This is a genomic window from Streptomyces sp. NPDC103540, assembly GCF_055584445.1.
The window spans coordinates 108903-165101 of sequence record NZ_JBVJMA010000009.1 but is presented as its reverse complement, the minus strand read 5'-3'; the positions used below and the strand labels follow the sequence as shown (position 1 = coordinate 165101).

At 73.1% G+C, this 56199-nt stretch carries 50 protein-coding genes and 1 pseudogene (2 of these 51 running past the window's edge); 20 read left to right on the top strand and 31 right to left on the bottom strand.

Going from position 1 to position 56199, the window contains the following annotated elements; translation table 11 throughout:
• Together ACZ6ZI_RS22775 and ACZ6ZI_RS22770 are read right to left on the bottom strand one after the other, a co-directional pair.
• A protein-coding gene (locus ACZ6ZI_RS22775) for an outer membrane protein assembly factor BamB family protein (protein ID WP_469523692.1) crosses the window boundary here: on the bottom strand, positions 1 to 50 show its beginning. Its footprint begins 2299 nt before the window's first position; only the first 50 of its 2349 coding nucleotides appear in the window; it begins with the start codon at positions 48 to 50; its stop codon lies beyond the left edge, outside the window.
• 37 nt (positions 51 to 87) lie between these two features.
• Complete coding sequence (locus ACZ6ZI_RS22770; protein WP_469523690.1) at positions 88 to 2145, bottom strand: serine/threonine-protein kinase; 2058 nt, start codon at positions 2143 to 2145, stop codon at positions 88 to 90.
• 173 nt (positions 2146 to 2318) lie between these two features.
• On the opposite strand from ACZ6ZI_RS22770, the gene ACZ6ZI_RS22765 reads away from it, so the two are divergent.
• The 5 genes from ACZ6ZI_RS22765 to ACZ6ZI_RS22745 all read left to right on the top strand — a co-directional run bounded on the left by ACZ6ZI_RS22765 (position 2319) and on the right by ACZ6ZI_RS22745 (position 8090).
• On the top strand, positions 2319 to 3842 hold the full coding sequence (locus ACZ6ZI_RS22765) for a hypothetical protein (RefSeq protein WP_469523688.1): 1524 nt from the start codon (positions 2319 to 2321) through the stop codon (positions 3840 to 3842).
• A 181-nt stretch (positions 3843 to 4023) separates the two neighbouring features.
• On the top strand, positions 4024 to 4872 hold the full coding sequence (locus ACZ6ZI_RS22760; RefSeq protein WP_469523686.1) for a DUF4344 domain-containing metallopeptidase: 849 nt from the start codon (positions 4024 to 4026) through the stop codon (positions 4870 to 4872).
• 261 nt (positions 4873 to 5133) lie between these two features.
• Positions 5134 to 5337 (top strand): EF-hand domain-containing protein, encoded by a 204-nt coding sequence (locus ACZ6ZI_RS22755; RefSeq protein ID WP_363055915.1) that lies wholly within the window; start codon positions 5134 to 5136, stop codon positions 5335 to 5337.
• A 115-nt stretch (positions 5338 to 5452) separates the two neighbouring features.
• A complete protein-coding gene (locus tag ACZ6ZI_RS22750; RefSeq protein WP_469523685.1) occupies positions 5453 to 5728 on the top strand; it encodes a hypothetical protein in 276 nt (91 codons plus the stop codon).
• 136 nt (positions 5729 to 5864) lie between these two features.
• Positions 5865 to 8090 (top strand): helix-turn-helix domain-containing protein, encoded by a 2226-nt coding sequence (locus ACZ6ZI_RS22745; protein ID WP_469523683.1) that lies wholly within the window; start codon positions 5865 to 5867, stop codon positions 8088 to 8090.
• Between the two features lie 147 nt (positions 8091 to 8237).
• Here the strand turns inward: ACZ6ZI_RS22745 and ACZ6ZI_RS22740 are convergent, their stop codons facing one another.
• Both ACZ6ZI_RS22740 and ACZ6ZI_RS22735 read right to left on the bottom strand, forming a co-directional pair.
• Complete coding sequence (locus ACZ6ZI_RS22740) at positions 8238 to 8654, bottom strand: hypothetical protein (protein WP_469523681.1); 417 nt, start codon at positions 8652 to 8654, stop codon at positions 8238 to 8240.
• 240 nt (positions 8655 to 8894) lie between these two features.
• The gene (locus ACZ6ZI_RS22735; protein WP_469523678.1) at positions 8895 to 9692 is read right to left on the bottom strand and encodes a hypothetical protein; all 798 of its coding nucleotides are present in this window, start codon (positions 9690 to 9692) and stop codon (positions 8895 to 8897) included.
• Positions 9693 to 10110: 418 nt separating this feature from the next.
• Between ACZ6ZI_RS22735 and ACZ6ZI_RS22730 the strand changes: the two genes are divergently transcribed.
• Complete coding sequence (locus ACZ6ZI_RS22730) at positions 10111 to 10791, top strand: hypothetical protein (protein WP_469523676.1); 681 nt, start codon at positions 10111 to 10113, stop codon at positions 10789 to 10791.
• 73 nt (positions 10792 to 10864) lie between these two features.
• On the opposite strand, the gene ACZ6ZI_RS22725 is transcribed toward ACZ6ZI_RS22730, so the two are convergent.
• A complete protein-coding gene (locus ACZ6ZI_RS22725; RefSeq protein ID WP_469523674.1) occupies positions 10865 to 12034 on the bottom strand; it encodes a nuclear transport factor 2 family protein in 1170 nt (389 codons plus the stop codon).
• A 95-nt stretch (positions 12035 to 12129) separates the two neighbouring features.
• Between ACZ6ZI_RS22725 and ACZ6ZI_RS22720 the strand changes: the two genes are divergently transcribed.
• A complete protein-coding gene (locus ACZ6ZI_RS22720; protein ID WP_469523673.1) occupies positions 12130 to 13047 on the top strand; it encodes a LysR family transcriptional regulator in 918 nt (305 codons plus the stop codon).
• Positions 13048 to 13067: 20 nt separating this feature from the next.
• Here the strand turns inward: ACZ6ZI_RS22720 and ACZ6ZI_RS22715 are convergent, their stop codons facing one another.
• From ACZ6ZI_RS22715 to ACZ6ZI_RS22705, 3 genes are all read right to left on the bottom strand, one after another.
• Positions 13068 to 14297 carry a cation:proton antiporter gene (locus tag ACZ6ZI_RS22715; RefSeq protein WP_469523671.1) on the bottom strand — a complete coding sequence of 410 codons (1230 nt, stop codon included), beginning with the start codon at positions 14295 to 14297 and terminating at the stop codon, positions 13068 to 13070.
• A 686-nt stretch (positions 14298 to 14983) separates the two neighbouring features.
• Positions 14984 to 16231: a cation:proton antiporter gene (locus tag ACZ6ZI_RS22710; RefSeq protein ID WP_469523669.1), complete on the bottom strand. Its 1248-nt coding sequence runs from the start codon at positions 16229 to 16231 to the stop codon at positions 14984 to 14986.
• Between the two features lie 6 nt (positions 16232 to 16237).
• Positions 16238 to 16708, bottom strand: a complete 471-nt coding sequence (locus ACZ6ZI_RS22705; RefSeq protein WP_469523668.1) for a cation:proton antiporter regulatory subunit — start codon at positions 16706 to 16708, stop codon at positions 16238 to 16240.
• Between the two features lie 352 nt (positions 16709 to 17060).
• Here ACZ6ZI_RS22705 and ACZ6ZI_RS22700 point away from each other — a divergent pair, with 352 nt between their 5' ends.
• Together ACZ6ZI_RS22700 and ACZ6ZI_RS22695 are read left to right on the top strand one after the other, a co-directional pair.
• Complete coding sequence (locus ACZ6ZI_RS22700; RefSeq protein WP_469523666.1) at positions 17061 to 17291, top strand: hypothetical protein; 231 nt, start codon at positions 17061 to 17063, stop codon at positions 17289 to 17291.
• On the top strand, positions 17288 to 17422 hold the full coding sequence (locus ACZ6ZI_RS22695) for a hypothetical protein (protein ID WP_469523665.1): 135 nt from the start codon (positions 17288 to 17290) through the stop codon (positions 17420 to 17422). The genes ACZ6ZI_RS22700 and ACZ6ZI_RS22695 overlap by 4 nt, the downstream gene beginning before the upstream one ends.
• A 66-nt stretch (positions 17423 to 17488) precedes the next feature.
• Here ACZ6ZI_RS22695 and ACZ6ZI_RS22690 read toward each other — a convergent pair whose 3' ends face one another.
• From ACZ6ZI_RS22690 to ACZ6ZI_RS22665, 6 genes are all read right to left on the bottom strand, one after another.
• Positions 17489 to 17851: an STAS domain-containing protein gene (locus ACZ6ZI_RS22690; RefSeq protein ID WP_469523663.1), complete on the bottom strand. Its 363-nt coding sequence runs from the start codon at positions 17849 to 17851 to the stop codon at positions 17489 to 17491.
• Between the two features lie 80 nt (positions 17852 to 17931).
• Positions 17932 to 18390 carry a response regulator gene (locus ACZ6ZI_RS22685; RefSeq protein WP_363055924.1) on the bottom strand — a complete coding sequence of 153 codons (459 nt, stop codon included), beginning with the start codon at positions 18388 to 18390 and terminating at the stop codon, positions 17932 to 17934.
• Positions 18387 to 19937: a sensor histidine kinase gene (locus tag ACZ6ZI_RS22680; protein ID WP_469524009.1), complete on the bottom strand. Its 1551-nt coding sequence runs from the start codon at positions 19935 to 19937 to the stop codon at positions 18387 to 18389. The genes ACZ6ZI_RS22685 and ACZ6ZI_RS22680 overlap by 4 nt, the downstream gene beginning before the upstream one ends.
• 116 nt (positions 19938 to 20053) lie before the next feature.
• Complete coding sequence (locus tag ACZ6ZI_RS22675; protein ID WP_469523661.1) at positions 20054 to 21346, bottom strand: PP2C family protein-serine/threonine phosphatase; 1293 nt, start codon at positions 21344 to 21346, stop codon at positions 20054 to 20056.
• Positions 21347 to 21506: 160 nt separating this feature from the next.
• Positions 21507 to 22082: a MarR family winged helix-turn-helix transcriptional regulator gene (locus ACZ6ZI_RS22670; protein ID WP_469523659.1), complete on the bottom strand. Its 576-nt coding sequence runs from the start codon at positions 22080 to 22082 to the stop codon at positions 21507 to 21509.
• Positions 22083 to 22186: 104 nt separating this feature from the next.
• On the bottom strand, positions 22187 to 23392 hold the full coding sequence (locus tag ACZ6ZI_RS22665; RefSeq protein ID WP_469523657.1) for a PP2C family protein-serine/threonine phosphatase: 1206 nt from the start codon (positions 23390 to 23392) through the stop codon (positions 22187 to 22189).
• 100 nt (positions 23393 to 23492) lie between these two features.
• Here ACZ6ZI_RS22665 and ACZ6ZI_RS22660 point away from each other — a divergent pair, with 100 nt between their 5' ends.
• The gene (locus tag ACZ6ZI_RS22660; protein ID WP_469523655.1) at positions 23493 to 24008 is read left to right on the top strand and encodes a MarR family winged helix-turn-helix transcriptional regulator; all 516 of its coding nucleotides are present in this window, start codon (positions 23493 to 23495) and stop codon (positions 24006 to 24008) included.
• 10 nt (positions 24009 to 24018) lie between these two features.
• Here ACZ6ZI_RS22660 and ACZ6ZI_RS22655 read toward each other — a convergent pair whose 3' ends face one another.
• Positions 24019 to 24858 carry a phosphatase PAP2 family protein gene (locus ACZ6ZI_RS22655; RefSeq protein ID WP_469523654.1) on the bottom strand — a complete coding sequence of 280 codons (840 nt, stop codon included), beginning with the start codon at positions 24856 to 24858 and terminating at the stop codon, positions 24019 to 24021.
• Between the two features lie 193 nt (positions 24859 to 25051).
• Positions 25052 to 25828: a hypothetical protein gene (locus tag ACZ6ZI_RS22650; RefSeq protein WP_469523653.1), complete on the bottom strand. Its 777-nt coding sequence runs from the start codon at positions 25826 to 25828 to the stop codon at positions 25052 to 25054.
• A gap of 237 nt (positions 25829 to 26065) precedes the next feature.
• On the opposite strand from ACZ6ZI_RS22650, the gene ACZ6ZI_RS22645 reads away from it, so the two are divergent.
• Positions 26066 to 28903, top strand: coding sequence for a hypothetical protein (locus tag ACZ6ZI_RS22645; RefSeq protein ID WP_469523652.1), 2838 nt, complete (start codon positions 26066 to 26068; stop codon positions 28901 to 28903).
• 76 nt (positions 28904 to 28979) lie between these two features.
• Here ACZ6ZI_RS22645 and ACZ6ZI_RS22640 read toward each other — a convergent pair whose 3' ends face one another.
• Positions 28980 to 29636, bottom strand: a complete 657-nt coding sequence (locus tag ACZ6ZI_RS22640) for a hypothetical protein (protein WP_469523650.1) — start codon at positions 29634 to 29636, stop codon at positions 28980 to 28982.
• Positions 29637 to 29828: 192 nt separating this feature from the next.
• On the opposite strand from ACZ6ZI_RS22640, the gene ACZ6ZI_RS22635 reads away from it, so the two are divergent.
• Together ACZ6ZI_RS22635 and ACZ6ZI_RS22630 are read left to right on the top strand one after the other, a co-directional pair.
• Positions 29829 to 30716 (top strand): SMI1/KNR4 family protein, encoded by an 888-nt coding sequence (locus ACZ6ZI_RS22635; protein ID WP_469523648.1) that lies wholly within the window; start codon positions 29829 to 29831, stop codon positions 30714 to 30716.
• A gap of 106 nt (positions 30717 to 30822) precedes the next feature.
• A complete protein-coding gene (locus ACZ6ZI_RS22630) occupies positions 30823 to 32427 on the top strand; it encodes a phospholipase D family protein (RefSeq protein ID WP_469523646.1) in 1605 nt (534 codons plus the stop codon).
• 48 nt (positions 32428 to 32475) lie between these two features.
• Here ACZ6ZI_RS22630 and ACZ6ZI_RS22625 read toward each other — a convergent pair whose 3' ends face one another.
• From ACZ6ZI_RS22625 to ACZ6ZI_RS22610, 4 genes are all read right to left on the bottom strand, one after another.
• Entirely contained in the window at positions 32476 to 32874 is a 399-nt protein-coding gene (locus ACZ6ZI_RS22625; RefSeq protein ID WP_469523645.1) for a hypothetical protein, read from the bottom strand.
• The gene (locus ACZ6ZI_RS22620) at positions 32867 to 33730 is read right to left on the bottom strand and encodes a heavy metal-binding domain-containing protein (protein WP_469523643.1); all 864 of its coding nucleotides are present in this window, start codon (positions 33728 to 33730) and stop codon (positions 32867 to 32869) included. Before ACZ6ZI_RS22620 ends, ACZ6ZI_RS22625 begins: the two co-directional genes overlap by 8 nt.
• A gap of 1 nt (position 33731) precedes the next feature.
• Positions 33732 to 34604, bottom strand: coding sequence for a heavy metal-binding domain-containing protein (locus ACZ6ZI_RS22615; protein ID WP_469523641.1), 873 nt, complete (start codon positions 34602 to 34604; stop codon positions 33732 to 33734).
• 127 nt (positions 34605 to 34731) lie between these two features.
• Positions 34732 to 35325, bottom strand: a complete 594-nt coding sequence (locus tag ACZ6ZI_RS22610) for a TetR/AcrR family transcriptional regulator (RefSeq protein WP_469523639.1) — start codon at positions 35323 to 35325, stop codon at positions 34732 to 34734.
• A 213-nt stretch (positions 35326 to 35538) separates the two neighbouring features.
• Between ACZ6ZI_RS22610 and ACZ6ZI_RS22605 the strand changes: the two genes are divergently transcribed.
• Both ACZ6ZI_RS22605 and ACZ6ZI_RS22600 read left to right on the top strand, forming a co-directional pair.
• A complete protein-coding gene (locus ACZ6ZI_RS22605) occupies positions 35539 to 36885 on the top strand; it encodes a peptidoglycan DD-metalloendopeptidase family protein (RefSeq protein WP_469523637.1) in 1347 nt (448 codons plus the stop codon).
• 71 nt (positions 36886 to 36956) lie between these two features.
• On the top strand, positions 36957 to 38729 hold the full coding sequence (locus ACZ6ZI_RS22600; RefSeq protein ID WP_469523636.1) for a hypothetical protein: 1773 nt from the start codon (positions 36957 to 36959) through the stop codon (positions 38727 to 38729).
• A gap of 32 nt (positions 38730 to 38761) precedes the next feature.
• Here ACZ6ZI_RS22600 and ACZ6ZI_RS22595 read toward each other — a convergent pair whose 3' ends face one another.
• A complete protein-coding gene (locus ACZ6ZI_RS22595) occupies positions 38762 to 38995 on the bottom strand; it encodes a hypothetical protein (protein WP_469523634.1) in 234 nt (77 codons plus the stop codon).
• Here ACZ6ZI_RS22595 and ACZ6ZI_RS22590 point away from each other — a divergent pair.
• Positions 38994 to 40136 carry a peptidoglycan DD-metalloendopeptidase family protein gene (locus ACZ6ZI_RS22590; RefSeq protein WP_469523633.1) on the top strand — a complete coding sequence of 381 codons (1143 nt, stop codon included), beginning with the start codon at positions 38994 to 38996 and terminating at the stop codon, positions 40134 to 40136. The two genes, ACZ6ZI_RS22595 and ACZ6ZI_RS22590, sit on opposite strands and share 2 nt — an antisense overlap.
• A gap of 96 nt (positions 40137 to 40232) precedes the next feature.
• Here the strand turns inward: ACZ6ZI_RS22590 and ACZ6ZI_RS22585 are convergent, their stop codons facing one another.
• The 3 genes from ACZ6ZI_RS22585 to ACZ6ZI_RS22575 form a co-directional block, all read right to left on the bottom strand.
• Entirely contained in the window at positions 40233 to 40895 is a 663-nt protein-coding gene (locus tag ACZ6ZI_RS22585) for a hypothetical protein (protein WP_469523631.1), read from the bottom strand.
• A gap of 105 nt (positions 40896 to 41000) precedes the next feature.
• The gene (locus ACZ6ZI_RS22580; RefSeq protein ID WP_469523630.1) at positions 41001 to 41504 is read right to left on the bottom strand and encodes a GNAT family N-acetyltransferase; all 504 of its coding nucleotides are present in this window, start codon (positions 41502 to 41504) and stop codon (positions 41001 to 41003) included.
• A 138-nt stretch (positions 41505 to 41642) separates the two neighbouring features.
• Entirely contained in the window at positions 41643 to 42101 is a 459-nt protein-coding gene (locus tag ACZ6ZI_RS22575; protein WP_469523629.1) for a hypothetical protein, read from the bottom strand.
• 239 nt (positions 42102 to 42340) lie between these two features.
• On the opposite strand from ACZ6ZI_RS22575, the gene ACZ6ZI_RS22570 reads away from it, so the two are divergent.
• Positions 42341 to 43240, top strand: coding sequence for an aminoglycoside phosphotransferase family protein (locus ACZ6ZI_RS22570; RefSeq protein ID WP_469523627.1), 900 nt, complete (start codon positions 42341 to 42343; stop codon positions 43238 to 43240).
• On the opposite strand, the gene ACZ6ZI_RS22565 is transcribed toward ACZ6ZI_RS22570, so the two are convergent.
• Positions 43237 to 43968 carry an ArsR/SmtB family transcription factor gene (locus ACZ6ZI_RS22565; protein ID WP_469523625.1) on the bottom strand — a complete coding sequence of 244 codons (732 nt, stop codon included), beginning with the start codon at positions 43966 to 43968 and terminating at the stop codon, positions 43237 to 43239. The two genes, ACZ6ZI_RS22570 and ACZ6ZI_RS22565, sit on opposite strands and share 4 nt — an antisense overlap.
• Positions 43969 to 44036: 68 nt before the next feature.
• On the opposite strand from ACZ6ZI_RS22565, the gene ACZ6ZI_RS22560 reads away from it, so the two are divergent.
• On the top strand, positions 44037 to 44681 hold the full coding sequence (locus ACZ6ZI_RS22560) for a flavin reductase family protein (protein ID WP_469523623.1): 645 nt from the start codon (positions 44037 to 44039) through the stop codon (positions 44679 to 44681).
• A gap of 265 nt (positions 44682 to 44946) precedes the next feature.
• Here ACZ6ZI_RS22560 and ACZ6ZI_RS22555 read toward each other — a convergent pair whose 3' ends face one another.
• From ACZ6ZI_RS22555 to ACZ6ZI_RS22535, 5 genes are all read right to left on the bottom strand, one after another.
• Positions 44947 to 45210: a hypothetical protein gene (locus tag ACZ6ZI_RS22555; protein WP_469523622.1), complete on the bottom strand. Its 264-nt coding sequence runs from the start codon at positions 45208 to 45210 to the stop codon at positions 44947 to 44949.
• 5 nt (positions 45211 to 45215) lie between these two features.
• Complete coding sequence (locus ACZ6ZI_RS22550; protein ID WP_469523620.1) at positions 45216 to 49256, bottom strand: coiled-coil domain-containing protein; 4041 nt, start codon at positions 49254 to 49256, stop codon at positions 45216 to 45218.
• A 145-nt stretch (positions 49257 to 49401) separates the two neighbouring features.
• Positions 49402 to 50529 carry a hypothetical protein gene (locus tag ACZ6ZI_RS22545; protein WP_469523618.1) on the bottom strand — a complete coding sequence of 376 codons (1128 nt, stop codon included), beginning with the start codon at positions 50527 to 50529 and terminating at the stop codon, positions 49402 to 49404.
• Positions 50526 to 51059: an RICIN domain-containing protein gene (locus ACZ6ZI_RS22540; protein ID WP_469523617.1), complete on the bottom strand. Its 534-nt coding sequence runs from the start codon at positions 51057 to 51059 to the stop codon at positions 50526 to 50528. Before ACZ6ZI_RS22540 ends, ACZ6ZI_RS22545 begins: the two co-directional genes overlap by 4 nt.
• An 80-nt stretch (positions 51060 to 51139) precedes the next feature.
• Positions 51140 to 52696: an AbfB domain-containing protein gene (locus ACZ6ZI_RS22535; protein ID WP_469523616.1), complete on the bottom strand. Its 1557-nt coding sequence runs from the start codon at positions 52694 to 52696 to the stop codon at positions 51140 to 51142.
• An 842-nt stretch (positions 52697 to 53538) separates the two neighbouring features.
• Between ACZ6ZI_RS22535 and ACZ6ZI_RS22530 the strand changes: the two are divergent.
• Positions 53539 to 53658: pseudogene (locus tag ACZ6ZI_RS22530) on the top strand (tRNA (adenosine(37)-N6)-threonylcarbamoyltransferase complex transferase subunit TsaD); the annotation flags it as partial.
• 148 nt (positions 53659 to 53806) lie between these two features.
• Positions 53807 to 56199, top strand: the 5' portion of a protein-coding gene (gene alaS / locus ACZ6ZI_RS22525) for an alanine--tRNA ligase (RefSeq protein ID WP_469523614.1). 253 nt of this gene lie beyond the right edge of the window; the window shows 2393 of its 2646 coding nt (coding positions 1-2393); its start codon is at positions 53807 to 53809; its stop codon lies beyond the right edge, outside the window.

The following is a 56199-nucleotide window of genomic DNA, read 5'->3' as shown; positions in this document are numbered from 1 at the left end:
TCCCTCGGATCCTGCGCGGCCAACCCCGCCACGAGTCGTCCGACCCCCATGCCCCACGCTCCCGTCGAGGTGCCCGACCGTCTCGGGTCACATGCCCGGCAGGGCGCGGACCGCCCCGCCGCGGCGCCAGATCACGCAGCCGCCGCCCACCACCGCGCCGCGCCACGGGGCGTCGGCCGGTACGTCCGGCGGCAGGGCCGGCGCGAACACGTACTGTTCGGCCGCCCGCCCCGTGTGCAGCGCGAGGACTCCGAGATCAGGGGCGCGCAACGCCGCGAACACCCCGGCCCCGGACACCAACGGGGCCTGCTCCCGGTCCAGTTCCTCGGCGGCCGACACGGTCCACACGGGCGTCCCGGTCCGCGCGTCGACCTTCCGCAGCTGCCGGCCGTCCACCACGTACACGCCGTCGCCTGCCGGGGCGGGTGCGCCGAAGCCCGTGCCCTCGTCCGCCGGCAGTTCCCACAGCCGGCCGCCGTCACCCGCCCGCAGGCACGTCAGCGTGGGACCGCCGCCGACCAGCACGCCCCGCTCGCCGAACACCACCCGCCCGGAGCCGCCCCCCGGGCCGCCCCCGGAACCCGACCCGCCCCCCGACCCGGCCGGGAGGCGCCACACGAGGCTCCCGTCGGAGACGGACAGGGCCACCACACCGCCCTCGGCGGAGGCCAGGACGAGCAGCCCCCGCCCGGTCGCCGCGTCGAGCACCGCACCCGGCAGCGGAACCGGCACGCGCCAGCCGACCCCGCCGTCCGTACGCCGCAACGCGACCACCCGCCCCGCCTCGTCGAGGACGTACACGCGCTCGCCGTCGGCGCCCGGCAGGGCCCGCGCCCCGACCGACGTACGCCGCGCCACGGAGCCGTCGCCCGCGTCGAGGAACAGAACGGCGCCGTCCGGGGCCAGGGCCACCGGGCGGCCACCGCCCAGCAGCGCGGACACCACCGGCCCGCGCCCGCGCCGCCGCCCCGAGACCGGGTCGTGGACGGCGACCTCGCCCCCGCCGTCCGCGAAGCACGCCCACCCGTCGACGTCGAGCGGCCCGAACCCCGGCCGCGCGGCGGCGCCGTCGTAGGACCACAGCGGCGGCGGCACCGTACCGGGCGGGCCGCTCCAGCGGGGTGCGGCGGAACGGCTGCGGCGCTCGCCGTCGCGGCGCACCAGGAGCGCGGTCCCGGTCGCGGCGAGGAGCAGGCCCGCACCCGCCGCGGCCAGCACGCGCCGCCGGGCCGGCCCCCGGGGGGCCGCGCCCAGGCCCGCGGCGGCGCGGGCCAGCCCGGTCGCGTCGGCGAGCACCTCGGGCGGCAGCCATCGGGCGGCGGGCCGCAGCGCGCCGCCCCGGGGGTCGAGCGCCCGGACCACCTCGGCGGCGGTGGGCCGGTCGGCCGGTCGTTTCTCCAGGCAGGCGCGGACCACGGGCAGCAGGGTGCCCGGCACGTCGGTGAGGTCGGGGGCCTCGTGGGCGATCCGGAAGTCCGCGTGGACCGGGTCCCCGTCGAAGAACGCGTGCCGGCCGGTGAGCGCGAACACCACGATCGCGCCCAGGCAGAAGACGTCGCTCTCCGGCCCGAGGGGGCCCTTCACGACCTGCTCGGGCGACATGTAGCCCGGTGTCCCGGGACGCTGTCCGGTGGTGGTGAGCGTGGTGTCGCCGACCACCCGGGCGATGCCGAAGTCGACCACGCGCGGGCGGTCGGCGCCGAGGATCACGTTCGAGGGCTTGAGGTCCCGGTGGACGACGCCGGCCCGGCCCAGCGCCGTCAGGGCCCGCGCGAGGGCGCCGGCCAGCGCGCGCACCGCCGGAACCGGCAGCGGCCCGTGGCGCAGCACCGCTTCGCCGAGCGTGGGTCCCGGCACGAACTCCGTCGCCAACCAGGGCACCCCGTCGGCGGTGGAGGAGCCGAGGACGGCCGCCACGAAGGGGCCGCGCACGGCCGAGGCCGCGTCCGCCTCGCGGACGAACCGTTCCCGTAGGAGCGGGTCGCGCAGCAGCTCGGGCCGGATGGTCTTCAGCGCCACCGGCCGCCCGCCCCGCAGGGCGAGGTAGACGGTGCCCATGCCGCCGGCCCCGAGCACCCCCACGATCCGGTGCCCGCCGAGCCGGTCGGGCGCACCGGCCGGAAGTGGCGCGATCAGGGGTTCCATGGCGTGATCGTATGCGTGACGCTCCCAACGGGCGGACGAATGAGCGAAGTTGTCGAAGGGGCTGGAGTCACCGGCCCACCTTTCCGCTCTCGATCTTGCCGCCGTCCCGCGGATGACACCGACCCGTCCGGGGTACGGAACCGGTCAGGGCGACAAGGGGTGGGGGGACACCGATGGGCCGCATGGTGCGCGTGGGGCTGGCCGTCGTGGTGGCGGGATTCCTGCTGTGGTACGGCTCGTACTACACGACGATCCTGGTGTGGGAGGTCCGCAAGATCCTCGCCTGGCTCGCCCTGCCCCTGCTCACGGCGGGTGTCGTGACGGCGGGCCTGCTGCTGGTGCGGCTCCTGCGCCGGGGCGGGCGCAAGGTGACCGGTACGGCCTCGGCCGTCGCCCTCGGCTGGCTGGGCACCGTGGTGGGGCTCGGTCTCGCCGTGGGCTGGCTGGTCTACGGCGCCTACCTCCAGGACCGCGCCTACATGGCGAGCGCCGAGGTGGTGACCGAGCCCGTGCCAGCGCTCGCGGCCCGGGCGCCGTACGTCGTGGGCCAGGCCCAGGCGGCGCCCCACCTGGGCGACGTCACGGGTGAGATCGCCGACATCACCTACCTGCCCGACGCGGACCGCTTCGCCACCCTGGTCGAACGGCGCGGCTGGCTGGCCGGGTACGAGGTCGGACTCGTGCAGGAGGTGCCGCTCGGCGGGGTCGGGCGCAGCCAGGAGCGGTGCGCGTTCGACGTGGACACGGCGGACGCCAGGGTCGGCGGCTGGTTCGGCCACAACCTCGGCCGGAAGATCTCGGCGCAGCGCCGCTGGGTCCGCTTCGACGCCGGGGACGTGTACGTGACCTGCCGGGGCGCTACGCCGGTCGTGGTCGTCCCGCTCAAGCGCCAGACCGGGATCCTCGTCGTGACCGAACGCCCCGCCGGGGTCGCCCTCTACGACGGCCGGACGGGCCGGCTCACGATCACCGACGACACCGCCTCGGTACCCGGCCCCTCCTACCCGCTGAGCCTGGCCGCGCGGCAGCGGGAGGCCACCGTCGCCGTGGGCGGCTTCGGCGACTGGTACTTCGAGCGCAGCGGCTGGGACGCCTCCGAGGACGGCGCCAACGAGGGCAACGAATCCGAGTTCACCCTGCGCCCGCGCGACACGGCCGGGACCGGCGCCTACGTCACCCCCCTCACCCCGCAGGGCGACGCCGGCTCGATCGTCGCGGTGTCCACCGTGCCGATGCGGCACGAGGGTGGGGGACTGGCCCCCATGACCGTCCACCGCCTCGACCCGACCTGGTCCTCGCCGCAGGCGCTGGTGGCCCTGATCAAGGCCGAGTACCGGGACGTGTGCTGCTACAACGACGACGAGGTGTTCGAGGTCGTCCCCACGGGCGGCAGCACCTGGACGGCGACCGTGGGCAGCAAGCAGAACATCCGGTACCGGGTGGAGGGCCGCGGACAGGTCGACGGCCGCGAGGCGACCTGCCTGAAGGCCGCGGACGGGGCGCTCATCCGATGCGCCCACGCGGCGCCCGGATCGCCTGAGGAGCGGGAGCTCGCGGAGCGGGAACGGCAGAAGCGGGAGGCGGGGGCGAAGAACCCCCGCGACCCGGGCGACCTCAAGGCCTACACGCCGGAGGAGCTCGCCGAACTGCAACGGCGCCTGAGCGAGGAGGTCGTACGCCGCCTGCGGGGCGCCTGAGCGGGGTCCCGACCGGCGGCCCGCACCCGCCGGGCAGGCCGCCGGGAATCCGCCCGGCATGCCCCGCGGCAGGCCGTCGGCGTTCACCCGAACGGCGTAGCCGAATCGCACGAAGGGCATCCGCGCCCGATGGTGATCGGGGGACTCGATCGGGGGGATCCCCGGCGACAGGAGGCCGGTCGTGAACCGCTGGAGTTCCGCGCTCGCCGCGACGTCGCTCGCCGCGGTCTGGACCCTCTGGGCCGTCCCGCCGCTCGCCACGGCCGGCGTCGGCCGCGCCGACACCCCCACGCCCCGACCGTCGACGAGCGCGACGCCCGGCTTCCGCGGCGCGTACGAGCCGATCACGCAGCCCGACGGCGGCGAGGCGGCACGCGGTCGGGAGATCTTCCGCCAGGGCCGCTACATCGAGCTGTACACCGGCCTGTCCAACGCCCTCCTCGTCATCCCCACCGACATCGTCGTACGGGGAAGCCAGTGCGGTGAGCCCAACGCCGCCTACGCACGCCCGTACATCACCCTGTGCTACGAGTACGCCTCGGCGCGGGAGCGGATGTTCACCAAGGCCAACGCGGAGGCGGAGGCCGCCGACCCCGAGGCCACCCACGACCCCGTACTGACCGACGTGGCCGGGGCGATGCTGGGCTCCTACTTCCACGAGCTCGGCCACGCGGTCGTCGACCTCTACGACATCCAGATCACCGGCAACGAGGAGGACGCCGCCGACGAACTCGCCGTCCTGCTGCTCCTCAAGGCCGACCCGAGCGGTGACACCGCGCGCAGCACCCTGTGGGCGAAGGGGCTCCAGGCGAGCCTGGAGACGGAGGCACCGGACTACTCGGACGAGCACCCGCTGACCCTCCAGAGGTACTACAACCAGCTGTGCATGCTCTACGGATCGGACCAGGTGAAGTACGCCTGGGTGGTCTCCGACGCGTGGCTGCCCCAGGCCCGCGCCTACCGCTGCGCGGACGAATACGAGCAGGCCGTGCGCAGCTGGAACAGGCACCTGGCGGGCCACCTGAAGTAGCCACCGCCTGTCCGCCCGCTGGTTCAGGGACGCGGGACCGCCCGCAGGTCGACCACGTAGTGCTCCTCCGACCACCCGTCCGGGAACCGGGCGTCCAGCCGGCGGCGCTCCTCGGCGAGGAAGGCGTCCGTGCCCGGTGCCGGCGGCGCCGGACGGAGCGTTGTGGACCCGGGGATCGGCCGGCGGCGTGGTGTCGACGGTGTGGCAGGGTGGGTGGGACATGCGGGCCTTCGGGGCCTGTGAACGCGAAAGAGGTATGTGATGAACGAGGCCGAGCTCAGGGCGCTGTTCGCCGAGATAGACACCGACGGCGACGGGCGGATCAGCATCGTCGAACTGGCGCGGGGGTTCAAGGCCGAGGGCGCCCAGGGGCACCTCGCCGAAGAGGTCAAGAAGGCCATGGAGGCCGACGCGAACCACGACGGGGTCCTCGACTTCGAGGAGTTCCGCACCCTGCTGAAGTAGCGGCGGGCCCGACGGCCTGAGCTCCCGGGCAAGCCTTGGGCCGGCCCGGGAGGACGGCTCGCCCTCCCGCCCTTCTGTTGATCATGACGCCTTCCGGTCGCAGAATGGGCAGGCCATGACTGACACTTCCCCCTCCGCTTCCCCCGACGGTCCCCTCTCCCGGGCCCCCTCGGGTTTCCTGCGCGCGGTCCTGCGCGCGGACTCCTTCGCCGCGTCCTCGGCCGGGACGATCGCGCTGATCGCGATCCTCCTCGCCCTCGTCTACACCGACACCGTCGCCGGCATCGTCGCCGCGGTCCTCCTCTTCGCCGGATGGGTCGCCGTCGGCCTGACCGGCCGCAGGCACCACCGACTCACCGGGGGGAGGAACCGACCCGCCGCGGACCGATGAGGTCCACGACCTGCCACCCGCCTGCCCCCGGCGGGAACCGGAACGACGCATTTCACCCGCAAAAGTATGTCGGGCATACTTTTGCCGGCGAGGCGCGGCGTTCCGCCGGGCCGCATCGACCAGGGGACATCCAGACATGGACACCGGCACACCGGCCACCGCGGACTTCGGCGTGCTCCTGCACGGGCTGCGCCGGCGGGCCGGGTTGAGCCAGGAGGAGCTGGCCCACGCCGCCGGGATCAGCGTGCGCGCGCTGTCGTACATGGAGCGCGGACACTCCCGCGGACCCCAGCGCCGCACGGTGCGGGCCCTGGCCACCGCCCTCGCCCTGGACGCGGCCGGCGCGGGGGAACTGGAGCGCGCCGCGAGCCTGGGCCGTCCGCGCCGGGCACCCGCCACCGAGACCCCGCCCCCCGCCCCCGTACCGGACGCCGCCCCGCCGACCGGCGTACCCGACCTGCTGCCGCGCGCGCCGCGCGGGTTCCACGGGCGGGCGGCGGAGCTCACCGCCCTGTCCCGGGCCGCCACCGGCGAGGCACCGGTCTGCCTGGTCGTCGGGCCCGCCGGCGTCGGGAAGACGGCCCTCGTCCTGCACTGGGCCCACCACGGCCGCCCCGGATTCCCCGACGGACTGCTCTACGCCGACCTGCGCGGCTACGGCGACACCGGCGAGCCCGCCGTGCTGGAGGTGCTGCGCGAGTTCCTGCCCGCGCTCGGTGTGCCCCACGACCGGATACCGGATTCGGCGAACGGCGCGGCCGCGCTGTTCCGGTCGCTCGCCGCCGACCGCCGCCTCCTCGTCGTGCTCGACAACGCGCGGGCCTCGGAGCAGGTCAGACCGCTCCTGCCCGGCGGTCGGCACTGCGTCACCGTCATCACCAGCCGACACCGGTTGCAGGGGCTGATCGTCACCGACACCGCCCGGCCCGTCGCCGTGGACGTCCTCGAACCGGCGGACGGCACGATGCTCCTCGCCGGTGTGCTCGGCACGGACCGCGTGCGCGCGGAGCCGCAGGCCGCGCTCCGGCTGGCCGAGCTGTGCGGCGGGCTGCCGCTCGCACTGCGCGTGGCGGCCGCCCGGCTGGCGGGGCGGCCCGCGTGGTCCCTGGCCGAGATGGCCGACGAACTGTCCGACGAGACGCGCCGGCTGGGACTGCTGGACGTGGAGGACACCGGCGTACGGGCGGCGCTGCGCGTGACGCTGCAACAGCTCCCCGGGGAGGTCTCGCGTCAGTTCGCCCACCTCGGCCGCCACCCCGGTACGCACGTCGACCGGTACGCGGCGGCGGCCCTGGCCGGCACGGACCCGACGGCCGCCGAAACCTCCCTCGAACGGCTCGCCGTCGCCCACCTCGTCACGGAGACGGCGCCCGGCCGCTGGACGATGCACGACCTCGTCCGGCTCTACGCACGCAGCCTCGACACCGAACCCGACGCGCTGAGGCGCCTCCTGGACCACTACGTCGCCACGGGCATCGCGGCCGTGGCGGCGGCCGAGCCCGGCAACGAGGACTGCTTCCCGCTGCCCGCCGACCACCTCCCGCCGGCCGCGGTGCGGGAGTTCACCGACCGGTCCGCCGCCGTGGCCTGGTACGCCGCCGAGCGCGACGACCTCACCCGGGCCGCGGCCGCGGCGCACGCCGCCGGACTCCACGACAGGACCTGGCGGATCGTCCTGATGCTGTGGCCGCTGATCGTGTGGCGCGTACGGGACGGCTGGGCCCCCCTCCTGGAGACCGCCCTCGACTCCGCACGGGCCGACGGCGATCGGCACGGCGAGTCACGCGTGTTGAACGTGCTGGGCTGGGTGCTGACCGAGGAGGGACGCGTCCCGGAGGCGCTCACCCACCTGGAAGCCGCCTCCGCGCTGGCCTCCCGGGCCGGTGACGTGGTGGCCGAGGCGAACGCCCTGGTCGTCCTGGCCATCGCGCAGGCCGCACTCGGCGGCCTGGAGGAGGCCGCGCGAGGATGCGAGCGCGCGGTGGAGCTGGCGCGCCGGGCCGGAGACCGGACCATCGAGAGACTGGCCATGCAGCACCTCGCCCGGCACTGGGCCGACGCCGGGAAATGGCGCCGGGCGCTCGACACGGCGACCGAGGCGCTGGAATTCGACGACCGGTCCGACACGGCCGACATCCCGCGCGTCCTGCTGCTCATGGTGCGGGGCGAGGCGCTCCTGGGGCTCGGGGACGAGGCCCGGGGCATCCGCCAACTCGACCTGGCGGCCCGGGAGGCGGAGTCCTTCGGCTACGACGACGGCGCCGTGCGCGCGCTCGGCGCGCTGCTGCGGGCTTCGACCGACGACGAGGGGTTCCGGGCACGGTACGACGCGGCGGTGGCCCGCCTCACGACGCGGACGTGAGGGCAGACCGGAAGACCGGCGGGCCGGCCAGGCGGAACGGGCGACGGCCCCCGTGAGCGGTGTCGCTCGCGAGGGCCGGTGAACGAGCCGGAGCCGGAGGAGTCCCGATCGGGGGAAGAGGGGACTCCTCGCGGTCGGCCTCGGTGATCAGCCGTTGAGGGGGAGGTCGTAGCGGTTCCACGCGGACCAGTTGCCGTCGTGGTCGCGGTTGCGGCCCCAGTACTCCGCCTTCTCGTCGTAGTAGAACAGCCGGAAGCTCCAGGGGTCGCTGGTGTCGTAGTCGTAGACGTACGCCTGGCTCGACGCCCTTCCGCCCATGGACATCCACTTCGACCAGTCGCCGTCGGAGTCCGTCCAACGGGTCCACACCGCACGGTCGGTGCCGATGACGAACTCCTGCTTCGTGTCGTCGGGGAGCCTGTGCTTGGTCACCCCGTACTCGCAGAAGTAGACGCCGCCTCCACGCGAGCAGTAGCCGCTCGCCTCGGCGGGCGTGGCCACCACCGCGACACTCGCCAGGGCGGCGGCCGCGACCGCGACCGCCTGGATCTTTCGGACCGACAAGAATCTTCTCCTTCGTGCGACCGGCCTCGCGGGCACGGACGTGGTGCCGGCGGCGGGCTTCTCGGCCCGTCGCCGTTCTTCGTTCCCGGACCACCGTGGGGGTGGGGCCGGGGCGCCGCGGGGCGGCGGTGGGGTGATCCGCCGGTGCGGTGCGGCATCCCCGCGGCAGTCACAGTCGATCACGGTGGTCGGGTCCGGCCCAGGAAGTTCCACCCGCAAAAATGCGGTCGCCGTTTTTTGCTACTTCGGGACGGCCAGTACGGGCAGGGTGGTCGCGTTGTTGCCGGGGTTCGGGTCGCCCTCGGCGGTGATGGTGGCGTGGATGGCGCCGGGGCCCGAGCGGGCGATGGTGGCGAGCACCGGGATCTGGTTCTTCGTGCCCTTGGGGAGACTCCCGCCGGTACACGTGTAACCCGTGGCGCCGCCGCTGCACTGGAAGCCGTTGAAGGTGCCCGAGTCCGGGGGACGCCGTACGGTCACGGAGCCGCTCGTCTGGACGGTGATGGTCACGCCCTTCGCGTCGGCGCCCGCGTTCGAGTAGGAGACCCAGTAGTTGCGGTTCGTACCGGCCGGTGGGTTCTCCTCGCCCGTCACGCTGCCGATGGCCACGTCGGAAGGGGCGTTGGCCGAGCCGGCGGCCTCCGAACAGATCTCGTTCGACGTATAGGTGGCCCCGAAGCTCCCGAAGGCCCCTTCACCGCCCTCGGTCCCGGTCTGGAGCACGGCGCAGTAGGGGACACCCGCCCGGAGGCCGGCGTTGACCGTTCTCACCACGGTCCTGTTCACACTGGGTACCTCGTTCGCCACGCGGATCTTCCGGGTCTCCCCGGGAACGCCGTTCGGGCGAAGGATCAGCGTCGTGTACACGTCGTCCGGGTGGGAGTCGCGGAACGTCACCGTGACGTCCGGAGCGTCCAGCACCACGCTCACCAGGGTCGTCGCCGAGGCCGGCACGGAAAGGCCGACGGCCAGGGCGCACGCCGTCCCGGCGACCACCGCCGTCCGGTACGTCCAGCGCAGGCGTGTTCTGCCGGTCATGGGAAGCCCCGTTCTCGATCGGTTGGGGTCACTTCCATGCTCCGCCCGCTTCCGGGCCCCGGCAATTCCCCGCCGCGGGAGCCCGCCCTCACCGCATTCGGGTCGACGTGGGGGAGGGGTCGGGCCGGGGGCGCGCTGGACGGGCCGGCTCCCATGGCGACGGGTACCCTCGGAGAGGAGCCCCGCGGTGCGGGGCCACCACAGGCCGCCATGACGGCCCGTCAGCATCTCACCCCATCCGCGACGTTCGCGGAAAGCCGGCGTCGAGCGCTGACCCCGACCGGCCGGTACGCCGGCCGTTCCCCTCTTGCCGCGACACGTCTCGCGTCACCCGCCATGGCGAGCCGGATACCTTCCGTATACACCCATGCAGCACTCTGCCATGGAGGGAAGCATGAATCGTCAACGTCGTTGTGCATTGATCGTCCCACTCCTGGCTTCCGCGGTCGCCCTTCCGCCGACGATGGGCGCCCAGGCGGCTCCTTCGGCCGTGCAGGTCCCCGCCGCCCCGGCGTGCCGGTTGATACCGCTGGGCGGCTCCACTACCAACGTCAACGTGGAGCTCACCGGCTTCCGGTCGAACCAGAAGGTCACCATCACCCGAATCGGCGGCAGGACATCCGAAACGCGGGTCGACGGAAGCGGCAACCTCCTCGCGAAGAACCTGCGGGACGGCACTTACAAGGTCAGGCCGGTCGATGGTGGTCGCGGTTCCACCATCTCCTGCACGGACGCCCCCGCCCCCGTGACCGTCAACATCACCGATGCCGACGTGGTCGCGACGAAACCGGACACGCCCACGGTCCCCTGCAACCAGGCGACTCCCGTCACGTTCGAGGGAACGCTCTCGGGTACGGGAACCGGTGACATCAAGGTCGTGTGGTTCAGCCCCGACACGGGCAAGCGGTCGGAGCCCGTGGTGAAGTTCACCGGACCCAGTTCCAAGACCCAATTCGTCGTCAACGCCCCCGCCCGCGGGAACCCGGCAGAACCACGGCCCAAGGTGCAGGCCCAACTCACCGTGCCCCGGCAGGGATCGGAGCAGGGCGTGGCGTCGGCGGTGTTCACGGTGACGCTGGTGTGCGCACCCGGCACCTGAGGCCGAACGGCTCCGACAACTCGTCAGAAGGGATGGAGTGACACGTGTGGCCGGCGCCCGATCGGGCGCCGGCTCACGGGCGGTCGTGGCGGTGGTAGGCCTTGTTCGTTATCCGCCAGGCACCCTTCACGCACGTCAGGAGGAAGACGTCGGTGAAGGTGTCCGGCCCGTGCACGAGCGTCATCGTCGCCGTGGCGACGCTGTGGCGCACATCGAGGCTCTCGACGCGGCGCGAGCGCGTCGGCTCGTCCGGCGCCGGTCGGCCGGCGAAGAGGGCGCAGTACTCCTCCACGTCCAAGGAGACGAACGCGCCGTCGCGGATCCCCTCGATGCGGGCGGTGGGGAGGAACGCGTCGCGGAAATGGGCGGGCTCGCCGGTGGCGTGCCCGCGCACGTACGCGCGAAGCGGCGCGAGTACCGCCTCCGGGGCGGCCGGGACCGTGGCGGCGACGGCGATGTCCGCCCCCGCGAAGGCGGGCGAGGCATCCGGCAGGGCGGCGCCACCGCGCAGCGGAGCGGAGGAGGCGCCGCCGAGCAGGGCCATGTCCTTGGCCAGTGCGCGGATCGTGAACTCGGCCGGGGAATCCCGCGGCCCGCCGTCCAGGAAGCGCCGCTTGCGGGCCACCAGGGCTCCCAGCGTGCCGAGTTCGAGGACGTCGAGCACCCCTTCCCGGGGCAGGCCGAGGGCGTCCGCCTGACGCAGGGTGTCGCGGAGGGCGAGGACGCCGCCCGCCAGGCTGTGGTTGGCGATCAGTTTCAAGGCGGCCGCGGTCGGGGGGTCCACGACGGGGCGCACGGCGCCGAGGACGTCCAGGACCGGCCGGGCCCGTTCGAGCGCGGCCGGCCGCGCCGCCGCGAGGATCCGCAGAGCGCCGGACTCGGCTGCCGGTACGGAGCCGAGCAGCGGGGCGTGGACGTAGGACGGGCCGACGAGGCGCGCCAGCTCCGCCGCCTCGTCGGGGGAGATCGTGCCGGTGTTCACCACGAGCGTGTCGGGGCCCAGCGAGGCGCGGACCTCGTCGAGGACCTGCCGGCAGGCGGGGCCGTCGAACAGGGCCAGGAGGACGAGGTCTCTGCCCGCGACCGCCCCGTTCGGATCGGCCGCGCGGCCGAGGTCGCTCACCTGCCGGCCCGAGCGCGTCCACCCGGTGACCTCGAAGCCGTGCCCGGCCAGACGGGTCGCCATCGCGGCGCCCATGCGCCCCAACCCGAGGACAGCGATCTTGTGCGGTGTGGAAGTCATGGGAACCAGCCTGCGGCCCCCTCCACCCATGCGACAAGCGAAGGTCTGGCACACCAGCCATGCGCGAAACGCATGCCTGCCGGCATACTGGCGCCATGGACCTGACGGTGTGGCGCACCTTCGTGACCGTGTGCCGACTCGGCTCCCTGTCGGCGGCCGCGGCCGAGCTGAACCACACCCAGTCGGCCATCTCGCGCCAGATGGCCGGGCTGGAACGACAACTCGGCGCGAAGCTGCTGGAGCGCCGCGCCCGGGGCGTGTGCCCGACGGCGGTCGGCGCGGTGTTCCGGCGTCACGCGGCGGCGACGCTCGACGAGGCCGACCGCGCCGTGCGCTCCGTACGCGAGGCCGAGAACGGCGCGCACGGCCGGCCGTTGAACGTCGGCGCGACGCCCTCCCTCGCCGCGGGCGTCGTCCCGGAGGCCCTGCGCAGGCTGTTGGAGGAGACCGGGCCCCGCCCCTGGAGCCTGTCGCCGGGTCTGACCGGGGCCCTTCACGAACGCGTGCTCGCCGGCCGGCTGGACGTGGCCGCCGTGACCGACGCGCCCCCGGGGCTCCCCGACGACCCGCGCGTCGAACGGCGCTTCCTCGGGCTGGACGAGATGGTCGTCGTCCTGCCCGTCGGACACCCGCGGGCGGGCCACGGCCCGGTGCGCGTCGAGACCCTGGCCGACGAGACCTGGGTGGAGGACAACGACGGCTCGGCGGCCCTCCTGCGCCGCCACGCGGCCCGCGCCGGATTCAGCCCCCGGATCGACCTCGGGGCCGCCGACCTGCCCGGCAAGCTGGCCCTGGTCGCGACGGGTCACGCCATCGCGCTGATCCCCGGGGTGCTCAGGCGCGCGCTGCGGGCGGACGTCACGACGACGGCGCTCGTCGACCCCCCTGCCCGCGGCGTCTACGCGATCACCCCCCGCCGCGACCCCCACCCCGACGCGTCCGCGCTGATCGACCGGCTCGCCGAGGCCTGCGCCGGCTCCGACCCCCGCGCGGACACCGCGGGAGCGCACTGACCCCGGCGCCCGCGCGGGATTCACACGTCGGCGGAAACCGCCGGTGAGCGGCTGCCGGAGGGGCCGTCGCCGGCGGGCGAGGGGTCGGGGACCGGGCGAAGGAGACCTGCCAGACGCTTGGCCACGTGCTCGGTGTACCGGGCGGTGAGCGGGCCGACGAGGACCAGGATGAGGACGTAGGCGGTGGCCAGCGGTCCGATGCGGGGCTCGGCGGCGACGGCCAGGCCGGCGACGACGACGGAGAACTCGCCGCGGGCGACGAGGGTTCCGCCCGCGCGCGGGCGCCCGCCGCCCTCGATGCCGGCGCGGCGGGCGGCGTACCAACCGGTGGCGATCTTCGTGAGGGTCGTGACGGCTGCCAGCAGGAGGGCGGGGAGCAGGACCGGGGGGATGGCGGCCGGATCGGTGGACAGGCCGAAGAAGACGAAGAAGACGGCGGCGAACAGGTCCCGCAGCGGCGTCAGCGCACCGCGGGCCCCCTCGGCGACCTCGCCGGACACGGCGATCCCGACGAGGAAGGCGCCCACCGCGGCGGAGACGTGGAGTCCCTGGGCGATCCCGGCGACCAGGAGGGTCAGGCCCAGGACGACCAGCAGGAGCATCTCGGCGCTGTCGGAGGAGACGGCCCGGCTGATCACGCGCCCGTGGCGCAGCGCCAGGTAGAGGACGGCGCCGACGGTGCCCAGGGAGACGAGCAGGGTCAGCGCGCCGCCGGCCGGGCCGGCCCCGGCGAGCAGTGCCGTGAGGATCGGGAGGTAGAGGGCCATGGCGAGGTCCTCGATGACCAGGACGCCCAGGACGACGGGGGTCTCCCTGTTGCCGAGCCGGCGGAGGTCGCACAGGACCTTGGCGATGACTCCGGAGGAGGACACCCAGGTGACTCCGGCGAGCGCGACCGCCGCGACCGGACCCCAGCCCAGGAGCAGCGCGGCGATCGCGCCGGGCACGGCGTTGAGGGCGAAATCGACGGCGCCCGAAGGGTATTGGGTCCGGAGGCTGGTGACGAGTTCGGAGGAGGAGTACTCCAGCCCCAGCAGCAGGAGCAGCAGGATGACGCCGATCTCGGCGCCGGTCGCGATGAACTCCTCACTGGCGCGGAGCGGAAGGAAACCGCCGTGGCCGAAGGCCAGGCCGGCCAGGAGGTAGAGGGGGATGGGGGAGAGGCCCACGCGGCCGGCCAGGCGTCCGAGCAGGCCCAGGGCGAGGATGATGGCTCCGAGTTCGATCAGCATGGCGGTCGTGTGGTGCACGGGCGTCGGTCCTCCGGTTCGAGTCGGTGACGGCGTCAGTGCCTTGGCGGCCGCTCCGGGCAGGCAGGGGCCACTGCCGGGTGCGGGGCGCGGAGGGTGCGGAACGCGGTACGGGGCGCGGAGGGTGCGGGGTCGACTGCCGGATCCCGCGCGTGGACGGCAGGCCGACGTCACGTCGCGATCGGCGGTCTCGGGCGGCTGTCGTGAGGTGGGGGCGCGGGGACGCCGCGAAGCGGAGTGTGGGGACGGTGCTCTCGGGGGATCCGCGCGCTTGCCCGGACGGGCTAGGTCAGGCGCGGGAACGGGCCGCCGGCGCTATCGGGCACGCTGCCGCGAGCGGCGTTGTCGATCCGAGCCGCCCTGGTGGGACGAGCGGGCACCCCGCGGGGGCCCGACGGGCGGGGAAGGGATGTGGCGCGGATGCCGCGGTCCATGTCGTCCCCCTCGTGGCCGTTGCCGGCAGATCTGACGAACCGACGCGCCGAAGAAACGAGCGCCCCACCGCTCAATCGAGCTGAAGTGACTGGAAGGGAGTTTAGCGTACGACAATCGGTAAATGACGCCCAGTCATGCAAATTTCCGACATGAGGAAACCCGGAATCCGCGTCGGGGTCGGGAGACGGCCGGGGTCGACCGGGGCGGCAGCCGGGACTGCCCGCTGCCGCCCGCCGCCCCGGCCGTCTCGCTCACGACCGGCCGACCGGATCCTGCGCCTGCTCCTCGATGGCCTCCGGAGCGGCCGACCGGGACGCCGCCGCCGTGGCCGGCCTGGGCGGGGTGCGACGGCGGCCGACCCACGCCGCGACGGGCTCGGTGTAGCGGGCGGTGAGCGGCCCGATCACCACGAGGATCAACACGTACGCGGTCGCGAGCGGACCCATCGCGGGTTCGATGCCGGCGCTGACGGCGAGACCGGCGATGACGATGGAGAACTCGCCGCGGGCCACCAGCGTCCCCCCGGCCCGCCAGCGCCCCTTGACCCCCACGCCGGCCCGCTTCGCGGCCCAGTAGCCGGTCGCGATCTTCGTACCCGCGGTGACCAGGGCGAGGGCGAGCGCGGGCAGCAGGACGGGCGGGATGCTCGCGGGGTCGGTGTGCAGCCCGAAGAAGACGAAGAACACCGCCGCGAACAGGTCCCGCAGCGGGCTGAGCAGGGTGTGGGTGCCCTCGGCGACCTCGCCGGACAGGGCGATCCCGACGAGGAACGCGCCGACCGCGGCGGACACCTGGAGCTGCTGGGCGACGCCGGCCACCAGCAGGGTCAGACCGAGCACCACCAGGAGGAGCTTCTCGGGATCGTCGCTGGAGACGAAGCGGGAGATGTGGCGCCCGTAGCGCACCGCGACGAACAACACCGCCCCGGCGACCCCGAGGGCGATGGCCAGGGTCGCGCTGCCCGCCGCCAGGCTCACCCCGGCGAGGAGGGCGGTGATGATCGGCAGGTACACCGCCATCGCCAGGTCCTCGAGGACCAGGATCGACAGGATGACCGGGGTCTCGCGGTTGCCGACACGACCGAGGTCGCCCATCACCTTGGCGATGACTCCGGAGGAGGAGATCCAGGTGACGCCCGCGAGGACGACGGCGGCGACCGGACCCCACCCCATGAGGAAGGCCGCGACCGCACCCGGCACGGCGTTGAGGGTGAAGTCGACCAGGCCGGCCGGGTACTGGGTCTTCAGGTTGGAGACCAGGTCACTGGCCGTGTACTCCAGGCCCAGCATCAGCAGGAGCAGGATGACGCCGATCTCGGCGCCGATCGCCACGAACTCCTCGCTCGCCGGCAGCGGGAGGATGCCGCCGGTCCCGAAGGCGAGTCCGGCCAGCAGGTACAGGGGGATGGGGGAGAACTTCAGCCGTCCGGCGACCCGGCCGAGCAGACCCAGGCCGAGGATGATCGCACCGAACTCGATCAGGAACAGGGCGGAATGCACGGGCGGTCACTCCCGTCCGAGTATCGCCGCGGCGGCGTCGACGCCCTCGCGGGTGCCGATCACGATGAGGGTGTCCCCTCCCGCGAGGCGGAAGTCGGGCGCGGGCGAGGGCCGGGCCTCCGCACGGCGCAGTACGGCCACGATCGACACCCCCGTCTCGGTCCGCATCCGCGTCTCACCCAACACCCTCCCGTTCCAGTACGAGTGAGCCGACAGCGCGATCCGCTCGGCCACCAGCCCCAGGTCGGTGGTGTGCAGGAGGTTCGGGCTGTGGTGGGCCGGCATCAGCGCGTCGATCAGCGAGGTGGCCTCCGCCGCGGAAAGGCGCAGCGACCGCTCGGCGGCGTCGGGCTCGTCGGGACGGTAGAGGTTCACCGTCCGCGTCCCGTCCCGGTGCGCGATCACCGACAGGTGGCGGTGCTCGCGGGTGGTGAGGTCGTACCGGACCCCGATTCCGGGCAGTGGTGTCGTGCTCATCCGTGGAGCAGGCACGGCTGTCCCCCTCGTGTTCGCTGGCGTACGTGGAGCCGCCACGGCGCACCGTCGATCTCGGCAGGAGCTCGGGCAGGAGAAGGCCGCGCGGCGGGGCCCATCGTGCCACTTTTCCCGTGGCCGAAATATGGGTGCCGGCACGGATGGACCGACCCCCGGCACCAACGTGAGGATGGGGCGGGGGAGTAGGCCCCGTCGCGCCCCACGAGGGTCGGGGACGGGAGACCGTGGGCCGCCGCCCGACCGTCACCGCCATCACGAAGGCCGCCGCGACAGCCGTGCGCGTGCCCGCGTACGACGGCGTCGGCCCCAGAGCTTCGACCCGGGGGAGGAACCCGTGCACCACGACGACGAGCCGGTCGCCGAAGGAGGTTCGCGTCGCTCGTTCGCGTCGCTCGCGGCGTGGTGGACGGCCCTCACCCTCGTACTCGCACTGGTGAGCGCGGTCGTGGGAGCACCCGTGACCCTGGTGGGCTGTGCAGGCTCCGCCGCGCTCCTGATCGCCCTCGGCGAGGCGGCGCACGCGATCGGGCGGCGCCTGCGGCACGGAGAGCGGAGCACCGGGTGACGCCCGCCGACCCGCCGCCCGCGCCGATGGTCGTCTGCGGCGACGACGCGCTCGCCGTACGACTGGCGGGTGAACCGCACGGCATCTACCGTCGGCCCGTCACGTTGTCGGACCCGCCCCCGACCCCGTGAGCCCCGCCCCGCGGGATCCGTCACGCTCCGCCTCCGGGGTCGAGCGGCCCGCCCGGAGCCCGCCGCTCAGCGCCGCCGGGGCGGGACGATCATGGTGGTGCCCTCGGCGACGCTGGGCGCGGTGGCGAAGACGAGGTCGGCGCCGGTGAGTTCCAGGACCCGCGCCAACCGGGCCGGCACCACTCCGGCGAGGACCACCGTGCGGTCCAGCGTGGGCTGGAGCATGATGCTGAGCGCGGTCGAGTCCGCGAAGGTGACCCCGGTGACGTCCAGGACGAACCGGCTGACGCCGGGAGCCGTGGGGTCCATCGCGGCCCGCAGGGCGGCCACGCCGTCCATGTCGAACTCGCCCGTCATCACGACGACGCGCACGTCCCCGTCCGTCCGGGCCTCGACGCGCCCGCGCCCCCCGCTGCTGTGCGTGTCCATGCTGCTCGCTTTCGTCTCTGCGGCCTTCGCGCTCGGCCCTTCGGATCCTTCCGCCCCACGGCCGGCCCCGGCCGGCCCGCTCACCGGCTGCGGGGGAGCTTGACCACGGTGACGAAGAAGTCGTCGATCTGCTGGATCGCCCGGATGAACTGGTCGAGGTCCACCGGCTTCGTCACGTAGGCGTTGGCGTGCAGCTTGTAGCTGCGCAGGATGTCCTCCTCGGCGGCCGAGGTCGTGAGCACGACCACCGGGATGTGGTTCAGGTCCGGATCGGTCTTGATCCGTTCCAGGACCTGCCGGCCGTCGTACTTGGGGAGGTTCAGGTCGAGGAGGATCAGGTCGGGGCGCGGCGCGTTCGCGTGCTCGCCGCGCCGGTACAGGAAGTCCAGGGCCTCCAGGCCGTCCCGTACGACGTGCAGCACGTTGCCGATCTTGTTGTCCTCGAAGGCCTCCCGGGTCATCAGCTCGTCGCCCGCGTCGTCCTCGACCAGCAGGACTTCGGCGGGGGTGGCCTGGGGCCGGTCGGTGAACGCGCTCATCGGGGGAGTCCTTCGGTGGGTGCGGGCAGGGGGCGCGCGACGTCGCCGTCGGACGCGGGGGTCTCGGTGGCGGCCGCGACCACGGGCAGGGTGAAGAGGATCCGGGTGCCTTCCCGGTGCTCGGTGTCGATCCGGATGTGTCCGCCGGCGTGCTCGACGATCTTCTTGCAGAGCGAGAGGCCGATGCCGGTGCCGCCGTAGGTCTCGCGTGCGTGGAGCCGCTGGAAGATGACGAAGACCTTCTCGGCGAACTCGGCCGGTACGCCGATCCCGTTGTCGGTGACGCTGAAGGTGTGGAAGCCCGGGTCCGCCGCGGGATCGTCGACCACGGCCACCTCGACGCGCGGAGGGCGGTCGGGCGAGCGGAACTTGACGGCGTTGCCCACCAGGTTCTGCCACAGCATCGTCAGGAGCGTCGGGTCGCCCACCACCTCCGGGAGCCGTTCGGGACGGACGATCTCCGCGCCGCTCTCCTCCACGGAGGCTGCAAGGTTGCGCACCGCCCGGTCCAGGGCGCCGTCCAGCGCGACCGTCTCGCGCGCGTCCTGGACGCGTCCCACCCGGGAGAAGGTCAGCAGGTCGTTGATCAGGACCTGCATCCGCTTGGCGCCGTCCACGGCGAAGCCGATGTACTGCGTTCCGCGCTCGTCCAGCCGGTCCCCGTAGCGCTTCTCCAGCAGCTGGCAGAAGGAGGCCACCTTGCGCAGCGGCTCCTGTAGATCGTGCGAGGCCACGTACGCGAACTGCTCCAGTTCGGCGTTGGAGCGGCGCAGTTCCGCCGCCTGGGCGTCGAGCGCCACGGCCGTGCGGTCGAGCCGCTCGGCGTTGCGTCGCGAGGCGTTCAGCTCGGCCACGGTCCGGTGCCGCATGGCCTCCACCGCCCGGGCCAGGGAGCGCAGCTCGGAGGGGCCGCACAGGGGGATCTCCTCCTCGAAGGCACCGTCCGCGACGCGCCGCGAGGCGGTCCGCACCCTGGCGAGCGGCCGCAGCACCCCCACGTGGAGCAGCACGGCCAGGGCGGTGCCGGTCAGCAGGAAGGCCACGACGATGGCGAGCAGGATGTGGTCGCGCTGCGAACGGGCCTCGCCGAAGGTCGTGCGGGCCTCGGCCTGGACGCGGTCCAGACGCTCCTGCTGCGCTGCGATCCGCCCGCGCACCTCGTCGAAGCGGGCCTTGCCCGTCTGGAGGGAGGGCGGGGGGCCGCCGCTCTCCACGGAGGCGATGGCGGGGGCCGCGAACTCCTCGCGCCAGGTGCGGGCGGCCTCCTGCACGGCGGCGAGGTCCTCGCGTACGTCCTCGTCGTCGAGGACCGTCGCCAGTCGCCGGGCGGCCTCGGCCTCGTTGGTCAGACCGCGTTCGTAGGGTTCCAGGAGCGCGGGTTCGTCGGCCAGCAGGTAGCCGCGGATGCCGGTCTCCTGGTCCAGCAGGGCGGTCTCCAGTCGCAGGGCGTCGCGCTGGGCGGGCAGGATCCCGTCGACGAGCCGGTTCCCGGCGGTGGTGGTGTGGGACAGCAGGGTGGCGCCGAGCGCCGCCGTGCCGACCACCATCAGGGCCAGGGTGACCAGCACGGTGGTGAGCCAGACCCGCAGGCTCGCGCCGTGGCGTTCGGGCACCTTTCCGGGGGGCGTCGCGGCGGGCGTCGCGGGGGGCTGTGCGGGGGAGGTCACGTGGGGGAGTTCCATTCGAGGTGGAGGACGGCGACGTCGTCGGCCAGGCCGCCCCAGTCCGCCGCGAGGCCCTGGGCCGTCTGGATCACGGTGTCGACGAACGGTTCCGCGGGCAGGTCGACGTGTCGACGGGCGATGTCCAGGAGGCCGGCCTCGTCGAGGCGCTCCGAGCCGGGCCCGACGCGTCCCTCGATCAGGCCGTCCGTGAAGAGCATCACCGCGCCCCCGGGCCGCACCTCGACCTCGGCGACGGGCCAGCCGCCGCCCCAGCCGGGCAGGATGCCGAGCGCCGGGCCGCCGGGGACGGTGCGCAACTCCACGCCCGTCGCGGAGCGGACCAGGAATCCGGGGTGGCCCGCGCGCTGGACGGAGACGGCGTCGGTGCCGGCGGGGCGGGTGAGGGAGACCAGGGTGGCGAAGATCTCGGGGCCGGATCGTTCCGCCAGCAGGATCCGCTCCAGCAGCCGGAGCAGTTCGGCGTCGCGGGCGCCCGCCATCACGAAGGACCGCCAGGCCACGCGCAGGCACACCCCGAGCGCGGCCTCGCTGGGGCCGTGGCCCGACACGTCGCCGACGACGGCGTGGGTGGCCCCGTCGGGGGTCTGGACGACGTCGTAGAAGTCCCCGCCCAGCAGGGTCTGCGCGCGTCCGGGGTGGTAGCGGGCGCAGACGGTGACGGTGTCCGCGACGCCGTCGAGCAGGAGCGGCGTGGGGAGCAGGCCGCGTTCCAGACGCGCGTTCTCCTCGGCGCGCAGCCTGCTCGCCTGGAGGGCGACGGCCGCCAGCTCGGTGCGCTTGCGCTGGATCGCGTAGCGGATGGCCCGCATGAAGACGTCGGCCTCCAGACGCCCCTTGACCAGGTAGTCCTGCGCTCCCGCCGCGACGGCGGCCAGGCCCGACCGCTCCTCCGACAGGCCCGTCAGGACGACGACCGCGGCCTCGGCGCACAGGGCGAGGACCTGCCCCAGCCCGTCCAGGCCCCGGGTGTCGGGCAGGTGCAGGTCCAGCAGGACGCAGTCGGGTGCCTCGGCCTCCAGGAGGTCGACGGCCTCGGCGAGGGAGCCGGCCCGACCGAGGCGGACCTTGATCCCGCTGTCCTCCACGAGTTCCTCGACGAGGACGGCGTCGCCCTCGTCGTCCTCGATGAGCAGGACGTAGGGAGGTACGCCGTTCCACAGGGCCAGCAGGTCCTCCGGTTTGCCGGAGGACGCCCGACGGGGTGGGGGTGGTGGTTGGCGCGGTGCGTCGACCGGGGGCTGTGGGCCCCCGAGCTCGGAAATGCTCGCCATGGCGTCGCGTCTGTCCCTTCTCGTTCCGGACGGCGGACGCCCGACGGCCGCGTGGTCGCGAGGAGCAAGCCTAGAGTGATCATTTGCCGTAAGGCAATATTTTACAACCTCAATGATCCTGGTGTGACCGGAAGAGGACGGAACCGGCCGGCGCCGACCGTCAGGCGCTGTCCGGGAACCGGGCCGACGACGTGCCGGACGACGTGTCCGGCCCCGACGACGGCTCCGGCCCCGACGAGGGCCCCGGCGGCGGGGCGGAGGCGTCGGCAGGAGGGTCGCCGACGGCCGAGGACCCCGCGGCGGCCTCCCGGAACGCCGCCAGACCCTCCACGAGCATGGCCACGGCCTCGGGCGCCATGCGCTCCAGCACCGCCGACAGCTCGCGCGTGCGGACCGCCCGCCGCTCGTCCATCAACGCCCGCCCCCGGGGCGTGAGCCGCACCTCCACCTCGCGCCGTCGCGAGGGATGCGGCGAGCGGATCAGCAGCCCCATCGCCTCCAGCCGGTCACAGAGCCGGGTGACCGACGACGGCCCGGAGCCGAGCACCGCGCCCAGGGCCCGCAGGTTGACCCCCTCGGCGCCCTCGACGGCGAGCAGCAGGCGCAGCTGCGACGGCGACACGGCGGGCGCCACCTCGTCCGCCCCCCTGGCATGCAGCAGCGCGAGGAGCTCCGCCGCGGCGGCCAGGGCCGCGGCCGGCTCCTCGTACGCGCCGGAGCGGTCGAAACGGGGCACGCCTCCACTGTGCCACCGACCGGCACGCCCGACCGACCCCGCCGCCCGACCCGCCCCGCCGCCCGGACCGTGTCCCCCGGAGCGCGCCGGGCCCGAGGGACGCCCTACACCGCACCCCCCGAGCCGGGCCGGCCGTGCCAGTCGAGGCAGACCACCATCGCGTCGTCGACGGCGTCCACGCCGCCCCGGTACCCCGACAGCTCCGCCAGCAAGGCCCGCGGCACCTGCGAGGGCGGCAACAACCGCGTACCCAGGATGGTCCGGGCCAGGGCGTGCAGACCGTACGCCTCCCCGGCCGGGGAGGCGACGCCGTAGACCCCGTCGCTCAGGAAGAACAACCGGTCCCCGGGCAGGACCCGGAAGCGCTGGCAGGTATAGACAGTGTCCTCGAACATGCCCAGCGGCAACTGCGCCTCCAACGCGATCGGCTCCACCGTGCTCCCGCGCAGCCGCCAGATCCGCGGCGACCCCGCGTCGATGACCTCGACCTCGCCGCTGTCCAGGTCGAAGCGCAGCAGCAGCATCGCCAGGTGCAGCTCCCCCCGGTACTGCCCGTGCAGGGCCTGGTCCGCCAGGGCCGCCTGATCGGCCAGACCGAGCCCGGCGCGCCGGGCGTTGCGCAGGGCACTGACGGCGAGGTTGGTCAACAAGGCCGCGTCGATGCCCTCACCCATGCCGTTGTTGACGGTCAGCGTCAGGTGATCCGCGGACGCCGACCAGTCGAAGCTGTCGCCGAAGATGGCGTACGCGGGTTCCAGTTGCGCCCCGAGGTCGTACTCGGGACGGGAGCAGGCGCGCCCCGGGAGCAGCTGCCACTGCATCTCGGCGGCCAGCGTGAGCCTCCTGGCCCGGCGCGCCTGGAGGAAGAAGTCGGTGTCGCGGTCCGCGACGAGGATCTCGTGCGCCAGGGCGTCGGCCACGTCCCGCAGCGACCCGAGGAGCCCTTCGACCGCGACCCCGGCATCGAAGCGCACGCTCAGGACCCCGAGCCGGTCCCCGCGGACCGTCACCGGCACGTGTACGACGGTCCCCCCGCCCCCCGGCACCACGTGCGGCTCCTGCGACCCGAAGGCCCGGCCCTCGGCGCTGTTGTACGCCGACACCGAATCGGCGGTGAAGGGCCGCTCCGTCACAGGCTGGAGCCGCGCCGAGGCGTAGTCCGCCATCAGGAGCTCGGCGCCGGCGGCCCCGTACTCGCGGGTCAGGACGGCCCGGACCTCCTCGAACAACCCGTGCGGGGCCGCACCGCGCAGCGCGCGCTCGACGGCCCCGCCTCCCCTGACACCCTCGCCACCCACGACTCCAGCCACCGGCCCCGTACCCGTCTCTCTCGCAACTGCCAAAATGGGGAACGACGAAGCCGCCGGCCCGCCGGGGGAGGCTGCGCGTACGTTCGGTAGGGAGTGTCACATGGGTCAGCGGTCGATCGGCTCCCCGCAGCCTCCAGCGGCCGTGTCGGCGGCGTCGGCGGTGGCGCGGACGAGCGAGCTGATCGAGCTGCTGGAGGTGGTCTGGGAGCGCGGTCGGGACACGGCCAGCGCCCCACCGGTGTCCTCGACGCAGGCGCGGGTGCTCTTCCTCGTCGAGGCGAACGGCTGCCTGAACCTGCGGGAACTCGGCGGCCTGTTGGAGGCGGCGCCGCCGTCCGTCACCCGCCTCTGCGACCGACTGGAGGCCGTGGGGTTCCTCGAACGGCACCCGGGGGCCGACGACCGCCGCGAGGTACTGCTGCGCCTGACCGCCGCGGGCCGGCTCTACCTCGAACGACTGCGTGAGCGCAGGCAGGAGGTGCTGGCCGAGGCGATGTCTGCGATGCCGGAAGCCTCCAGAGCGGCCCTGGCCACGGGGCTCGCCGACTTCTGCGCGGCGGTCGCGAAGCCGCTGCGGCTGCCGTCCCCGAAGTCCTCCACCGCCCGCACGGCCTGACCGCGCCGGCTCAGGAGTCAGGCCCGGACGATCCCGTGCGGCGGGAGCCCGTGCCCACGGGGGCCTCCGGGTCGGACCCGGTCGCGATCTCCGGCTCCAGACCGTCGCCCACCGCGGTGCGCGGACGTCCGCTGTCGCCGCGCCAGGCCTCGAAGGCGAGGGTCGTGGCCGTGACCACGGCGAGGCCGAGCAACCAGCCACCGGCCACGTCACTCACCCAGTGGACCCCCAGCGCGACCCGTGTGTAACCGACCCCCAGCACCGCCGTCGCCGCGAGGACCCACGGCACCGCGCGCAAGCGGCGGGGGACCAGCGGGAGCAGCACCAGCAGGAGCACGGCGCACGTGGTCATGGCCGTCATGGCGTGGCCGGAGGGGAAGGAGAAACCGGGGGCGTGGGACACGGGCTCCGGCAGGTGCGGACGGGCACGCTCCGTCACGTTCTTCACCAGGAACCCGATCAGCGCCCCCGACACCGAGGTGACACCCGCCCAGGCCGCGAGCCGCCACGCCCGCCGCGAGAGCAGCCACACCACCAGGGCGGCCACCAGGAGGCGCAGGGTGACCGGATCCCACACCACGCTCGTGAAGAACTCCAGCACGCCCACCAGGGAGGGATGTTCCAGGGCGGCGTCGTGCAGTCGCCGCGCCACCTCCCGGTCGAGCCGGTACAGCGGCGCCCACCGGGATTCCACGAGGACGAAGACCAGGGCGAACGGCACCGCGGCCACGGCGGTGGCCGCCACCGCCCCCACCAGCCTGCGACCGAACGCCGCGTCGGGCCCGGAGTGCCGGGCGAGGAACGCGCGTACCGCGGCGCGACGTCGGGGACGGGAGGTGCGCTGTGCCATGGGGCGGGCCTGCCTTTCGAGGGCGCTGGTCGGTGCGGCGACGGCCGGCGGAAGCAGGACCGCGTACGACGCCTCACCACCACCGGCGCCTACCCCCACCGGGCCGCCCCAGCCCCCGCACGCGGCACGGCACGCCGCTCGGCGCACCGGCCCGGCGCGCGCAGGCCCGTCAGGCCATCGATCCCTCGGGCCGTCAGTCCGACGAGGATCCCGGAATGTGGGAGCCCACGTGGTTCACGGGCGCGATGAGCAGCCACAACAGCGCCGCGCCCACCGACAGCGCGCTCCAGACGGTGTGGAGGCCGGCGAGCCACGGCGCCGTGAGCAGGAACGGTACGGCGTACCGGCGCAGGCGGCGCAGCGCCCCGCGGACCGTCCAGCACTCCTCCTCGGAGTCCACCAGGCCGAAGGCCAGTCCGCCGATGACGCCGCCCATGATCGCGGTCAACAGCAGGGCGAAGCCGGTGGCGCCCCAACGGGACAGCTCGCGCAGGCCCTGGTCGTCGGCCGAACTCGCCAGGGCGGCGACCAACGCGCCGAGCGGGAAGCACAACGAGACCAGGTGCAGCAGCCGCGCCCAGTCCCACAGCCGGTCCGCAGGCCCGCCCAGGGCGTCCGGGAGCAGCCCGGTCGCCTCCGGCGGGCCACTGCCCGCGTCGGTGACCACCCCGGCCCGCACCCAGCGGGCGGCCCGGTCGAGGACCGTCACCCACAGCGCCCCGAGGCCCAGCGCGACCCCGCCCACGCCGAGCGCCCACCGCTGCCCACCCGCGCCGGGGTCCCGCCACAGCAGCAGCACCGCGAGGTGCCCGAGCAGCACGGCCCCGCCCGCGAGCAGCCGGGCACCCGCCAGGAAGCGCCGCGCGGTCCGTTCGGCGCGTTCCCCGTCGGCGTGCCACCGCCGCACCTCGTGCACCCGTACCGCCCTGCCCCGCTCCCGTACCCGCCCGCGCACCCGCATCCCCGCCATGTTCCGCCCCCGCCCTTGACGACCACGTGCGTCGCAGCCTAGGTCCGCCGCGATCATGGTGCGCTGCGCCGGGTCGTCGACCGGGACACGGCCCGGCCACGAAGGCGCCACGGGTACGGCCACGGCCACGGCCGGGCGGGCCCTCACCGCCCCGACGGAAGGGCCGGCCGCGCGGATCGACCCCACCCCAAGAGTCGATCCGAGCTCCGGCCCGCCGGGTGGGTAGCGTGGCCTGATATGAGCACGCCAGAAGTACAAGAGTTCGACAGAGCCTTCCTCCTCCTCTTCGCGCACGCCGGACACGGCGCCGCGGCCCTGGTCGCCTCGGCGCTCACACCGGAGGAACGGGCGGCCATCCTGCGGCGGAACGGGTACACCCCACCCCAGGGCCTGCGAGACTGGCAGGCCGAGCACGACGCGGGCCGCGACGAGGCCGGGGAGACGGAGCCGGCCGAGCCCACCGAGGCCGTCGAGAGGCAGTGGCTCGCCCCACGCGCCGGGGACTTCGCGCGCGGCACCTGGACGTCCTGTCCGCTCCCCGAGGTCCGAAGGCGGTTCCGGACCCGGCTCGGCGACGACGAACAGGCCTGGCACAGCGCGTTCGAACTGCTCGCGTACGGCTTCGAGGGCGACATGCCGGCCCTGCTCGACGCCGCCGCCCGCCACGAGAGCGCCGGCAGGGCCTCGGACCGCCCCATCGACCCGAGCACGCCGGTGTCCTGGATGGTCCCCCTCGCCCCCGAGCACGTGCGACGCCCCCTGCTCCGGCGTCTGGCGGAGGGAGCCCTGCGCGGGTTCCCCTTCGGAGACATCCCCGGATCACCCCTCGCGCAGGCCTTGGTCGACACCCGTGACCGCGCGATCTGGCAGCGGCTCCTCGGGTCCTCGCACGCGCGGTACGGGAGCCAGGACGGCAAGGACGCGGCGTTCGAACGCCTCTTCCTGACCCAGGACGACCCGGAGATCAACGAATGGCTGCTCACCGGCCTCGACGGCGGGCGGCCCCACGACACCCCCCGACCGGCCCCCGCCACCCGACTCGCCCTGCTGGAAGGCCGCCCGTTCGCAGCCGGCTCCGCCGACCCGCTGCCGCGCACCCCGGCCGTCCACGCCCTGATCGACGGTGCCCCGACCCCCGTCCCCTGGGACCCGGACCTCCTGCGGATCTGCTACGACTCCCGCGAACCGGGCCTCGCGGCCAGAGCCCTGCTCGCCTCCCTCTTCAGCGACACCGAACTGCTGACCCCCTACCAGCAGTTGGTCGCGGCCATCCGACTGTGGGGCTCGGGCCGCCCCGACGAGCCGCGCAGGCTCCTCGAACGCGCCTCCGAAGCCCCCGGCGTCCGCGACCCGCGCGTCCGCGAGGCGTTCGAGGCGGCCCGGACCCGAGGTTCCGTGCGACCCCTGTACGACGCCGCGTCGGCGCTCCGGGAGGACGGCGACGCCCATCTGAACGAGGCGCTCCACGTCTGGGGCCTGCGCCTGCCGGCGCGCGTGGACTCGGACGCGCTCGACCAGTACCGCCAGGCCGAACTCGCCGCCGCGAGCCGAGCCGTCACCGGCGACCGCTGGTACCGGGTGGACTGGGACCTCGTCCGCCGCCGCCTCGCCGCCCCCGAGGCACGACACCGCGCTCGGGAGACCCGCGAACGCCACAGGGTCCTCCTCGCCCGCGCGGACTGCCCGCCCGACGTTGTGGAAGCCCTCGGGCACCCCCGACTCGAAGGCCTCGACCTGCTGCGGCGGTACGCCGACCGGGCCACCGCCGTCACCACGCTGACCCGTACCAACGTCGGCGTCCCGATGTCCCAGTGGAACTGCGCCGAGACGCTCGTCTCCGCGGCCCGCCCCGAGCCCGGGTGGGAGCCGGCCCTGACCCCCGATGACGTCCTGCGCCACGCGCACCCCGTAGGCGGCCTCCTCCACGCCGTCCCCGAGGACGCGATCGCCCGCGCCGTCGCCGACTTCCTGACACGGGAGGCGATCGACACACCGGCGGCCGAGGCGCGGCTGTGGCTCGCGCTGCGCCGCCTCACCCCGTACTTCGCGGGCCCCCTACCCCGACTGCTGCGGACCGCCGCCCGGCTCGCCGAGGGCGGCAGTCCGCTCGACGTGGTGCCCGCCTCCGACTTCCTCGTGGGCCCGGGCCCGCAGGAGGCCGCCGATCTGGTCCGCGACCGGCTGGGAGCCGCCCCCGGCCCCTGGGTGCGTGCCGTGGGCCTGTTGGCGGCCGGTTTCGACGGCACCCTTCCCGAACTGCTCGTCGCGGCACACGCGGAGCCGCCCGCCGGGCCGACCCCCGCCCGGCTCCTCCAGGGTGCCGCGGCCGCTCTCCTCGCGCTCGCCCCCGCGGGGTCGGCCGACGCCGTGGTGGGCCGCCTCGACGTGCCGACCTGCCTGGTCCTCGTACGCACCACCCGCGACCCCGCCACACTGCGCGCCCTCGTCCGCCGCGGGGACGGGCTGCTGTGGGACGCGCTGCTGGACCGGTCCCGGGTGCCCCTGCCGTCCGACCCGCCGTACCCGTGGCCGTACGGAGAACTGCGGGACGAAGTCCTGATCCCGGAGCTGCTCGCCCAGGACGACCCCTGGCTCAACGCCCGTCTGGTGCGCGAGGAGTTCGTCTGGTTCCACGAGGACGCCGCCGCGCGCATCGACGCCGTGCTCGCGGGTCGCCCCTTCGGGGCGGCGGAGCATCCCGTACCGGTGCTCCCCGAGCTGTACGCCGAGTTCGCCGACTGGACGCCCGCCGGCGGCACCGAACTACCGCGATGGACCCGGAACCCCGACCTCCACACCTCACCCGAGCCCGTCCTCGCGATGCAGGCCATGATGACGTTGCGCCGCCCCAACCGTGTCGATCCGCCGATGACCCAGCTGGACGTCCGACAGAGCCTGCTGGCCGCGTCGACGATCGCCCGCGCGGGACGCTTCGACCTGCTGGAGTACGTCGTCGAGCACTGGGACCTCCGCTACCCGTACGGGGAACACCGGGACGTCCGCGACCTGTTCGCCCGCGCCGCCCGCCTGCGATCGACGGACGAGCTGGACGCGGCGCTGTCCCCGCCCGGCTGAGAACGGACCGGTGCCGGACGGCCGGGGGCGACGACCGTCCGCGCACCGCGTGCGCGCGTTCCTCGGGCACGCGAGGCTAGGCGCGCGGCGCCCCCAGGAACTTCGCCGGAGCCAGCTCCAGGAACCTCGACACCGCCGTGGCGAGCCGGGCGGCCTCGGGGCCGCCCGGCTCGGTCGCCAGGCTGCGGAAGGTCAGTTCCAGGGCCCGGTCGCCCCGGCGCACCAGGAGGGTGGTGATCTGGGCCTGCTGCCCGGCGGGGCCGGCGAGCATGGTGCGCATCAGGGCCTCGTCACCGTCACCGAACCTCCGCTCCACCTTGAGGGGCTCGCCGGGGTCGCCGGCCGGGTCCACCAGCTCGACGGTGATCTCCTGCTCGCCGAGGTCCATCGTCCAGGCGTCGCACTCGGCGTAGACCCGGCGCATGTCGGCCATCCAGGCCGCGGCCGCCCCCGCCACCCGCTCCGAGACCCCTTCGTCGACGACGATGGAGGAGTCGGCGTTCATGAACGAGGTCCGGACCTCGCGCGCGGCCTTGTCGCCGAACGCCCGGTTCAGGACGGCCGTCAGTTCCGGAGTCGCGGCGGTCATCGGCGGCGGGTCCTCGTCGGAGGAGGGCGAAGCCAGCTCGGTGAAGTCGTCGAGTCCCGCCCCGGCCAGATCCCCTGCCGTCACCAGCAGCCGTTCGAGGTCCCCGGACGGGGAGGCCTGCGCCGGTCGCGCGTCGTCACGCATGTTCACAAGTTGCCTTTCGTCGAACCGTGTTGGTGCCTGTCGCGGGTCGACACCGTAACTCCACGCCAGGCTGAGGCGATCATGGATTCGCGGAATGTTTGAAGTCGCCCCCCCCGGGGCCGCCCAAGGCGCCGCCGCTCACGGGTCGAAACCGCGTGGATCACCTCATGTGGGGATGACTACGCTGCCCCCATGGCCGAAACGAGGACGACCGAGACCGATTGTGACCGGCTCACCCGGCTCGTGGCACCGCCGGCCGCACCCGTGGACGCCCTCGGGGACTGGACCGCCGTGGAGGCGGCGATCGGCACCCGACTGCCCGACGACTACAAGCGACTCGTCGAGACCTACGGCTGGGGGGAGTTCTGTGACCTCCTCTACCTCCACACGCCCTTCGGCACGAGCAGGCACAACGGCATCGAGTGGCAGCGCCCCTACCCCCCAGACGATCCCGAACCGGACCGCGAGCGCCACCCGTATCCGCTGCACCCCGCTCCGGGCGCCCTGTTGGTCTGGGGTACGACCATGGACGCCGACCGGCTGTGCTGGCAGACCGACGGAGCCCCCGAACACTGGCCCGTCGTGGTGTGGAGCCGGGCGGGCCGGTACGAGACGCACGGCATCGGCGCGGCCCGGTTCATCGAGGGCTGGGCCCGCGGAAGCGCCGGCTCCGAACTGCAGGCGGCCACGGAGCCGAACCTGGCCCCGTGGTTCAACACCTTCCGTCCCCACACCCACCGGTGCCTGGTCCTGTCCGAGGGCCCCCTCTCCCACCCCGAGCGCCTGGAGCTCCTGCGCGAGGCACTGGCTCCCACCACCCCCCGAGGCTCGTGGCGCTCGACGTACGACGACACGGGACAGGACCACTTCGCGACCCTCGACGCCGACTGGCTGCTGACCTACGACATCCGCGACCCCCACCAGATCCGCATCGACTTCCCGCCCGAGGACAGCGGACGGGTCGAGCGGCGCCTCCTCGCCGCCGTCCACCACATGAAGTGCGAGCTGCTGGAGATCACGACCGCCGCCGGAACGACACTGCCGGCCTGGAACACGGTCACGGACGAGGACGAGGAGTAACCGGACCGCGACCGTCCCGCCGGTTCCGAGGGCTCTGGTGCCTCCGGTGGGGCGCACGGGTGTACGGCGCCCGTAGCGGGTAGGCGCACGACGAGGGAGGTCTCGCATGACCCGCTCGGACTGGCTGCTGGAGCCCGGAGAACGCGGAAACGCCGCCACACGGCTGGAGAAGCGCCGCGCGGACGGCGCCGCCTGGTCCGAGGGCAACGACGCCCGACCCCTGGTCCACGGAGCCGCGTACTTCGCTGAGCTCCTCACCGGGATCCGGGAGACGCGGGCGAGCGACCTGATCCTGTTCACCGACTGGCGCGGCGACCCCGACGAACGGCTGAACGGACCCGGTACGGAAGTCGCGACCGTACTCGGCGAAGCCGCGCGACGCGGCGTCATCGTCAAGGGGCTCCTGTGGCGCTCCCACCTGGACGGCTTCCGCTTCAGCGAGGAGGAGAACCGCTCACTCGGCGAGGACATCGAGGCCGCCGGCGGCGAATGCCTCCTCGACCTGCGCGTACGACCCGGCGGCTCCCACCACCAGAAGATGGTCGTCCTGCGCCACACGGGCCGCCCGGAGCGCGACGTCGCGTACGTCGGCGGCATCGACCTGTGCCACAACCGCAACGACGACGCCGCCCACCGGGGCGACCCCCAGTCACTGCCCATGGCCCCGGCGTACGGCCCGCACCCGCCGTGGCACGACGTCCAGCTCGCCGTGCGCGGGCCCGCCGTCGGCGACGTCGAGGCCGTCTTCCGCGAACGCTGGGAGGACCCCGCGCCACTCTCCCGCAGTCCCGTGATCCGCCTGCGGGAACGGTGGGGCCGCGAGGACACCAGCGCCGACGAGCTGCCCCCGCAGGGCCCCGACCCACCGACGTGCGGCACCCACGCCGTACAGGTACTGCGCACCTACCCGAACCGGTTGCTGCGCGGCTACCCCTTCGCCCCCGACGGCGAGCGCAGCATCGCCCGCGGCTATCTCAAGGCCCTGCGGCGGGCCCGGGCCCTGATCTACCTGGAGGACCAGTACCTGTGGTCCCCGCGCGTCGTGGCCTGCTTCGCCCGGGCGCTGCGCACGCACCCGGGGCTCCGCCTGGTCGCCGTCATCCCCTCCGTCCCCGACCAGGACGGTTGGCTCACCCGCCCCATGAACCTGATCGGCCGGATCACCGCCCTGCGGGAACTGCGCCGGGCGGGCGGCGACCGGGTCGCGGTCTACGGCCTGGAGAACCACGAGGCAACCCCCGTGTACGTGCACGCCAAGGTCTGCGTGATCGACGACGTATGGGCCGCCGTCGGCTCCGACAACGTCAACCTGCGCTCGTGGACGCACGACTCCGAGCTGAGCTGCAGCGTCCTCGACCGTGGCCGCGATCAGGATCCCCCGTACGATCCGGGCGGGCTGGGGGACGGGGCCCGCCCCTTCGCCCGGCGGTTGCGCCTGGAGCTCATGCGCGAGCACCTGGACGTGCCGCAGGGGGAGGGGTCGGAGCTGGGCGATCCGAAGACCGCCTTCGACCGGTTCGTGACCTGCGCGGCGGCCCTGGACGACTGGCACGCGGCCGGCCGCCGCGGACCGCGCCCGGCGGGCCGGCTACGGCGCTACGTCCCGCCGGACCTCTCCGGCCCCCGGCGCCTGCTCGCGACGCCACTGCACCGCGCCCTGATCGACCCGGACGGCCGCCCCTTCGGGATGCGCCGCCGCAACAGCTTCTGAGCCGCCCGCACCCGTGTAGAGGGGCCCACGTTCCCGGTGGTCCCGCCGTCAGGACAGGAAGCGTTCCACGGCCTCGCGGGCCCGGGCGTTCGCGGCGGCGGCTTCCGTCAGCGCCCGGGCCAGGGCGTCGATCCATCCGTCCAGACCCACCGGACGCCGCGAGAGGACGACGCCCCGCACCTCGTGGCAGTCCTCCCCGGCCACCCGGCCCTCGGGGTCCACCCGCAGCAGGAGCCGCCGCTCTCCGAGCGCGACGTCCAGTTCGGCGACGGAACCCTCGCGCCCCGCCATCCGTTCCCTGACGGACCGCCTGCGCCTGACCCGTACGGCGCCCGCCGGGAGCGAGTCCGTCAGGTTCGCCGCCAGCACGGCGACGTACAGCCTGAGGTCCTCGCCGTCCCGGCGCAGCGCCGCGGCCAGCATGTTCACGTCCGAGGGCTCAGTCATCGAGGCTCAGCACCAGACTCGGCCGGTCGATGGAGTGGTCGTCGCGCAGCGGGCGGACCGCCGTCCCGACCGCGAAGAACTCGGTGGTGTGCGCCCCCCAGGAATGCGAGTGCTGCCGCAGCCGGACCGCCACGATCCCCTCCGCGTCGAGTTCCTGCGCCTCGGCCCGCATGCGGCCCATCGCCAACTCGCGTGCGCCGTACAGCGCCTGGGTGAACGGCTCGATCTCGACGTTGCGGCCCGAGGTGCTCAGCACCTGGGCGAACCGCTGGTGCGCGACGTGGTAGACGCAGGAGCCCATGACCATGTCCAGCGGCGCGTAGCCGGCCCGTACGAGCGTCCAGAAGTCCTGGCCCGAAAGGTCCGAGGTGAACGGCCTGCCCTTGTTGTTGAGCCAGGTCCCGGCCGGTCCCGGGTCCGCGCCGGCCGCCTTGACCGCCGTACCGACGGCGATGAACTCGGCGACGTCCGAGCCGAACTCCTTGAACTCGATGTCCAGCCGCACCGCCACCACCCCGTCGGCACCCAGGGCGCTCGCCTCCGCCTCCATGCGGCTCATCGCCAGTTCGCGCGCGTGGTACATGGCCTGCGACAGCTTGGTCAGCTCCTGGTTCTTCGACCACCGGCCGAACTGGACGCCGACGTGGTAGACGGACGAGCCGAGGACGAGCCCGAGCGGGCGGAACCCGGCCTCGCGCACCAGCAGGAACTCGTTCACGGACAGGTTCGAGGTGAACGGCGCCGTCCCTTCCCCCGACCGGGGTCGCGCGAGCCGCCGCATGGCGTCCTCGGACACGTCCTCCACGGCCGGCCGCGCCGTTCCGTCGGCGGCTTCCCGCCCCGTTGGCTCCGTCATGTCAGCGCTCGCGCTCCAGTCTCATCATGGTCAGTGGGGTGGATTCGGCAGGCCGCCCGGACCGGCTGAACCGGGCGATGGAGGTGCCGACGAAGGCGGCCTCGGCGATGAAGTCGCGGGCGTACCCGACCGAGGAGCACTCGGCCTCGCTCACCGTCAACTCCACGTCGTCGACGACCAGTCCGTCGCCGCCGTGCTTCGCCGCGTCCAGCGCCAGCTGCCTGCGGGCCTCGTGGCGGACGTGGCCGAGGAGTTGCGTGTAGCCGTCGACCTCCTGGTTGTCCGCCGTCCAGGCGGTCCGGCGCGAGGTGCGCCAGTCGTCGTGCCGGATCTCGATGGCGATGCCGAAGGCGAGGCCGGTGGGGACCCATCCGGCGTACAGGAGCCTGGCGAAGTCCTGACCCGTCAGGTGCGAGGTGAACGGCCGCTGCGGCCGGACGTGCGAGCGGGCCCGGACCGCGGTTCCCCGTACGGAGTACTCCACGAACCCTTCGGGAAAGCGGTCGACGCCGAGCTCCACCCCGACGATCCCGTCACCGCCGAGGGCGCCGCACTCGGCCGCCGCGCGGGACAGCGCCCGGGCGCGCGCCGCGTGGATCGACCGGGCCGTCTGCGCCAACGACGGCACCCACCGGGAGAACGGCACCCGCTCGCCGTCCTGGACCGTCCACGCGCCGGGGCACCCTCCGACCCCGCCGTACTCGGCGTTGACGACGATCGTGCCGAGCACCTGACCGACCGGCTCGAACCCGGCGCCCATGACGGCGGCGTACTCCTCGGTCGACAGCGCCGAGTCCCACGGGCCGCCGGCCCCGGGAGCCGTCGTCCCGCCTGTGGTCGTGCCCGGCGGGCCGGTCTCTCGTCGCTGTGTCATCGTCCTGCGCCATCGACCTTTCGGCTCACCGGGGGCATCGCGCTCCGTCGCTCGGCAGTCTAGGTCACCGAACAGAAGGGCGAGTCAGGGGAGATGAGGCCGGCGCGGCAACGCGACCCGCCCGCGACTACGGCTGGATCGAGCGCCAGATGCGGTCGGACAGGACACGGGTGGTCTCGGACAGGTCGATGTCCTGCGGGGTGGCCAGCCAGCGGTGGGCGGCGACCGCCACCGGCCCGACGACCAGGACCTCCAGCAGCGCGTCGGGCAGTGGCGCGATCTCACCCGCCTCCACCCACGGCCTCAAGTGGTCGGCGACGCGCGGAAAGTGGTCCGGCTCGACCCCGCGGGCCCGGTCCGCGTGGACGGCCAGGTAACTCGAGTAGGCCGAGCCGTGCAGGAACCGGGCCATCTCCGGGTTCTCCCTGGTGAACCGCAGGTACGCGGTCACCAGTGCGCGGATCCCGGTACGGGCGCTCCTGGCGCGGCCGAAGGCGGTGAGCACCTCGGTGTACTGCTGCTTCAGACAGCGCGAGTAGAGCGTGGCGGCCAGGCCGTCGACGCTGCCGAAGTGGTGGTACAGGCTGCCCAGGCTGACCCCGCTGGCCGAGGTGATCGCGTGGACCGTGAAGCCGGCCTGGCCTGCGGACGCGTACACCTGGAGTGCCGCGGCCAGCAAGCGTTCGACGGTTATCTCGCCACGGGACTGCTTCGTTGCCATGGGCGGGAAGTCTAGTGCCGGACCGTGAATGTGCGCCTGGTCGGGGCGTTGGGCCGCCCCGGGCACGCTCTGCGGCGACGCTATCGCGCCGGCGGAACCAGAATAATTTTCTAGAAACTTACTCCACATCCGGACCTCCGAGGAACCATACTGACGCCGTTCCGCAGCCCCACGTCACAGGTCTTCAGGCTTCATTCCCTTCCAAGGAGACGCATGAGAATCACACGGGTCGGCCTCCTCGCTGCGGTGGCGGCGCTGCTGCTCGCACCGATCGCGCCGGCGCCGGCTTCGGCCTCCGCTGCGGCTCCACCGGCGAGCGCGGCGGCCGAACGGCCGGACTTCTTACTGCCCTTCCCCTGTAACAGCGTGATCGAGTTGAAGACCTACCGAGGTCACAACCCGGACGACAAGAAGATCGACGCGTACCGGCAGGGCATGCGGGAGGGCAGCCCCATCCTCGCCTCGGCCGACGGCTACGTGCACGAGACCTTCTCACCGGGCGGGTTGGAGATCCGGCACGGCGGCGGATGGTTCACCACGTACATGCACATGACCGGCGTCGTTCCTGCCGGCACGTGGGTCAAGCGCGGCGACGTGGTCGGCTACATGGGGGACGTCGGATCGGAAGGCAGGCCCCACCTGCACTACGAGCAGCTCTACAACCCCACCAGCGACCAGGACGCCGACAACCAACACATCGTCAACCCCGTCCTCCAGGGGCAGGGGCCGCTGGTCATGAACCCCGACAGCCCGATCACCATGACGAGCACGAACTGTGGTGTGTCGGCGGGGAGTACGTTGTTCGCGCAGTCTCCGGACCGTTCGGGGGTGTTCCAGTGGTCCGGTAACGGCACTGCCTGGAACAAGGTGGGTGGTGCGGCCGGCACGTTGTTCGCGGGCGGTGCGGGCGTGTTCGCGACGAACCCGACCAACGGTGATCTGTACAAGATGAACGGCCCGAACAACTGGGCCAAGGTGGGTGGTCCGGCGAAGACCTTCGCGGTGACGGGCAACGGTCTGTTCGGTCTCTCGCCCGACGGTAGTGCGGTCTTCCAGTGGTCGGGCAACGGAACCGTCTGGAACAAGGTCGGAGGGGCGGCCGGGACGCTGTTCGCGGGTGGTGCGGGTCTGTTCGCCACGAACCCCACGAACGGTGATCTGTACAAGATGAACGGCCCGAACAACTGGGTCAAGGTCGGTGGCCCGGCGAAGACGTTCGCCGTGACGGGCAACGGTCTGTTCGGTCTCTCGCCTGATGGCAGTGCGGTCTTCCAGTGGTCGGGCAACGGAACCGTCTGGAACAAGGTGGGTGGAGCGGCCGGGACGCTGTACGGGGGTGGCGCGGGCCTGTTCGCGACGAACCCGACGAACGGTGACGTGTTCAAGATGAACGGCCCCAACAACTGGGCGAAGATCGGTGGAGCCGGTCAGCAGTTCGTGGTCGCTTCGGACGCGATCTACGGTCTGTCGCCGAGCAGTGACGCGGTGTTCAAGTGGTCCGGCAACGGCACCGTCTGGCACAAGGTCGGCGGCCCCGCCTCCTTCATCGCCGGCCGGTAGTCGGCGACGCCATCAGCGGACGGCCCCGGCCTTCGTGGGCCGGGCCCGTCCGCTCCTTCCTCTGGAGCCACGTGTTAGCACGCATCACCCTGGCCGCCACCGCTCTGATCGCGGTCTTCCTCGGGACACTCCCCTCCACCGCAGCCCCACTCTCCTCCACCACCACGACCGCGCCCACCCTCTCCGTGACCGCCGCATCGGCCGCCACCGGTTCGGTGAGCACCGGTGACTCCGTCCGCATCTACGACCCCAGCGCCGGCGAGTCACAGCCCTGGTACATCAACGACCACACCTTCATCCGTGACGAGGCCACCGGAACCTGGCACCTGTTCGGCATCACCCACCCCGAACCGGCCGACCCCGAGAACGAGGACGCGTTCGCCCACGCCACCGCGCCCAGCCTGCGCGGGCCGTGGACCAAGCAGCCCATGGCCCTGACGGTCGACCCCTCCTACGGTGAGTCGCACCTGTGGGCGCCGCACGTCGTCCGCTCCGGTTCCACGTACTACATGTTCTACGCGGGCGGGCAAACCGTCGGCGACTTCTCCAGGAGCCAGATCAACCTGGCCACCTCCACCGACCTGATCCACTGGGAACGGCACCCCGGAGGACCACTGTTCCGTGACGGGCTGGAAGCACGCGACCCGATGGTCACCCGGGTCGGATCCCAGTGGGTCATGTATTACACCGCCACGGAGACGCCCACCGGGGGACGCAACATCGTCGCGTACCGGACGAGTACGGACCTGATCACCTGGAGTCCCCGCAAGACCGCGTTCACCGCTCTCGGCGACGGCTGGACCGAATCCCCGTACGTGATGCAGCAGGGCGGCCTCTGGTACCTGTTCATCGGGGGCTCCGAGCCCGCCGACTACGTCGGGGCCGAGGTGTACGCGAGTTCCGACCCCCTGCGCTTCACGGCCACCGGCCAGGCGGGCCGCCTCCCGTCCCACGCGGCCGAGGTCGTCACCGACCACGACGGGAGCCGATGGCTGAGCAGCGCGGGCTGGGGCACGGGCGGAGTGGACCTGGCACCGCTCACGTGGCGGGCGCGACCGTACACCCCGCACCATCTGTACGCACTGAGCCCTGACAAGAGCTCCGTACACCAGCGGACGGGCGGCAACTCCTGGACGCGGATCGGCGGGCCGGCAGGCACCCTCATCGGCGGCGACGGAGGCCTCTTCGCCACCGGCCCGACCACCGGCGACGTCTTCAAGTACAACGGCACCCTGGACAGCTGGACCAGGATCGGCGGACCCGGAGCCCAGTTCGTCGTCAGCGACGGCACGCTGTACGGGCTCGGCCCGGACAGGAAGGCCGTCTTCCGATGGACCGGATCAGGGACCGCCTGGACGAGGATCGGCGGACCGGCGGGCACGCTGTACGCGGGCGGAGCGGGCCTGTTCGCCACCAGCCCGACCACCGGCGACATCCTGAAGTACAACGGCACCCCGGACAGTTGGACCAAGGTCGGCGGCCCCGGAAAGACCTTCGCGGTCACCAACGAGGCACTGTACGGCCTGGCGCCGGGCGGTGGCGCGGTCCTGAAGTGGACCGGGTCGGGCACGACCTGGACCAGGGTCGGCGGACCGGCCGGAACCCTGTTCGGCGGCGGCGCGGGGCTGTTCGCCACCAACCCCGCCAATGGCGACCTCCACAGGTTCAACGGCGTACCGGACAAGTGGACCAAGGCCGGTGGCCCCGGGAACGCCTTCGCGGTCGCCGGCGACAGGCTCTACGGCTTGAGCCCCGACAAGAGCGGCGTCTTCCAGTGGTCGGGGTCGACGACCTTCCAATGGACCAAGGTCGGCGGGCCCGCCGCGAGCATCGCCACCGACTGACGATCGCCCCCCCACCCTTCACCCCTTCCACATCACACTCTCGTACCGAGGAGACCTATGAGGATCAGATGGGCCGGCTTCCTGGCGGCGGCGGCCTTGCTGCTCGCACCCGCCACAGCCCTCGTCCCCGCCACTCCGGCTGCGGCCACGGCAGCGGCCCCGGAGGCGGACAGCGCGGTCGCCAACGCGCCCGCGTTCCAGCTGCCCATTCCCTGCGGCCAACGGTGGACGACGTCCACGCACGAGGGACACGCCAGCCAGTACATGCTCGACATGGTCTCGGCGGGTGGAGCCACCCAAGGCACCCCCGCCCTGGCCTCTGCGGCCGGGCGCGTCGTCACGTCACAGTTCGACAGCCAGGCCGGAAACTTCATCGTGATCGACCACGGCGGTGGCTGGCAGAGCCGGTACCTGCACCTGGACCGGCTCGACGTCGCCGTCGGCAACGATGTGGAGCAGGGGCGCCAGATCGGCACCGTCGGCAACACCGGCAGCTGGACGACCGGGGCGCACCTGCACTACGAGCAGAAGTTGAACGGCGCCGTCGTGCAGGCCACCCTCGACGGGCACCTCGTGCCGGTGAAGTGGGAGTACAACCAGCACTTCGAGACCAGCGCGAACTGTGGTGTGTCGGCGGGGAGTACGTTGTTCGCGCAGTCTCCGGACCGTTCGGGGGTGTTCCAGTGGTCCGGTAACGGCACTGCCTGGAACAAGGTGGGTGGTGCGGCCGGCACGTTGTTCGCGGGCGGTGCGGGCGTGTTCGCGACGAACCCGACCAACGGTGATCTGTACAAGATGAACGGCCCGAACAACTGGGCCAAGGTGGGTGGTCCGGCGAAGACCTTCGCGGTGACGGGCAACGGTCTGTTCGGTCTCTCGCCCGACGGTAGTGCGGTCTTCCAGTGGTCGGGCAACGGAACCGTTTGGAACAAGGTGGGTGGTGCGGCGGGGACGTTGTTCGCGGGGGGTGCGGGCCTGTTCGCGACGAACCCGACTACCGGTGACCTGTTCAAGATGAACGGCCCGAACAACTGGGTCAAGGTCGGTGGCCCGGCGAAGACGTTCGCCGTGACGGGCAACGGTCTGTTCGGTCTCTCGCCTGATGGCAGTGCGGTCTTCCAGTGGTCGGGTAACGGCACGGTCTGGAACAAGGTCGGAGGAGCCGCGGGCACCTTGTACGGGGGCGGTGCGGGCCTGTTCGCGACGAACCCGACGAACGGTGACGTGTTCAAGATGAACGGCCCCAACAACTGGGCGAAGATCGGTGGAGCCGGTCAGCAGTTCGTGGTCGCTTCGGACGCGATCTACGGTCTGTCGCCGAGCAGTGACGCGGTGTTCAAGTGGTCCGGCAACGGCACCGTCTGGCACAAGGTCGGCGGCCCCGCCTCCTTCATCGCCGGCCGGTAACCGATTCACCCCGAGTGGCCCACCGCGACCGTCCTCCGTAGCGACGGACGGTCCTGGTGGGCCACTGTCGGCTCCCGGCCCGGCGTACGTCCACACTCACCAAGGGCTCCGCACCCTGACGCCGAGGGCCCGGACGCGGTCCTGGCCCCGCTGGTCGAGCTTCAGCAGCAGGTCCTCGCCGACGACTCCGTCACGCCGCCAGATGGTGCAGAGGGTCTCCAGCCCCGCTTCGGCGACCTCCGGCTCGGCGTCGGTCGAGGTCCGCACCAGTGCTTCGACCACCGGCCTGCCCCGTAGCCCGCCCAGTGCCCGCGCCGTACGGGCCCGCTGCTCCGCAGGGACGGCAGGGTCGGCCAGCGAACGCAGCACGTCCGCGGTGTCGCGGGAGTCCTGACAGGGCAGCACCCACACCAAGAACACGAGCTGCGCGCCGAGCACGATGAGGTACTGCAGCGGCACGAGCAGGGCCACGGGCAGCAGCAGGAGCAGGGGCAGCACGACCAGCCGGCCGCCGCGGATCCGCGAGGCACCGCCGGACGGCGGCTCGAATCGCCGCTCGGCCAGCAGGACGAGGACGAGCATGGTCACGCCCGTCAGGAGCGGCAGCACGATCAGCCCGGCCCCCAGCCCCGCACCGAGTGCCGCCCAGACGGGATCGTCGCCCAGAACGGGCAGCACCAGCGCCGCGCCCACCCAGCCGAGACCGGCGGTCATGACGTAGCGCCGCAGACAGACCCACAGCCAACTTCCCGTGCTCATGGCGGATTCCTCACCTACAGGCGCCGATGACCCACCCGGCGGGGTCCTCGACGGTCAACGCGGTTGTCAGCGCGGCCTAGACGGCCGGCTTTCGCCATCGGTGCCCTACGCGCCGGGGTGTTCCGGCAGCGCGAGCCAATCCGTCCAGGAGATCTCTCGGCCGAGGTAGCGCGGCTGCTCGAACGGCCAGTCGGCGGCGATCCACCGCGGCACCAGCTCGTCGAGGGCCGCTTCGACCTCGCTGCCCACCAGCTCGTCCACCACCCACCAGGAGACCTCGCCGTCCGCGCCGGCCCTCTCCGGCGGGTCGATGTAGACGCAGCCGAGCAGAGCCGTCTCCGCCGCGTCGAACAACGCGTAGTTGAAGGACTGGTGTGCGGCGATCTCCTTCTCGTGCCGCAGCAGGTCGGCCCGGTCGGCCTCGTACGTCATGGTGGCCGCGGGCCAACCCCAGGCCGGGCCGTAGATGGTCCACAGCCGCTCACGCGAACCCATCACAGCCGGATAGTCGAGCGGGGTGTCCGCCTCCCGGATCGGCCGCAGGTGATGACCACCGCCCGGCAGCGGTACCAGGACGGGATGGACGAAGTCGTCGGGAAGCCAGCTCATAGCGCCCGACCGTAGCAGCGCGCGGCAGTCCGCTTCCCCCGGATTTTCCCGATGAGCCGCCAGGCCCTGCTCAGGGGTCGGTCATTCCTTGCCGGCGCGGCAACGACCGTCTCGCCGGATCGGCGGGCCCGGTGGGGGTTACCTGTAGTAGGTGTCGAACGAGGCGACCCAGAGCGCCGACAGGGGCAGAACGGACAGTTGCACGACGACGGTGGTCCAGCACCGGGCCAGGACCGCGGCGGAGGCGCTCCACCAGGCTGCCGCGTACAGGAGGTTCACCGCCCCTTCCTGGTATCCCTGGCCTCCGGGATCCATCATGCCGGGGTACCCCATCCACTCCTCGGTGAAGACGCCGTCCGAGCCGAACACGATGACCGCCGACAGCAACCACAGATCTGCCGGCAGTGCCACGACGGCGAGCGCCCGGTCGAAGCGCAGGTACGCGGGGGCCGGGCGGAGCAGGCGGACGAGCGGATGCCCCTGATCGCGGACCCACCGCTGCCCCCGGATGCGCCACAGAACCACCGAGGCGTATCCGAGCCAGACCAGGGCCACGGCCCAGCCGACGATGGCGAACAACCCGAAGAACATGATCATGCCTCACCAGAGGGCCCTCGCCACCGGAGTGGTTCCCTCCGCCCTCAGGGGTGCTCCGGCCCGGACAAGAACCCGAGGCGGGCGCGTCGGACCCCGAAACCGCGTTTGAGGCGGCCTCCCTGCGTGAACCCCGACGATCGGCCTCCGCGTCAGGGAAATCCGGTCGACAGGCGCGCCGCCAAGCATTGTGATGGCCCCAGTTGCCTGCCGTGGGGGCGGGCCGATGACAGGAGCCGCTCTTGGCAACCGGGAAAGTCACAGACGGCCGTCGCGCGATCGATGCCGCGTTGGTCAGACGTCTGGTCGATGCGCAGTTCCCGCAGTGGGCCGAGCTGCCCTTGGAGTTGCTCGACCCGGCCGGCTCCGACCATGTGATCTACCGGATGGGCGAGGAGTTGTCCGTTCGGCTGCCCCGCCATGAGGGAGCCATCGGGCAGGCCCGGAAGGAGTCCGCGTGGCTGCCACGGCTCGCTCCGCACCTGCCCCTGGCCGTCCCCGTGCCGGTGGGGGTGGGGGAGCCCGGCTTCGGATATCCGTGGCCCTGGGCTGTCTCCCGTTGGCTGGACGGCGAGGTGGCGACCGTGGAGGCGCTGGGTGATTCGTGCGAGGCCGCTGTCGAACTGGCCGGGTTCCTGACCGCTCTCCAACGGTGCGAGCCCGGGGAGATCTCGGCCCAGGGCGCCCGCGAGGACCTCACCCCCCGGCCGCTGGTCGCACGGGACCGGGCGACGCGGGCCGCCATCGCGGACGTGGGCGGTCCGTTCGACACGTCTGCCATGACCGAGTTGTGGGAGGCGGCGCTGGGCGCCCCTGCTTGGGACGGCCCACCGGTGTGGTTCCACGGTGATTTCCACACCGGCAACCTGCTGACCGTCGACGGCCGCCTCAGCGCGGTCATCGACTTCGGCGAACTCGGCGTCGGCGACCCGGCCCGCGACCTGACGATCGCCTTCACCCTGATGTCCGCCAGGAGCCGGGCCGCCTTCCGCGCCGCGCTCGGCGTGGACGAAGCCACCTGGATCCGGGGCCGCGGCTGGGCGCTGGCCACGGGACTGAACGCCTACGCCCACTACGCCGCCGTCAACCCCCGCGTCGCCGCGCAGACCACCCGCCAGATCACCGAGGCCCTGATCGGCTAGGAGCGTGGGTCGGTGACGGACCAATCGTCGGACGGGCCGAGGTGGTCCCGGAGGGCGCGCCGGCCGGTGTCGGTGAGAACGACGGCGCGGCTGGTGCCGATCTGAGTGATCCAGTCGGAGTCGAAGGCATGCCGGCACACGGCGGCGCCGACGGTGCCGGCCAGGTGGGGGCGGCGTTCCGTCCAGTCCAGGCATGAGCGGACGGGCGGACGCCGCCTGTCGGGCGGAAGGCTGATGCCGAGCTCGTTCAGCCAGGCGATCCCGTTGCCGGTGAGCGTCAGTCCATGCTCCCAGTCGAGCAGTCCCCGATCGGTCATGGCCGTGGTGATCGCGACCCCGAGGGCGCCGGCGAGGTGGTCGTAGCAAGTCCGGGCGCGGGCCAGCGCCCGGCTGCGGTTGACAGCCGGCAGTGAGTGGGGCGGGGTGGCTCGTAGGGGCGCCATCGAGGCAAGGTTCTCGATCAGTTCCGCCGTGGCGGGGTCGGCCAGGCGAACGTAGCGGTGACGGCCCTGACGCTCCTGTGCCAGCATTCCTCCGGCGACGAGGAGGTTCAAGTGCTCAGTCGCGGTCGAGGCGGCCACCCCGACATGCCGGGCCAACTCGGTCGCGGTCCAGGCCCGGCCGTCCAGCAGCGCGAGGCAGAACCCTGCGCGGGTGTTGTCGGCCAGGAGACCGGCCAGGGCGGCCAGGTCCGGGCCCTCGGCATGCGCGTCACGGTTGTTGTTCATCACCGTCCATCATCCACCGGGGATCCTTCGGCGCGCGCCGAAGCTTCGCCGCCCTACCGTCGGGTCCCATGAACACCCTGACGCCGGACAGCGCACCCGCCGACACCTCCGCGGACCATGTGACCATCACACCGAGCATCCTGTACTTCGGAACACCCGTCGTGCTGCTCTCCACGGAGAACGAGGACGGCTCCTTCAATCTCGCGCCGATCTCCTCGGCCTGGGCGCTGGGCCAGGTGGTCGTCCTGGGTGTGGGGGTCGAGGGGCAGACCGCGCACAACCTCCGCAGCCGGCCCGAGCTCGTGATCAACCTGCCCGCGCCGACCCAGTGGCCGGCGGTGGAACAGCTCGCGCCGCTCACCGGGCGCATCCCCGTGCCCGTGGACAAGCGGGGCGCCTTCCGATCCGAGCGGGACAAGTTCGCGGCCGCCGGGCTGCGACCTGAGCCCTCCGCGCTGGTCCGGCCGCCGCGGGTCGCCGAATGCCCCCTGCAACTGGAGGCCCGTGCCGCCCGGGTCCAGCCCGACGTCTCCGGCGTGTTCCTCATCGTCGAAGCCCAGGTGCTCAAGGTCCACGCCGATCCGCGCATCGTCGTCCCCGGCTCTCGGCACGTCGACCCGGCCAGGTGGAGCCCGCTGATCTACAACTTCCGCCACTACCACGGACTGGGCCCCGAGCTCGGCCACAGCTTCCGTTCCCAGACACCCCGCTGAAGCCACCTGGACGCCTGGCCGACCGGCTCCGTTGTCGCCCACGCGGTCCGCCGCGACACGGACTCCGTGATCTGCCGGCTGCGCTTCCGCATCACGGCCGACGTGAGCCGGCGGCTGTTGACGCGCCTCTGACTGCGGCTCCAGGTGTTTGGTGCACCGCCGCCGAAACGGTGCCGATTCCGCTGCCCGGACGTGCGGTTCCGCTGGAACGGGCAGTCCTGAGTCCGGTGGGGCGGGCGCGGTCCGACCGAGCCCGCCTTCCGGGTCAAGGCCGCGGCGGTGTGCGCAGAACGCGGGCCGTGGTGCGGTCGGTGTCCAGAGCGCTGAGGCGGACCGATTCCCTGTCGGCGTCCAGGACCACGGCGGGGTACACGTGCCCGATCAGGGTCTCCGGGTCGGTGTCGGGCCACTGCGGGTATTTCGCGTTGACGATCTGTCCGGGGGTGCCGTCGGTGAACTCGACGTCCAGCCCCCAGGGGCGGGCCGCGACGACGACGACCTCGTACTCGTGGTGCAGGATCGGAATCATGGGTGTCAGTTGCTTCCTGGCTTGGGGATCCACGTGCGATCGACCGTCAGAGCGTTGAACTGGGCGAGGTCGGAGTACGGGATCTCCCACTCGATGCGCGGGGCTCCCTTGGGGCCCTTCCAGTCGTAGCGCTTCGCGGCCTTGGGGAACTTGACCAGGAACTCCATCTTCATGTCGTACCTGATCATGCCCGAGGCGTAGGGGCCACGGCCCCAGTACTCGCCGGCCACGCTCTTCTCCCCGAAGTAGATCAGGCCGTTGTCATCGGGTATGCGCGAGGCGGGGTTCGGGCCGTGGGCCCGCTCGTAGGCGACGTCCACGGTCTTGGGGGTGCGGTAGATGGGGAAGACGCAGTCCTGGTCGGTCTTCGGCTTGTCCCCGGGCTTCGCGCTCGGCACGGCCATCGCGCGGGCCTTGGGTTTGGGGTCGCGCGTGGAGCGGTCGCAGCTGAGACCGAGTTTGTCGAGCTTGGTCTTGGCGTCCTCGAACCTCTCGTCGTACTTGTCGACCTTCTTGCGAGCCCCGTCGACCTTCTCCAGGAACCCCTTGATGCCCCAGATGGCCTTGCTGATCTTGGGGATCTTGCTCGCGATCTTGGCTGCCTTGGTCCACGGCAGGTTCGAGACCACGGCCCACAGACAGGTGGGGATGTCCGGGTCGTCGATGCACGCCTTGATGTCCTCGGCGACGAGCTCCACCAGGATCTCGGCCCCGTTCTCCAACAGGTAGTCCAGCAGATCCTGGGCTGCGAGGTCACGGGCCAGGTCGAGTTCCTCGCCGGTCAGGCCCGCCTGCTGCAGGGCCCACTGGACGGAGAGGTCGAGGACGAGCTTGTCCAGCGCCGCGTGGCCCGCCTCGGAGGATCCTCCGCCGGTGCCTCCGCCGGTTCCCCCGCCGCCGTCCTGGCCACCGGGCTTGGTGTACTTGACGTTCTTGACGGCCGCCGCTGCGAGGGCCTTGCGCGCCCTTTCCCGCTCCTCGTCCTCCGCCCGTTTCGCGGCGTCCTCGGCCTCCTTGGCGTACGTCTTGGCGTTCTTGGCGGCGTTCTCGGCGGACTTGGCGTGCTCCTCGGCGGACTTGGCCAACCTGGCGGCGTCCGCCGCGTCGCGTTCCGCCCGAGAGGCGAGATCGCGGGCCGCGGCGGCCTCCTTCTCCGCCAAGGCCGCGGCTGCCGAGGAGGCTGCGGCCTGGTTCTCCGCGTCCGTGGCGGCGGAACGAGCCCGCTGCGCGTCGATTTCGGCCTGGGTGGCCGCATCACGAGCCTTGCCGGCGTCGGCGAAGGCCTTGTCGGCGGCCTGCCGGGCGATGCCCGCGTCGGCCTTGGCCTGTTTGTCGGCTCCCTCGGCCGAGACCGCGGCGGTGCGCGCCTTGGCGGCGTCGGAAGCCGCGTCCGCGGCGGAGGCGGCGGCACGGGAGGTGGAGCGGGCGGCGTCCGCGGTGGACCGGGCCGCCTGAGCCGCGGCCGTGTAGGCGGGTGCCACCTGGGCGTTGGCCTTCTTCGCCGCCGCCTCGGCCGCGACGGCCGCCTTCACGGCCTCGTCCGCCTTGGCCTGGGCCGAGGCGACCTGCTCCGCTCCCATGGCGAGGGCGGCGCGGGCGACTGCGACGGCGAAGTCCGCGCCGACGTCGGAACCGGTGAAAGGAGCGACCAGGGTGATCGCCGTGTTCGCCGGGTCGGCGATACCGGCGGCGGTGGTGCGGGCCGCCAACGCGGCCTGGACCGCGATCGACGCGTGCAGCTGGGCCATCGCGGCCTCGCTGGACGCCCCGCTCGCCTCGTCGCGGGTGCGGTGGGCCGCCTGGAGCGCACCGTTGGCCTCGACGGCGGCACGTCCGGTCAGCCGGGCCGCCTCGTGCGCGGCCTCTCCGGCGCGAGCCTCCTGGAGGGTGGCCTCCCCGGCCTTGGAGCCGGCCCGCTGGGCCTGGGCGTGGGTGGCGTCGGCCTGGGATCCGGCCTTGTCGGCGGCGGCGTCGGCGGCCGAGGCCGCCGCTTCGGCCAGCCCGGCGGCGTGGTCGGCCCGGGCCGCGTGGGCACCGGCCTCCGCGGCTGCCGCCCGGGACCGGGCGGCAGCGCCTTGCGCCTCGACGGAAGCGGCGCGAGCGCGCTCGGCCGAAGCACCGGCGTCATTGGCCGCGTTGCGGGCCCTGGTGGCGGCCGAAGCGGCGTTGCCCGCCTCGGTACGGGCCTCGACGGCCGCGCGGCGGGCGTTCTCGGCGTCCACGGTGCCCTGCGCGGCGGCCGCGACGGACTCCAGGGCGCGGGCCCGGGCGTCCTGGGCGCGCTGTTCGCGTTCGGCCTGGGCCGCCTCGTCGCGGGCCCGCCGCGCCGCGGTCTCCTGGTCGCGGGCCTGACCGTCGGCCTGGGCTGCCCGGCCCTCCGCCTCGGCGGAACGATTGCGGGCGAGCTGGGCGTCCGCCTGGGCGACGCGGGCTTCGGCGCGCTTGGCCGCGGCGGTGCGGGCCTCGGCGTCGGCGACGGCGCGGGCGGCGGCGGCGTTGTCACGCTCGCGTTGCGCCCGGGTCCGGGCCTCGGCCGCGAGGGCGCGTTCCCGCTCGGCGACGGCCCGCTGCTCTTCGGCGATCTTCGCCTGGCGCTGTGCCTCCTCACGGGCCCGGCGGGTCTTGTCGGCGTGCTCCCAGGCGGTCTTCGCGGCCTGTTCGGCGTCGATGCGCGCCTGCCGGGACTGCGCGGCGGCGTCGGCGGCGGTCTTGGCCTGCTTCTCGGCCTGTGTGGCGAGTTCGCCGGCGGTCTTGGCGTGCTGTTCCGCGTTGGTGCGCCAGGCGGTGGCCTGCTTGGCGTGCAGTTCGGCCTGGTTCTGGGAGTTCAGGCCGGCGGCGTCGGCGGCGGCGGCGTCCACGGCGTGCTGGGCGGTGCGGGCCGCGCGGGCGGCGGCGTCGGCCGCGGCGGCGATACCGGCGGCCACGTCGGACCACTGCGTGCCGTGGGTCAGCCCCGTCTCGACGAGGATCTCGGCCTGGACCTTGGCCTGACCGGCCGCCACCTGCGCCTGTTTGGCGGCGGTGTCCGCGAGACCGACCTGGATCGCGACGGTCTCCTTGGCGGCCGTGTAGTCGGAGAGGCGCTTGCCGGCGCGGTCTCCGGCGAGGAGGCGGTCGGCGTCGCGGGAGGCCCCGGCGGCCACGCTCATCGCGTTGGAGGCGTTCTTCAGGGCCTTGACGGCGTTGCCGTGGGCGGTGATCAGCTTGCCCCGGGCCTCGCCCGCACGGGCCGTGTTCTCGGCGAGTCGACGCAGGCGCTCGGCGGCTGCCAGGGCTTCCTGCTGCTCCTTCTCCCGGGCGGCCCGTTCGTCGGTGTCCTTGCGGGCGGCGGGCTCGTAGCCCTTCTCCAGGTACTCGGCGATGACCTTGTCGTCACCGGTGGCCAGGGCCACGCGGGCGGTGCGCTTCACCTCCGGTCCGCCGCCGGCGGCGAGGATCTCCACCCGCTTGCGATTCTCCTCGGCGCGCTTGCGGTCGTTGTCCGCGGTGGTCTTGTCCCGGCCTCGGGCGATCTCCGCGCCGAAGGCGAGGAAGTCGGCCCGATCCTGCGCGGTGCCCTTGAGGACCCGCTCCACCTCGGCGTTGAAGAAGGCGCCGCCGGTGCCCTTGAGCGCCTCGATGGTGCGCCGGTTGCCGATGTCGACCGCGTCGCGCTTGTCCTTGGCGCGTTGCCGCGCCTCCGCCTCGCCCCGCTCCAGGAATTCGCGGATCGCGCGCGGATCCGTGCTCTCCAGGGCCTTGCGGGCGGCTGCCCTGACCTCTTCCTCGTCATCGAACTCGGCGTAGTCCTCGACCAGTTGTCGGTCCGCATCGGCGCTGATGCGGGCGAGACCGGTCAGCGGCACCGCGGGCGGCGCGGCAGCGGCGCCGCCGGTCGGGGGTGCGGTGGCGGGCAGGAACCCGGTCCACGGAGCGGCGACGGCCGGGGCCGGCCCGAGCAGGCCCGTGAGCAGACCCGCGGCAAGGACCGTCGAAACGGCTCTGGTGATGGACGCCCGTGGGCGTCCGGTTCGTCTTCCGGCCCGAAGCCGGAGTGTCCCCCTCATGGGATGTGTCCCCTTCACTTTCTTCGCGTATATGGATCAACCGCAGAAAAAGCGGCAAACAAGTGCCCCGCCCTGCGAAGGCGGGGCACCGCTGCCGCGGATCCGCCGACCCGCCCCCAAGGGCCGGTCGGCGGTCGGCGTCAGGTCAGCCCGCGACGCGCGTCTGGCCGTCCTGGGCCCGTCGCAGCAGGTCCTCCCAGAAGGCGATGGGTGCGGCCGCGCCCCGCTCCTCGGCGGTCCACGCCGTCAGGTTCTCCCCGGCGGGGCCGACGATGGTGTGCCAGGGGCCGTCCGGGTTCTGTCGCGCGAACTCCTGGATCTCCCCCCAGTTGCGGGCCTGGAGACCGGCCCCGGTCCGGTCCGCCTGCCACGCGGTTCGGGCGTCACCCGCCAGAGCGGCCACCGCGCGCCAGGCCCGCAGGGCCTCCGCACGCGCCGCTTCCCGGTCCATCGCCGCGGGCAGCGCGTCCTCGGCATCGATCGCCGTCTTCAATGCGATGGCGAGGACCCGATGCCGCAGCGACTCCTCGTCCGCCGTCCGCAGCCGATACCCCTCCAGATCCAGGGCACCGCCGGTCACCCAGCCGTATCCGTGGAACTCCCGCAGGTCCGCGTCCGAGGCCCCGGGCCGCAGCGCCCATTGCGCGGCCACCCGGACCTGCTCGCCCGGGTCGCGGCGGGCGAGCGAGCGTACGAACTCCCGCTCGCGTTCGGTGACGGCGCGCTGCTCTCCGGCCGCCGTCTCCCGTACCGTCCGATCCTCCTCCTGGGCCCGGGCGTACCCCGTCCGGACGAAGGCGGAACGGTCGGCGTCGGTGCCCTTCAGGGCCTGTTCGGCCGCACTGCGGGTGCGGGGGGCGAACGACGCCGGGTGGGTGCGCACGACGCGTTCGCAGAAGTGCCGGTTGCGGGTACGGGTCTCACGCAGACGCTGCCTGGCGAAGTCGTAGCCGCCGCCCGCGGCCAGCCACTCGCCGATGGCCTGGTCACCGCCCGTGTGCCTCAGGGCGTTCCACGCGGAGGTGCGCAGCTCGGCCGGGAGCCCGGAGAGCGCGATACGACGGACCTGTTCCCGCGCCCCGTCGAGCGCGGCGGCGTGGGCGGCGCGCGCCTCGGGACTCCCGACCGAGGACGCGGCCGAGGCCGGGGTCGGGGTCGGGGTCGGGACGGCCTCGGTGCCGGGGGAGGCCTGCGCCGTCGGTGCCGCGAGCGCGATCGTCAGGAGGACGGTCGCTACCCCGGTCGTGAGCCGGGCCGGCCCGTGGCCGCTCACCCGGTCACCGGTACGGCTCGAAACACCTGGGTGAACTCGTCCGCCGAGACGGATCCGCAGGTCATGTTGAGCGGCCGTCGGCGCTCCGCGTGCGGCAGGGTCAGACAGCGCTTGGGGGAGCGCGTGGAGAGCCGGACGGTGGGCTGGGCGCCTCCCGTGAGCGTCTCGGCCTGCCACTTCTCGTTCGTGAGGTTGTTGACGGCCTTGTCGGCACACCAGTTCAAGGTCACGCCGGCGCCGCCCGGCATGTGGCCCAGGCACCGGCCGGTGAGTTTGGAGACGACCAGGACGGAGTTCTCGTCCAGGCGCCGGAACTCGAAGCGCTGCGCCTCGCTGTCGGCGTCGCAGGGTGCCGCGAGCAGACCCGTGGCCAGGAACGAGGCTCCTTCGGGCTGGAGACACGTGCCCGCGCGGTCGGACCTGAGCTGGTGGTACGAGCGCTCCTCGACGGCCTGGGAGGTGGTTGCGCAGGCCATCACGGTGGCGGCCGTGACGCAGGCGGCCAGTGCGGTTCTCGTGATGCGGGACATGGGTGTCCCCCTTCCGTGTGAGCCGGACGTGCTCCGGCGGGGCGGGACGGACGATCGTGATGTCGGTGTCGCGGCGCCGGTCACGGCGCGAGCGGCGGAGTGATGCGCCAGACCGCGTTGCGCATGATCACGATCGGCGCCGTCACCAACTGCCCCGCGTTGTAGTCGAGGTACTGGTTGGGATCGATCGCGGACTTCCACAACACTCGGTCGCCGCCGTCGGTGCACCAGGTGGCACTGTTCCGGAAGTCCGGCGTCCGGTCGTCCACGGCGACCTTCAGCGCACTGCCGGGCTTGCCACTGAGGTAGTGCCCGGGCTTGGTGGCCGCCTCCAGCGAGTGGCAACCCGCCCGCCCCGAGAGGGCGGGCACGATGGCCCAGGTGGCCTCCTCCCGGTCGCGCTGCGGACTCCTGGAGTCGACGGGGGTGAGGAATCCGAGCCCGTGGTCGACGGAGCTGTAGCGCGCGAACCAGCCCTCGACCCCGTTCGCGGGCAGCAGGATCTGCAGGGACTGACGACGGAACCGCTTCTGGTTCTCCTCCTTGAGGAAGTCGCTGATCCGCTCGTCACCGCCCGCGAGTGCCTTCTTGGCCGCCGCCACGAGGTTCGGGTTCACCCCGGTCTTCTCGGCGGCGTCCTGCATCTGCTGGGTCAGCAGCCGGTTGGCGGCCGCGATCTTCTTGCGCCGTGCCTCGTCGTCGCGCTTGTAGGCGGCGTCGGCACCGGTGAGAAGGAAGTCCAGCCAGTCCGCGGGCTTCGGGCTGAGCAGCGCGCGTTGGGCGGCGGAGTGCAGTTCGGAGCCCTTCAGGTCGGCGGGGGCCTGACGCAGCATCTCGCGCAGGAAGTTGTCGTCGCTCACGTCGAGCAGGCCCTGGGTCATCGACACCCGGAACAGCGCGGCCACGTTCTTGCGGGCCGCCTGGTTCTTGCGCAGCTCCGCCTCTTTGCGGTCCCTCTCGGCGATCTCCTCCAACTCGCGTGCCACGTCGCGGCGATGGGCCTCACGCGCGCCGTTGACGATGAACTCACGCCAGGCCGCCTGGTCCGCGGCGAGTGCCTTCGCGGCCGCTGCGCGTACTTCCGGGCCCGAGGCCGCGTGCCGGAGGACGGCCCGGACGAAGTTGTCGTCGCTGAGCGCCAGCAGCTCCGGGGTGGGGGTGATGCCGATCACGGTGAGGACCTGTTGGCGGGCCAGCCGTGTCACCCGCTCGGCTTCCGCCTTGTCCCGTTCGCGCTGCTGGTCCTGCCGGTTCGCCTCGTGGATGCCGGTGACGACGAACGTGACCAGGTCGGCGGCGACCGCCCCGACCATGGCCCGCTCGGCCGCGGTGCGAACGGACTCCCGTCGCTCACCGGCCTCGCCGGCCTTCCGCCACAGCGCGTGGACGAAGTCGTAGTCGCTCAGGAGCAGTACGTCGGGCGTCGGGTCGAGTCCGACCACGGCCGCCGCGTCGACGCGTTGGGCCTCGGTGGTGCCCACGGCCGTGGCGAACGCCGCCTGGCGTTCCTCGGGAGCCGGCGCCGCGACCACGGACGTCTGAACACCGAGCGCGAGGACCGTGGCGACAGCGGTGGTGCCGATGACGAGGCGGGGGAGGGCGCCGCCGCGGGCGCCGGAGATCGTGGTTCTTCTCATGGATCGATGGCTCGCATTCGTAGGCGATGGGCGTGTTTCGGCCCCGGGCGTGAGGCCGGTGAAACAGGCGTGGCGGGTCTTCGTGAGACGGGTCGGCATGCCGGGGACGGCGCTCGACGCGGCATGACGGTTCCGGTGGATGGCCGGGCATGACGGAACGGTGAACGACGGCACCGTCGGCTCGCGCGATGCCGGGTGTGTGGAAGGTCCGGTCCGTGCGGAACCGGAAAAGCGGAATGCGGAACGCACGCGTGGCGTGCGGGAAAAGCCCCCGTGGTCGTCGTGTGACGCCTCGTTCCGGGGAACGGGGCGTGGGTCGTGCTCTCGTCACGGGAGGGTGGTCAGCCTGATCCCGGTAGAGCGGTACCGACTGGTCAGGTCGGTGATCATGGACCCTAACAGGACTCCACGGCGACGAAGAGTGAGATTCGGCCCGCGGGCCGGCCCGCGCCCCTCACCGCAGGAAAGGAGGGAAGAGTTCCCTTTCCTGCGGATGCCCGATGGAAAGCGCATGTGCCCGGGCCGAGGCGCATGGGCACCCTCCCTGACGACGCCGCGGCGCCGCTGCACACCGACTCCGCAATCTGTCAGGTCGCGCGGGCGCCCCCGGCGCGGTCGCCGTGAGGACGGTCTCTGGTTTGGATGGGATCGGCCGAAATGGTGATCTCGCACGGTGGGTCCCGCATGAGCGGGAAACCTCTCGAACGCGCTCTCGCCCGGCCGACGGGTGACCGGCACTCGCCACGCACTCGCCCGCCTGGCCATTGCCTCGACCGCGTATCTTGTTGCAACAGGGTTGCAACTACGTAGGCAGCGCGAGAGGAGTCGTCGTGAGCTCTCCTGTGCTGCTCGGCACCGAGTCGTCGTGCGACGAGACGGGAGCCGGCGTCGTCTCCGGCGGGCGGCAGCTCGCGCACATCGTGGCGTCGAACAAGGACGAGCACGCGCGGTCCGGCAGCGTGCCCGGTGGGCGGCGTGGCCGCAAGCCACCCGTCCCGCCCCCGAGGGCTTCGGCCAAGCCGCCTTCCCGGGCCCGCGCCATCCCGCCCGCACCGCCCTCCCGCACCGCCGTCCCGCATCCCATCTGACCGACCGACCGGAGCACCCGTCTTGCGTACCGCCGACATCCGCACCAGATTCCTCGACTACTTCGCCGAGCGCGGCCACACCGTCGTCCCCAGCGCACCCCTGCCCACCCCGGACCCGACGCTGCTGTTCGTCAACGCCGGCATGGTGCCGTTCAAGCCGTACTTCACCGGTGAGGCCGCCCCGCTGTGGGAGCGGGCGACCAGCGTGCAGAAGTGCGTGCGGACCCTCGACATCGAGGAGGTCGGAAAAACCACCCGACACGGCTCCTTCTTCCAGATGAACGGCAACTTCTCCTTCGGGGACTACTTCAAGGAAGAAGCCATCTCCTACGCCTGGGAGCTGTCCACCAACGCCCAGGCGAACGGCGGCTACGGCCTCGACCCCGACCGGATCTGGGTCACCGTCCACCACTCCGACACCGAATCCCGCGGCATCTGGCGCAAGGTCGCCGGCCTGCCCGACGAGCGGATCGTGGCCCGCGGCGACGAGGACAACTTCTGGTCCATGGGCGTCCCCGGCCCCTGCGGACCCTGCTCCGAGCTGTACTACGACCGGGGCCCCGCCCTCGGCCGCGAGGGGGGACCCGCGGTCGACGAGGACCGGTACATGGAGTTCTGGAACCTCGTCTTCATGCAGTACGAGCGCGGCGAGGGCCCCGGCAAGTCCGGCTACCCGATCCTGGGCGAGCTTCCCCGCCGCAACATCGACACCGGCATGGGCCTGGAGCGCATGGCCACCCTCCTCCAGGGCAAGGACAACCTCTACGAGATCGACGAGACCCGCCCCGTCCTGGAGCGCGCCGCCGGCCTCGCCGGCGTCCGGTACGGCGCCGACGCACAGGCGGACGTACGGCTCCGCGTCGTAGCCGACCACGTCCGCACGGCGCTGATGCTCCTCGCGGACGGCACGGCTCCCGGCAACGAGGGCCGCGGCTACGTCCTGCGCCGCATCCTGCGCCGCGCCGTCCGCTCCATGCGCCTGCTCGGCTACCGGGACCCGGCCCTGCGCGAGCTGCTCCCGGTGGCCCGCGACTGCATGGCACCCAGCTACCCCGAGATCATCGAGGCGTTCCCCCGGATCACCGACCAGGCGTACGGCGAGGAGGACACCTTCCGCGCCACCCTCAGGCAGGGCACCACCGTCCTCGACACCGCCGTCACCAGGGTGAAGGCGGAGGGCGGGCGCGCGCTGCCGGGCGCCCAGGCGTTCCTGCTGCACGACACCTACGGCTTCCCCATCGACCTCACCCTGGAGATGGCCGCCGAACAGGGCGTCGAAGTGGACCGCGAAGGCTTCACCGCGCTGATGAACGCCCAGCGGGAGCGGGCCCGCGCGGACGCCCGCGCCCGCAAGTCCGGCGGAGCCGTCGACACCACGGCCCTGCGCACGGTCCTGGACGCGAACGGGCCCACCGACTGGCTTGCCTGGGAAACCCTGACCACCGAATCCCGCGTCCTCGCGGTCCTCGGGGCCGAGGGCGCGGTCCCCCTGGCCCGGACCGGGGAGATCGTCACCGTCATCCTGGACCGTTCCCCCTTCTACGCCGAGTCCGGCGGCCAGGACAGCGACGCGGGCATCCTCTCCGGCGCCTCCGTCGAGGCCGAGGTCCTCGACGTCCAGCGGCCCCTGCCGGGTCTCGTCGCCCACCAGGTACGGATCACCGCGGGCGAACTCGCTCCCGACGACGCCGTCCACGCGGCCGTCGACCCGGAATGGCGACTCGGCGCCCGCCAGGCCCACTCCGGCACCCACGTCCTGCACGCGGCCCTGCGCGAGGTCCTCGGCCCCACCGCCCTCCAGGCCGGCTCCTACAACCGCCCCGGCTACCTCCGCCTCGACTTCCCCTGGCGCGGCGGCCTCTCCGCGACCGTCCGCAGCGAGGTCGAGGAAGCCGCGAACCGCGCCCTGCGCCGTGACCTGCCCGTCGGAGTCCAGTGGATGACCCTGCCCGAGGCCAAGGAGCTCGGCGCGCTCGCCCTGTTCGACGAGACGTACGGGGAGAAGGTCCGCGTCGTCGAGATCGGCGGGGCCTGGTCGCGGGAACTGTGCGGCGGCACCCACGTCGAGCACGCCTCGCAGATCGGCACGGTCGCCCTGACCTCGGAGGGCTCGGTCGGCGCGGGCATGCGCCGCCTGGAGGCCGCCGTCGGCGTCGAGGGCTTCGCCTACCTCGCCCGCGAACGCGACCTCGTCGCCCGCATCGCCGAACAGCTCGGCGCCCCGCGCGCCGAACTCCCCGAGAAGATCGCCGCACTGCTGGAGCGGCTCAAGACCGCCGACCGGGAGAACGCCCGCCTCAAGCAGCAGGCCACCGGCGCGCGCGCGGCCGAACTCGCCGGCAGCGCGGTGGACGCGAACGGCGTCCAGGTCGTCACCGCCACCGCCGACGGCGGCGCCGACGAGGCCCGCGCCCT

Coding starts and splice junctions, on each gene's coding strand:
- ACZ6ZI_RS22770 (WP_469523690.1), bottom strand. CDS start 2,145: ATGGAACCCCTGATCGCGCCACTTCCGGCCGGTGCGCCCGACCGGCTC.
- ACZ6ZI_RS22765 (WP_469523688.1), top strand. CDS start 2,319: ATGGGCCGCATGGTGCGCGTGGGGCTGGCCGTCGTGGTGGCGGGATTC.
- ACZ6ZI_RS22755 (WP_363055915.1), top strand. CDS start 5,134: ATGAACGAGGCCGAGCTCAGGGCGCTGTTCGCCGAGATAGACACCGAC.
- ACZ6ZI_RS22750 (WP_469523685.1), top strand. CDS start 5,453: ATGACTGACACTTCCCCCTCCGCTTCCCCCGACGGTCCCCTCTCCCGG.
- ACZ6ZI_RS22745 (WP_469523683.1), top strand. CDS start 5,865: ATGGACACCGGCACACCGGCCACCGCGGACTTCGGCGTGCTCCTGCAC.
- ACZ6ZI_RS22735 (WP_469523678.1), bottom strand. CDS start 9,692: ATGACCGGCAGAACACGCCTGCGCTGGACGTACCGGACGGCGGTGGTC.
- ACZ6ZI_RS22725 (WP_469523674.1), bottom strand. CDS start 12,034: ATGACTTCCACACCGCACAAGATCGCTGTCCTCGGGTTGGGGCGCATG.
- ACZ6ZI_RS22720 (WP_469523673.1), top strand. CDS start 12,130: ATGGACCTGACGGTGTGGCGCACCTTCGTGACCGTGTGCCGACTCGGC.
- ACZ6ZI_RS22705 (WP_469523668.1), bottom strand. CDS start 16,708: ATGAGCACGACACCACTGCCCGGAATCGGGGTCCGGTACGACCTCACC.
- ACZ6ZI_RS22690 (WP_469523663.1), bottom strand. CDS start 17,851: ATGGACACGCACAGCAGCGGGGGGCGCGGGCGCGTCGAGGCCCGGACG.
- ACZ6ZI_RS22685 (WP_363055924.1), bottom strand. CDS start 18,390: ATGAGCGCGTTCACCGACCGGCCCCAGGCCACCCCCGCCGAAGTCCTG.
- ACZ6ZI_RS22680 (WP_469524009.1), bottom strand. CDS start 19,937: ATGGTGGTCGGCACGGCGGCGCTCGGCGCCACCCTGCTGTCCCACACC.
- ACZ6ZI_RS22675 (WP_469523661.1), bottom strand. CDS start 21,346: ATGGCGAGCATTTCCGAGCTCGGGGGCCCACAGCCCCCGGTCGACGCA.
- ACZ6ZI_RS22660 (WP_469523655.1), top strand. CDS start 23,493: ATGGGTCAGCGGTCGATCGGCTCCCCGCAGCCTCCAGCGGCCGTGTCG.
- ACZ6ZI_RS22655 (WP_469523654.1), bottom strand. CDS start 24,858: ATGGCACAGCGCACCTCCCGTCCCCGACGTCGCGCCGCGGTACGCGCG.
- ACZ6ZI_RS22650 (WP_469523653.1), bottom strand. CDS start 25,828: ATGGCGGGGATGCGGGTGCGCGGGCGGGTACGGGAGCGGGGCAGGGCG.
- ACZ6ZI_RS22645 (WP_469523652.1), top strand. CDS start 26,066: ATGAGCACGCCAGAAGTACAAGAGTTCGACAGAGCCTTCCTCCTCCTC.
- ACZ6ZI_RS22640 (WP_469523650.1), bottom strand. CDS start 29,636: ATGCGTGACGACGCGCGACCGGCGCAGGCCTCCCCGTCCGGGGACCTC.
- ACZ6ZI_RS22635 (WP_469523648.1), top strand. CDS start 29,829: ATGGCCGAAACGAGGACGACCGAGACCGATTGTGACCGGCTCACCCGG.
- ACZ6ZI_RS22630 (WP_469523646.1), top strand. CDS start 30,823: ATGACCCGCTCGGACTGGCTGCTGGAGCCCGGAGAACGCGGAAACGCC.
- ACZ6ZI_RS22625 (WP_469523645.1), bottom strand. CDS start 32,874: ATGACTGAGCCCTCGGACGTGAACATGCTGGCCGCGGCGCTGCGCCGG.
- ACZ6ZI_RS22620 (WP_469523643.1), bottom strand. CDS start 33,730: ATGACGGAGCCAACGGGGCGGGAAGCCGCCGACGGAACGGCGCGGCCG.
- ACZ6ZI_RS22615 (WP_469523641.1), bottom strand. CDS start 34,604: ATGACACAGCGACGAGAGACCGGCCCGCCGGGCACGACCACAGGCGGG.
- ACZ6ZI_RS22610 (WP_469523639.1), bottom strand. CDS start 35,325: ATGGCAACGAAGCAGTCCCGTGGCGAGATAACCGTCGAACGCTTGCTG.
- ACZ6ZI_RS22605 (WP_469523637.1), top strand. CDS start 35,539: ATGAGAATCACACGGGTCGGCCTCCTCGCTGCGGTGGCGGCGCTGCTG.
- ACZ6ZI_RS22590 (WP_469523633.1), top strand. CDS start 38,994: ATGCTCGACATGGTCTCGGCGGGTGGAGCCACCCAAGGCACCCCCGCC.
- ACZ6ZI_RS22595 (WP_469523634.1), bottom strand. CDS start 38,995: ATGTACTGGCTGGCGTGTCCCTCGTGCGTGGACGTCGTCCACCGTTGG.
- ACZ6ZI_RS22585 (WP_469523631.1), bottom strand. CDS start 40,895: ATGAGCACGGGAAGTTGGCTGTGGGTCTGTCTGCGGCGCTACGTCATG.
- ACZ6ZI_RS22580 (WP_469523630.1), bottom strand. CDS start 41,504: ATGAGCTGGCTTCCCGACGACTTCGTCCATCCCGTCCTGGTACCGCTG.
- ACZ6ZI_RS22575 (WP_469523629.1), bottom strand. CDS start 42,101: ATGATCATGTTCTTCGGGTTGTTCGCCATCGTCGGCTGGGCCGTGGCC.
- ACZ6ZI_RS22565 (WP_469523625.1), bottom strand. CDS start 43,968: ATGAACAACAACCGTGACGCGCATGCCGAGGGCCCGGACCTGGCCGCC.
- ACZ6ZI_RS22560 (WP_469523623.1), top strand. CDS start 44,037: ATGAACACCCTGACGCCGGACAGCGCACCCGCCGACACCTCCGCGGAC.
- ACZ6ZI_RS22555 (WP_469523622.1), bottom strand. CDS start 45,210: ATGATTCCGATCCTGCACCACGAGTACGAGGTCGTCGTCGTCGCGGCC.
- ACZ6ZI_RS22550 (WP_469523620.1), bottom strand. CDS start 49,256: ATGAGGGGGACACTCCGGCTTCGGGCCGGAAGACGAACCGGACGCCCA.
- ACZ6ZI_RS22540 (WP_469523617.1), bottom strand. CDS start 51,059: ATGTCCCGCATCACGAGAACCGCACTGGCCGCCTGCGTCACGGCCGCC.
- ACZ6ZI_RS22535 (WP_469523616.1), bottom strand. CDS start 52,696: ATGAGAAGAACCACGATCTCCGGCGCCCGCGGCGGCGCCCTCCCCCGC.